Source organism: Pseudomonas sp. A39, from assembly GCF_058145955.1.
Map to the genome: position 1 here is coordinate 1 of NZ_JBYVMD010000024.1, position 57,671 is coordinate 57,671.

At 61.2% G+C, this 57,671-nt stretch carries 49 protein-coding genes; 25 read left to right on the top strand and 24 right to left on the bottom strand.

All coding sequences use genetic code 11. The annotated features are described in order from the left end of the window. A partial coding sequence (bglX, locus tag AC3ZU9_RS18520; RefSeq protein WP_490091157.1) for a beta-glucosidase BglX occupies positions 1 to 1,251 on the top strand: 1,251 nt, incomplete at its 5' end. 144 nt (positions 1,252 to 1,395) lie between these two features. Here the strand turns inward: bglX and AC3ZU9_RS18525 are convergent. From AC3ZU9_RS18525 to AC3ZU9_RS18540, 4 genes are all read right to left on the bottom strand, one after another. Then, positions 1,396 to 2,553 carry a phospholipase D-like domain-containing protein gene (locus AC3ZU9_RS18525; RefSeq protein ID WP_012722701.1) on the bottom strand — a complete coding sequence of 386 codons (1,158 nt, stop codon included), beginning with the start codon at positions 2,551 to 2,553 and terminating at the stop codon, positions 1,396 to 1,398. A 1-nt stretch (position 2,554) separates the two neighbouring features. Further along, positions 2,555 to 3,136: a YceI family protein gene (locus AC3ZU9_RS18530; RefSeq protein WP_490091158.1), complete on the bottom strand. Its 582-nt coding sequence runs from the start codon at positions 3,134 to 3,136 to the stop codon at positions 2,555 to 2,557. Positions 3,137 to 3,234: 98 nt separating this feature from the next. After that, positions 3,235 to 3,549 (bottom strand): amidase, encoded by a 315-nt coding sequence (locus AC3ZU9_RS18535; RefSeq protein WP_122809860.1) that lies wholly within the window; start codon positions 3,547 to 3,549, stop codon positions 3,235 to 3,237. Continuing rightward, positions 3,546 to 4,619 (bottom strand): serine hydrolase domain-containing protein, encoded by a 1,074-nt coding sequence (locus AC3ZU9_RS18540; protein ID WP_320400340.1) that lies wholly within the window; start codon positions 4,617 to 4,619, stop codon positions 3,546 to 3,548. Before AC3ZU9_RS18540 ends, AC3ZU9_RS18535 begins: the two co-directional genes overlap by 4 nt. Before the next feature lie 186 nt (positions 4,620 to 4,805). On the opposite strand from AC3ZU9_RS18540, the gene olsB reads away from it, so the two are divergent. Together olsB and AC3ZU9_RS18550 are read left to right on the top strand one after the other, a co-directional pair. Next, complete coding sequence (gene olsB / locus AC3ZU9_RS18545) at positions 4,806 to 5,561, top strand: L-ornithine N(alpha)-acyltransferase (RefSeq protein ID WP_003172415.1); 756 nt, start codon at positions 4,806 to 4,808, stop codon at positions 5,559 to 5,561. Then, complete coding sequence (locus tag AC3ZU9_RS18550; protein WP_043204937.1) at positions 5,561 to 6,352, top strand: lysophospholipid acyltransferase family protein; 792 nt, start codon at positions 5,561 to 5,563, stop codon at positions 6,350 to 6,352. The genes olsB and AC3ZU9_RS18550 overlap by 1 nt, the downstream gene beginning before the upstream one ends. A gap of 112 nt (positions 6,353 to 6,464) precedes the next feature. Here AC3ZU9_RS18550 and AC3ZU9_RS18555 read toward each other — a convergent pair whose 3' ends face one another. Then, the gene (locus AC3ZU9_RS18555; RefSeq protein WP_012722695.1) at positions 6,465 to 7,049 is read right to left on the bottom strand and encodes an acyl carrier protein phosphodiesterase; all 585 of its coding nucleotides are present in this window, start codon (positions 7,047 to 7,049) and stop codon (positions 6,465 to 6,467) included. A gap of 154 nt (positions 7,050 to 7,203) precedes the next feature. Here AC3ZU9_RS18555 and AC3ZU9_RS18560 point away from each other — a divergent pair, with 154 nt between their 5' ends. Genes AC3ZU9_RS18560 through AC3ZU9_RS18570 form a run of 3 tightly spaced genes read left to right on the top strand, consistent with a single transcriptional unit; the run spans position 7,204 to position 9,796 of the window. After that, entirely contained in the window at positions 7,204 to 7,530 is a 327-nt protein-coding gene (locus tag AC3ZU9_RS18560; RefSeq protein ID WP_012722694.1) for an ArsR/SmtB family transcription factor, read from the top strand. A gap of 13 nt (positions 7,531 to 7,543) precedes the next feature. Further along, on the top strand, positions 7,544 to 8,710 hold the full coding sequence (locus tag AC3ZU9_RS18565) for an MFS transporter (RefSeq protein ID WP_012722693.1): 1,167 nt from the start codon (positions 7,544 to 7,546) through the stop codon (positions 8,708 to 8,710). 30 nt (positions 8,711 to 8,740) lie between these two features. Further along, positions 8,741 to 9,796: an alkene reductase gene (locus AC3ZU9_RS18570; RefSeq protein WP_122809861.1), complete on the top strand. Its 1,056-nt coding sequence runs from the start codon at positions 8,741 to 8,743 to the stop codon at positions 9,794 to 9,796. A gap of 302 nt (positions 9,797 to 10,098) precedes the next feature. Here the strand turns inward: AC3ZU9_RS18570 and AC3ZU9_RS18575 are convergent, their stop codons facing one another. Next, on the bottom strand, positions 10,099 to 10,731 hold the full coding sequence (locus AC3ZU9_RS18575) for a TetR family transcriptional regulator (RefSeq protein WP_012722686.1): 633 nt from the start codon (positions 10,729 to 10,731) through the stop codon (positions 10,099 to 10,101). Between the two features lie 286 nt (positions 10,732 to 11,017). Between AC3ZU9_RS18575 and AC3ZU9_RS18580 the strand changes: the two genes are divergently transcribed. From AC3ZU9_RS18580 to AC3ZU9_RS18620, 9 genes are all read left to right on the top strand, one after another. Then, entirely contained in the window at positions 11,018 to 12,163 is a 1,146-nt protein-coding gene (locus AC3ZU9_RS18580) for an efflux RND transporter periplasmic adaptor subunit (protein ID WP_012722685.1), read from the top strand. Between the two features lie 3 nt (positions 12,164 to 12,166). After that, complete coding sequence (locus AC3ZU9_RS18585) at positions 12,167 to 15,328, top strand: efflux RND transporter permease subunit (protein WP_012722684.1); 3,162 nt, start codon at positions 12,167 to 12,169, stop codon at positions 15,326 to 15,328. After that, a complete protein-coding gene (gene adeC, locus AC3ZU9_RS18590) occupies positions 15,325 to 16,782 on the top strand; it encodes an AdeC/AdeK/OprM family multidrug efflux complex outer membrane factor (protein WP_012722683.1) in 1,458 nt (485 codons plus the stop codon). The genes AC3ZU9_RS18585 and adeC overlap by 4 nt, the downstream gene beginning before the upstream one ends. A 300-nt stretch (positions 16,783 to 17,082) precedes the next feature. Beyond that, complete coding sequence (locus AC3ZU9_RS18595; protein WP_064055010.1) at positions 17,083 to 18,780, top strand: molecular chaperone HscC; 1,698 nt, start codon at positions 17,083 to 17,085, stop codon at positions 18,778 to 18,780. 11 nt (positions 18,781 to 18,791) lie between these two features. Continuing rightward, positions 18,792 to 20,402, top strand: coding sequence for a J domain-containing protein (locus AC3ZU9_RS18600; protein WP_490091159.1), 1,611 nt, complete (start codon positions 18,792 to 18,794; stop codon positions 20,400 to 20,402). Positions 20,403 to 20,556: 154 nt separating this feature from the next. After that, positions 20,557 to 21,807: an OprD family porin gene (locus AC3ZU9_RS18605; RefSeq protein WP_490091160.1), complete on the top strand. Its 1,251-nt coding sequence runs from the start codon at positions 20,557 to 20,559 to the stop codon at positions 21,805 to 21,807. A 91-nt stretch (positions 21,808 to 21,898) separates the two neighbouring features. Further along, entirely contained in the window at positions 21,899 to 23,437 is a 1,539-nt protein-coding gene (locus tag AC3ZU9_RS18610) for a M91 family zinc metallopeptidase (protein WP_490091161.1), read from the top strand. A gap of 383 nt (positions 23,438 to 23,820) precedes the next feature. Then, positions 23,821 to 25,197: a M91 family zinc metallopeptidase gene (locus AC3ZU9_RS18615; RefSeq protein WP_256581563.1), complete on the top strand. Its 1,377-nt coding sequence runs from the start codon at positions 23,821 to 23,823 to the stop codon at positions 25,195 to 25,197. Positions 25,198 to 25,356: 159 nt separating this feature from the next. After that, a complete protein-coding gene (locus AC3ZU9_RS18620) occupies positions 25,357 to 26,241 on the top strand; it encodes a polysaccharide deacetylase family protein (RefSeq protein ID WP_046034484.1) in 885 nt (294 codons plus the stop codon). 39 nt (positions 26,242 to 26,280) lie between these two features. Here the strand turns inward: AC3ZU9_RS18620 and pcaC are convergent, their stop codons facing one another. The 11 genes from pcaC to pcaR all read right to left on the bottom strand — a co-directional run bounded on the left by pcaC (position 26,281) and on the right by pcaR (position 37,106). Further along, entirely contained in the window at positions 26,281 to 26,679 is a 399-nt protein-coding gene (pcaC, locus tag AC3ZU9_RS18625; protein WP_012722676.1) for a 4-carboxymuconolactone decarboxylase, read from the bottom strand. A 55-nt stretch (positions 26,680 to 26,734) separates the two neighbouring features. Further along, the gene (gene pcaD / locus AC3ZU9_RS18630; protein WP_102061767.1) at positions 26,735 to 27,526 is read right to left on the bottom strand and encodes a 3-oxoadipate enol-lactonase; all 792 of its coding nucleotides are present in this window, start codon (positions 27,524 to 27,526) and stop codon (positions 26,735 to 26,737) included. A 10-nt stretch (positions 27,527 to 27,536) separates the two neighbouring features. Next, positions 27,537 to 28,901 carry a 3-carboxy-cis,cis-muconate cycloisomerase gene (locus AC3ZU9_RS18635; RefSeq protein WP_012722674.1) on the bottom strand — a complete coding sequence of 455 codons (1,365 nt, stop codon included), beginning with the start codon at positions 28,899 to 28,901 and terminating at the stop codon, positions 27,537 to 27,539. A gap of 10 nt (positions 28,902 to 28,911) precedes the next feature. Beyond that, entirely contained in the window at positions 28,912 to 30,207 is a 1,296-nt protein-coding gene (locus tag AC3ZU9_RS18640) for an MFS family transporter (RefSeq protein WP_012722673.1), read from the bottom strand. Positions 30,208 to 30,383: 176 nt separating this feature from the next. Beyond that, positions 30,384 to 30,950 (bottom strand): protocatechuate 3,4-dioxygenase subunit alpha, encoded by a 567-nt coding sequence (gene pcaG / locus AC3ZU9_RS18645; protein WP_012722672.1) that lies wholly within the window; start codon positions 30,948 to 30,950, stop codon positions 30,384 to 30,386. A gap of 1 nt (position 30,951) precedes the next feature. Beyond that, entirely contained in the window at positions 30,952 to 31,656 is a 705-nt protein-coding gene (pcaH, locus tag AC3ZU9_RS18650) for a protocatechuate 3,4-dioxygenase subunit beta (RefSeq protein WP_012722671.1), read from the bottom strand. Between the two features lie 17 nt (positions 31,657 to 31,673). Then, positions 31,674 to 32,876: a 3-oxoadipyl-CoA thiolase gene (gene pcaF, locus AC3ZU9_RS18655; protein WP_173390398.1), complete on the bottom strand. Its 1,203-nt coding sequence runs from the start codon at positions 32,874 to 32,876 to the stop codon at positions 31,674 to 31,676. Continuing rightward, the gene (locus AC3ZU9_RS18660) at positions 32,873 to 33,655 is read right to left on the bottom strand and encodes a CoA-transferase subunit beta (RefSeq protein ID WP_012722669.1); all 783 of its coding nucleotides are present in this window, start codon (positions 33,653 to 33,655) and stop codon (positions 32,873 to 32,875) included. Before AC3ZU9_RS18660 ends, pcaF begins: the two co-directional genes overlap by 4 nt. Continuing rightward, entirely contained in the window at positions 33,652 to 34,509 is an 858-nt protein-coding gene (locus AC3ZU9_RS18665) for a CoA transferase subunit A (protein WP_490091162.1), read from the bottom strand. The genes AC3ZU9_RS18660 and AC3ZU9_RS18665 overlap by 4 nt, the downstream gene beginning before the upstream one ends. A gap of 268 nt (positions 34,510 to 34,777) precedes the next feature. Continuing rightward, positions 34,778 to 36,118 carry a 4-hydroxybenzoate transporter PcaK gene (gene pcaK, locus AC3ZU9_RS18670; protein WP_012722668.1) on the bottom strand — a complete coding sequence of 447 codons (1,341 nt, stop codon included), beginning with the start codon at positions 36,116 to 36,118 and terminating at the stop codon, positions 34,778 to 34,780. Between the two features lie 145 nt (positions 36,119 to 36,263). Beyond that, positions 36,264 to 37,106: a pca regulon transcriptional regulator PcaR gene (gene pcaR, locus AC3ZU9_RS18675; RefSeq protein ID WP_012722667.1), complete on the bottom strand. Its 843-nt coding sequence runs from the start codon at positions 37,104 to 37,106 to the stop codon at positions 36,264 to 36,266. A gap of 554 nt (positions 37,107 to 37,660) precedes the next feature. On the opposite strand from pcaR, the gene AC3ZU9_RS18680 reads away from it, so the two are divergent. Together AC3ZU9_RS18680 and AC3ZU9_RS18685 are read left to right on the top strand one after the other, a co-directional pair. After that, the gene (locus AC3ZU9_RS18680; protein WP_043204933.1) at positions 37,661 to 37,861 is read left to right on the top strand and encodes a hypothetical protein; all 201 of its coding nucleotides are present in this window, start codon (positions 37,661 to 37,663) and stop codon (positions 37,859 to 37,861) included. Positions 37,862 to 38,174: 313 nt separating this feature from the next. After that, positions 38,175 to 39,650: an inorganic phosphate transporter gene (locus AC3ZU9_RS18685; protein ID WP_012722665.1), complete on the top strand. Its 1,476-nt coding sequence runs from the start codon at positions 38,175 to 38,177 to the stop codon at positions 39,648 to 39,650. 165 nt (positions 39,651 to 39,815) lie between these two features. On the opposite strand, the gene ccoM (AC3ZU9_RS18690) is transcribed toward AC3ZU9_RS18685, so the two are convergent. Together ccoM (AC3ZU9_RS18690) and AC3ZU9_RS18695 are read right to left on the bottom strand one after the other, a co-directional pair. Further along, entirely contained in the window at positions 39,816 to 39,932 is a 117-nt protein-coding gene (gene ccoM, locus AC3ZU9_RS18690; RefSeq protein WP_010212341.1) for a cytochrome c oxidase subunit CcoM, read from the bottom strand. A 143-nt stretch (positions 39,933 to 40,075) separates the two neighbouring features. Continuing rightward, the gene (locus AC3ZU9_RS18695; protein WP_017137225.1) at positions 40,076 to 40,237 is read right to left on the bottom strand and encodes a hypothetical protein; all 162 of its coding nucleotides are present in this window, start codon (positions 40,235 to 40,237) and stop codon (positions 40,076 to 40,078) included. A 130-nt stretch (positions 40,238 to 40,367) separates the two neighbouring features. On the opposite strand from AC3ZU9_RS18695, the gene AC3ZU9_RS18700 reads away from it, so the two are divergent. The 3 genes from AC3ZU9_RS18700 (at position 40,368) to AC3ZU9_RS18710 (ending at position 42,973) form a co-directional block, all read left to right on the top strand. Further along, entirely contained in the window at positions 40,368 to 41,234 is an 867-nt protein-coding gene (locus AC3ZU9_RS18700; RefSeq protein ID WP_012722663.1) for a LysR substrate-binding domain-containing protein, read from the top strand. 90 nt (positions 41,235 to 41,324) lie between these two features. Continuing rightward, positions 41,325 to 41,795 carry a RidA family protein gene (locus AC3ZU9_RS18705; protein ID WP_490091163.1) on the top strand — a complete coding sequence of 157 codons (471 nt, stop codon included), beginning with the start codon at positions 41,325 to 41,327 and terminating at the stop codon, positions 41,793 to 41,795. Continuing rightward, positions 41,792 to 42,973 (top strand): aminotransferase class V-fold PLP-dependent enzyme, encoded by a 1,182-nt coding sequence (locus tag AC3ZU9_RS18710; RefSeq protein ID WP_012722661.1) that lies wholly within the window; start codon positions 41,792 to 41,794, stop codon positions 42,971 to 42,973. Before AC3ZU9_RS18705 ends, AC3ZU9_RS18710 begins: the two co-directional genes overlap by 4 nt. Here AC3ZU9_RS18710 and AC3ZU9_RS18715 read toward each other — a convergent pair. Continuing rightward, positions 42,970 to 43,311 (bottom strand): hypothetical protein, encoded by a 342-nt coding sequence (locus tag AC3ZU9_RS18715; protein WP_043204931.1) that lies wholly within the window; start codon positions 43,309 to 43,311, stop codon positions 42,970 to 42,972. The two genes, AC3ZU9_RS18710 and AC3ZU9_RS18715, sit on opposite strands and share 4 nt — an antisense overlap. A gap of 219 nt (positions 43,312 to 43,530) precedes the next feature. On the opposite strand from AC3ZU9_RS18715, the gene rapA (AC3ZU9_RS18720) reads away from it, so the two are divergent. Then, positions 43,531 to 46,377, top strand: coding sequence for an RNA polymerase-associated protein RapA (rapA, locus tag AC3ZU9_RS18720; protein WP_490091164.1), 2,847 nt, complete (start codon positions 43,531 to 43,533; stop codon positions 46,375 to 46,377). Positions 46,378 to 46,620: 243 nt separating this feature from the next. Here rapA (AC3ZU9_RS18720) and ccoM (AC3ZU9_RS18725) read toward each other — a convergent pair whose 3' ends face one another. From ccoM (AC3ZU9_RS18725) to AC3ZU9_RS18735, 3 genes are all read right to left on the bottom strand, one after another. After that, on the bottom strand, positions 46,621 to 46,734 hold the full coding sequence (gene ccoM, locus AC3ZU9_RS18725; protein WP_010462558.1) for a cytochrome c oxidase subunit CcoM: 114 nt from the start codon (positions 46,732 to 46,734) through the stop codon (positions 46,621 to 46,623). 144 nt (positions 46,735 to 46,878) lie between these two features. Continuing rightward, positions 46,879 to 47,040: a hypothetical protein gene (locus AC3ZU9_RS18730; protein WP_007935839.1), complete on the bottom strand. Its 162-nt coding sequence runs from the start codon at positions 47,038 to 47,040 to the stop codon at positions 46,879 to 46,881. Between the two features lie 104 nt (positions 47,041 to 47,144). After that, complete coding sequence (locus AC3ZU9_RS18735) at positions 47,145 to 47,486, bottom strand: aspartate-semialdehyde dehydrogenase (RefSeq protein ID WP_305504967.1); 342 nt, start codon at positions 47,484 to 47,486, stop codon at positions 47,145 to 47,147. A 229-nt stretch (positions 47,487 to 47,715) separates the two neighbouring features. Between AC3ZU9_RS18735 and rapA (AC3ZU9_RS18740) the strand changes: the two genes are divergently transcribed. Further along, positions 47,716 to 50,562, top strand: coding sequence for an RNA polymerase-associated protein RapA (gene rapA, locus AC3ZU9_RS18740; protein WP_490091165.1), 2,847 nt, complete (start codon positions 47,716 to 47,718; stop codon positions 50,560 to 50,562). A gap of 119 nt (positions 50,563 to 50,681) precedes the next feature. On the opposite strand, the gene AC3ZU9_RS18745 is transcribed toward rapA (AC3ZU9_RS18740), so the two are convergent. Beyond that, entirely contained in the window at positions 50,682 to 52,028 is a 1,347-nt protein-coding gene (locus AC3ZU9_RS18745; RefSeq protein WP_012722658.1) for a spinster family MFS transporter, read from the bottom strand. A gap of 252 nt (positions 52,029 to 52,280) precedes the next feature. Here AC3ZU9_RS18745 and AC3ZU9_RS18750 point away from each other — a divergent pair, with 252 nt between their 5' ends. From AC3ZU9_RS18750 to AC3ZU9_RS18760, 3 genes are all read left to right on the top strand, one after another. Then, on the top strand, positions 52,281 to 52,646 hold the full coding sequence (locus AC3ZU9_RS18750; RefSeq protein WP_012722657.1) for a YkgJ family cysteine cluster protein: 366 nt from the start codon (positions 52,281 to 52,283) through the stop codon (positions 52,644 to 52,646). A 126-nt stretch (positions 52,647 to 52,772) separates the two neighbouring features. Next, positions 52,773 to 55,037: a putative bifunctional diguanylate cyclase/phosphodiesterase gene (locus AC3ZU9_RS18755; RefSeq protein ID WP_102061760.1), complete on the top strand. Its 2,265-nt coding sequence runs from the start codon at positions 52,773 to 52,775 to the stop codon at positions 55,035 to 55,037. 204 nt (positions 55,038 to 55,241) lie between these two features. Next, a complete protein-coding gene (locus AC3ZU9_RS18760; RefSeq protein WP_012722655.1) occupies positions 55,242 to 57,419 on the top strand; it encodes a hypothetical protein in 2,178 nt (725 codons plus the stop codon). Positions 57,420 to 57,671 lie beyond the last annotated feature (252 nt).

Sequence of the window (57,671 nt, forward strand, 5' to 3'; positions counted from 1 at the left end):
AAGTACGACATGGGCCTGTTCAAGGACCCGTACCTGCGCATCGGCAAGGCCGAGGATGACCCGGCCGACACCTACGCGGAAAGCCGCCTGCACCGCGCCGACGCGCGCGACATCGCGCGCCGCAGCCTGGTACTGCTGAAAAACCAGAACAACACCCTGCCGCTGAAAAAATCCGCGACCATTGCCCTGGTCGGCCCGCTGGCCAAGGCGCCGATCGACATGATGGGCAGTTGGGCAGCCGCCGGTAAGCCGGAACAATCGGTCACCCTGCTCGACGGCCTCAACGCGGTGATCGGCGAAAAAGGTAAGATCCTCTATGCCCGTGGCGCCAACATTACCAACGACAAGGCCGTGGTCGACTACCTCAACTTCCTCAACTTCGATGCACCGGAAGTGGTGGATGACACCCGTCCTGCCCAAGTGATGATCGACGAAGCGGTCAAAGCCGCCAAGGAGGCTGACGTGGTGGTGGCCGCCGTGGGTGAATCCCGTGGCATGTCCCACGAATCCTCCAGCCGCACCGACCTGAACCTCCCACAAAGCCAGCGTGACCTGATCAAGGCCCTCAAAGCCACGGGCAAACCGCTGGTGCTGGTGCTGATGAACGGCCGTCCGCTGTCGATTCTGGAAGAAAACCAGCAGGCCGACGCGATCCTGGAAACCTGGTTCGCCGGTACCGAAGGCGGCAACGCCATTGCCGACGTGCTGTTTGGTGACTACAACCCGTCGGGCAAACTGCCGATCACTTTCCCACGCTCGGTGGGGCAGATTCCGACCTACTACAACCACCTGACCATTGGCCGGCCGTTCACGCCAGGCAAGCCGGGCAACTACACCTCGCAGTACTTCGATGACACCACCGGGCCGCTGTTCCCGTTCGGCTATGGCTTGAGCTACACCACGTTCGGCCTGTCCGACATGGCGCTGTCCTCCACCACCCTGAACAAGACCGGCAAGCTCGACGCCAGCGTCACCGTGACCAACACCGGCAAGGTGGACGGCGAAACCGTGGTGCAGCTGTATATCCAGGACGTAGCCGGTTCGATGATCCGCCCGATCAAAGAGCTGAAGAACTTCCAGAAGGTCATGCTCAAGGCTGGCGAAGAGCGCACCCTGCACTTCACCATCACCGAAGAAGACTTGAAGTTCTACAACACCCAGCTCAAATTCGCCGCAGAACCGGGCGAGTTCAATGTGCAGATCGGGCTGGACTCCCAGGATGTGCAGCAACAAACCTTCGAACTGCTCTAAAAATGTGAGAGGGGGCTTGCTGTGGTGAGCGGGCTTGCCCCGCGCTGGGCTGCGAAGCAGCCCTATTAGATCTGCAGTGAACCCGCAAAGGGACAACCCCCACTCACCACAGCCCCCTCACACATTTGATCAGTGGTGTCGGTACTAGCCTCGTCGATCGAGCAAATTCACCACCAACCGATCAATCCACCCCCACACCCGCTGCTTCACCCGCCGCCACAACGGCCGCGCCTTCCACGCCTCCAGGCTCACCGCCTGGCTCTGGGCAAAATCCCGCTCGAAACTGCCCTCCACCGCCCGCGTCAACTCCGGGTCCAACGCCTCCAGATTGGCCTCCAAGTTGAAGCGCAGGTTCCAGTGATCAAAGTTGCACGAACCAATGCTCACCCAATCGTCCACCAGCACCATCTTCAAGTGCAGGAAGCACGGCTGGTATTCAAAGATCTGCACACCCGCACGCAGCAAACGCGGGTAATAACGATGCCCGGCGTAACGCACCGATGGATGATCGGTGCGCGGGCCGGTGAGCAGCAATCGCACGTCGACGCCGCGCCCGGCGGCACGGCGCAAGGCACGGCGCACGCCCCAGGTCGGCAGAAAATACGGGGTAGCCAGCCAGATACGCTGCTGGCTGTTGTTCAAGGCGCGGATCAGCGATTGCAGGATATCGCGGTGCTGACGGGCGTCGGCGTAGGCCACCCGACCAAGCCCCGGCCCGGTCGCCGGTACCTTTGGCAAACGCGGCAAACCAAAATGGGTCGCCGGCTTCCACTCCCGGCGGGCGGCGTTGGCATGCCATTGGCGGTCGAACAGCGCCTGCCAGTCCAGCACCAGCGGGCCGCTGATCTGCACCATCACTTCATGCCAATCGGCGGTGTCTTGCCCTGGCGTCCAGAACTCATCGGTGACACCCGTGCCGCCGACCACGGCGATTTCCTGGTCGATCAACAACAGCTTGCGGTGGTCGCGGTACAGGTTGCGCATCCAGCGGCGCCAGCTCAGGCGATTGTAGAACCGCAACTCCACACCCACGTCGGTCAGGCGTTTGCGCAACCCAAGGGTAAACGCCAGGCTGCCGTAATCATCAAACAGGCAACGCACCCGCACGCCGCGTTCGGCGGCCTGCACCAGGGCTTTCACCATTTCTTCGGCGCAGGCTCCGGCTTCGACCAGATACAACTCCAGATCAACCTGGCGCTCCGCCCGCGCAATGGCCACCAGCATCTGCGGAAAAAAACGCGGCCCGTCGATCAACAACTCGAACCGGTTGGCGCTGCGCCATGGGAACACCGCACCGCTCACGTCAGCGCGCCGTAAAAATCAGCACCGCACCCACCGGCACCGACAAACTGATCGACTTAAGCCCCGCCGCCTTACGCAACATGGCCACGCCCGGTGCCAGGTCGAAGTCCTCCGCGTGCAACACCACCGGCTCCAGGGTCACCACCTGGAAACGCCGGTCATCGAGGCGCGTGGCCAACAGCTCGGCGCTGTAGGTCTGGGTCTTACCGTGCAGGGTGACACTCAGCGGCAAACGCAATTCTAATTGCGCGCCGGGCGCCAGGTCGTTGATGGGTTGCAGGTTGATCTGCGCGTTGATCAGCGCATCGGGGGACGTCTTGATCTCGAACAACTGATTGCGCATGCGCTCATCGCGCAGCGGAATGCCGCTGTTGACCGACTCCAGCTCCACCTCCAATTGCGCGGCGCCCTTGCTGTCGACTTTGCCGTGCAGCACCAGGAAGCGCTGCACCTCAGCGATCTCGGTGTTTTTGGTGGTGACGAAGGAAAGGCGCGAGGACTCGTTGTCCAGGTACCAGTCGGCATGGGCGGGCACGGCGGCGCAGGTCAACAGTGTGAAGGCCAGTGGTTTGACATTGAACATAAAGACTCATGAGGCAAAAAACCTGCACGAACCTTAACTGTGCCGTGTGCCGGGCGCAATGGAACTAATAACGTCGATCAACTGCGGAAGCGGGTGGGTCAGGGATTAAGCCGACACCCCTGCCGCTCCCCCAACCACCGTGCACTGTGCGTACGCCCCAACCCACTCGCCGTCACTTCACTGCGCTCCGGGTTATCGTGGAACGCACTGGTCGGCACGTATTGCTTCACATACCCACGGCAATACGCCGCCGGATTATTCATCACATACCGACACGAGCAATACTCCTTGGCCGTATACGCCGCGATGATGTCGGGGAAGGCTTGCAGGTTGACGCGCTCGTGCCAGATCCACCCCAGCAGGGCGAGCAACAGCAGCAGAAACAGGCTGGTAAACGGACGACGACGGATCATGGCTGCACCGCCGCAAGCACGCGTTTGAGCAGTTCGTTGTGGCGATAGCTGCCGTCGCGGTCATCGCCGTAACGTACGATCACCAGATGTTTTTCAGGCATCACAAACAGCGCCTGGCCCCAATGGCCGAGGGCCGCAAAAGTGTCGGCGGGCGCGTCTGGCCAGGGCCGCGGCGCACCTTGGTTAAGCCACCAGTGGCCGCCGGGAACGGCTTCGTCCTGGCCGGCTGTGTATTTATCGAACGGCTGACGGTTGAAGGCGACCCAGTCTTTGGGCAGCAACTGTTGATCCCCCCAGCGCCCCTCCCGTGCCATCAGCAGGCCGACACGCGCCAGGTCGCGAGCGGTGAGGTAGGCGTAGGACGAGGCGACGAAGGTTTCGTCGGCGTCGGTTTCCCAGGTGGCGTTGCGAATGCCCAGCGGCTTGAACAGCGCATCCCACGGGTAACTCACGTAGGCCTTGTGACCGAGCATGCCTTTAAGGGCGGCGGACAAAATAGTGCTGTCGCCGCTGGAATATCGAAAAGCCTGGCCCGGTGGGCTGGCCGCTGCGGTGTCTGCGGCAAAGTCGGCCATGTCACCGCGACCGCGGGTGTAGAGCATCGCCACCACCGAAGATTTCAGCGGCGCATATTCGTAGTCTTCCTGCCAGTCCAGGCCCGAGGCCCAGTGCAGCAGGTCGGCCATGGTCACGCTCGGGTGCTGTTTCATGGGCGGGTAAAAACGCGCCACCGGGTCGGACAATTTGAAACGGTTATCGCCGTAGGCCACACCCAATACGGTGGCCATCAGGCTTTTGCTGATGGACCAGGTCAGGTGTGGCGTGCTGGCTGTGGTGGGCGCGGCGTAACGTTCATAGATGACCTCGCCGTCGCGGATCACCAGCAACGCGTCGGTGCGAATGCCTTGGCGGGTAGCGTCGTCCCGCGCCGGGAACGCGTAGGCGTCCAAGGCATCGACAGCAGGACCTGAGAGTGGCGTGCCCTTGGCCCATTCTTTATCGGGCCAGGTTTCGGCGTGGGCGACAACGGTGACGAACAGCAAGGCAACGCACAGCAGGCCTCTGACCATGGACGCAAACTCAAGGGGGCATTCAAGTGCGCGAGCCTAGCCGAGGCTGATGACAGATTTGCGACAGGATGGGCTGTCATCCAAGCGTCACCATAACTTCATGGAGATGACACCGAGCCTACATAGCCTGACTTTGGACAACAAAGTCGACCGGCCGAAATCGTGGCCGGCACTCGGAGACTCGCCATGACTCAGATCGCCCGCATCAGCGACACCGGCAATGAACGCCGTCTGCAAGCCGAACGCCTGGTTGGCGCGCAGGCGTTGCAGGAAGCCCAGGCCCTGCGGTTCAACGTGTTCAGCGGCGAGTTCAACGCCAAGCTGAAAGGCGCTGAGCTGGGCCTGGACATGGATGACTATGATGTTCACTGCAGCCACATCGGCGTGCGGGACTTGAACAGCGGTCGACTCGTCGCCACCACCCGTTTGCTCGACCACCAGGCCGCCAGCACCTTGGGCCGGTTCTACAGTGAAGAAGAATTCAGCCTGCATGGCCTGCTGCATTTGCAGGGCCCAATCCTGGAAATCGGCCGTACCTGCGTCGACCCGGCCTACCGCAATGGCGGCACCATCGCCGTGTTATGGGGCGAGTTGGCCGAAGTGCTCAACCAGGGCGGCTACAGCTACCTGATGGGCTGCGCGAGCATCCCGATGCACGACGGCGGCATCCAGGCCCACGCGATCATGCAGCGCCTGCGCGAACGCTACTTGTGCAATGAACACTTGCGCGCCGAACCAAAAAAACCGCTGCCGGCCCTGGACCTGCCGTCCAACGTGATCGCCGAGATGCCGCCACTGCTCAAGGCCTACATGCGCCTGGGCGCGAAGATCTGCGGCGAACCGTGCTGGGATGAAGATTTCCAGGTGGCCGACGTGTTCATCCTGCTCAAGCGCGATGAGTTGTGCCCGCGTTACGCCCGTCACTTCAAGGCGGCGATGTGATGAGTCGCCTGCGGATTTACGGGCGCATCGCCCGCGTGTTGTTGGTGGTGGCGCTGGGCTTGAGCATGGCCAGCGTGTTCGGGCTGTTTGAGCGTCTGGGCGTGGCCAACTCGATGGTGCGGCGCCAGCGTTGGTCGCGGTTTTTCATGGCGCGGCTAACCAATGCCCTGCCCTTTCGTGTGACGGTGCACGGTGAGCTGCCGACGCAGCCGATGCTGTGGGTGAGCAATCACGTGTCATGGACCGACATTCCGTTGCTGGGCGCCGTGGCGCCGATGTCATTTCTGTCCAAGGCCGAAGTGCGTACCTGGCCGGTGGCGGGCTGGTTGGCAGCCAAGGCCGGTAGCTTGTTTATCCGCCGAGGGTCGGGCGACAGCCAGTTGATCCGCAAGCAGATGACCCGCCATCTGGAACAACAGCACCCGCTGTTGATGTTTCCCGAAGGCACCACCACCGACGGGCGCAGCCTGCGTACGTTTCACGGGCGCTTGCTGGCCAGTGCGATTGATGCCGATGTGTCGCTGCAACCGGTGGCGATCCGTTATTTGCGTGATGGCCAGGTAGACCCGCTGGCACCGTTTATTGGCGATGATGATTTGCTGTCGCACCTGATGCGTCTGTTTGCCAATGACCAGGGCGATGTGGAGATTCACGTGCTCAAGCCGATTGCCTGTGCCGGGCAGGAACGTGCGGCGCTGGCGTATCAGGCGCAGCAGGCGGTGCAAAAGGCGTTGTTTGGGCCGTTGCCGGAAGCAGAGCAGGTAGATGCACGGCCAGCATTCGCCGCTTGAATAAAGTGAACACCGATCAAAATGTGGGAGCTGGCTTGCCTGCGATAGCGGTGGGTCAGCAACACATGTATCAACTGGCAGACTGCAATCGCAGGCAAGCCAGCTCCCACCTTTAGACCTCAGTGGTCAGATGGTTGCGTGCAAAGGCCTGCAACTCTGGATAGAACAGCCGGAAGTCTTCGCTAAGCGGCTCATAAAGTTGACGCAACTCCTGCATTGCAAACCCCAACGCCTCCGGCTGTGTCAGCCGCCGCGAAATCCCCCGCAACACCTGCTCCATCACCGCGAACTCACGGTAAGAACCCAACCAATCATCCGCCGCCATGTACGGCGCAATCTGCGCCAGCCGCCCCGGCAATTGCGGCTCGGCCGCCAGCACGCGGTACACCTGCGAGGTGAAGCGCTCCAACGGCTGGTCGGCATACAGCGCCCAGTCCCGCGCCAGGCAGTGGTCGAAAAACACATCGAGGACGATTCCGGCATAGCGCCGGCGAGTCAGGCTGAATCGCGACAATGCCTCCCCCACCAGCGGGTGGCTGTCGGTAAAACGATCAATCGAGCGATGCAGTTGGATCGCCGCTTCGATTTGCGGGCTGAACTGGCCCTGCAGGCGCCCTTTGACGAAGTCGCCATAGAGACTGCCCAGCAGTTGCGCAGGAAGTTGGCCGCCCAGGTGCAGATGTGCGAGATAATTCATGGCGCGCAGTCTATCACTGCCGACAATGTATCGTTATAACCCGATATACCGATTTGGCCTGTTCTCAGAGCAAAATCATATTGGTATATCGGGATACAACGATTTAAGGTTCGCCTCATCGCGATATAACGCTGTACCACACCGAGCACCTGCCATGTCCATCGACCTCGACGAAATAATAAAAGCACTGGCGCACCCAGTACGACGAGACATCCTCACCTGGCTCAAAGACCCGAAAGTGCAGTTCCCCGAGCAACTGCACAACCACGAGTACGGCATCTGCGCCGGGCAGATCGACCAGCGCTGCGGCTTGTCCCAGTCAACGGTGTCGGCTCACTTGGCGACGTTGCAACGGGCGGGATTGATCAGCAGCCAGAAGGCCGGGCAGTGGCACTTTTTCAAACGCAACGAGGAAACCATCCAGGCGTTCCTCGCCGCGCTCACCACTGAACTCAGCGCTGACGACAACGCAGCGCTGTAACAAGGAAACGATAATGCCCCTCTCGCTACTCATACTGGCCCTCAGCGCCTTCGCCATCGGCACCACCGAGTTCGTCATCATGGGCCTGCTGCCCGATGTGGCGGCGGACCTCGGCGTGTCGATTCCCGGCGCTGGCTGGCTGGTCACCGGCTACGCCCTGGGCGTGGCCATCGGTGCACCTTTCATGGCACTGGCCACCGCCAAGCTGCCACGCAAGGCTGCCCTGGTAGCGTTGATGGGCATCTTCATTATCGGCAACCTGCTCTGCGCCCTGGCCAGTGACTACAACGTGCTGATGTTTGCCCGTGTGGTCACCGCGCTATGCCACGGTGCGTTCTTTGGTATTGGATCGGTGGTCGCCGCCAACCTGGTACCGGCCAACAAGCGTGCCTCGGCCGTGGCCTTGATGTTCACCGGTTTGACCCTGGCCAACGTGCTCGGTGTACCGCTGGGCACCGCGCTCGGCCAGGAAGCCGGCTGGCGCTCGACCTTCTGGGCGGTGACGGTGATTGGTGTGGTGGCGTTGATCGGCCTGATCCGCTTCCTGCCCGCCAAACGTGATGAAGAGAAACTCGACATGCGCGCCGAACTGGCAGCCCTCAAGGGCGCCGGTATCTGGCTGTCGCTGAGCATGACCGCGCTGTTTGCCGCGTCGATGTTCACCCTCTTCACTTACGTCGCGCCGCTGCTGGGCGACGTCACCGGCGTGTCGCCCAAAGGCGTGACCTGGACGCTGTTGTTGATCGGCCTGGGCCTCACCGTCGGCAACATCATCGGCGGCAAGCTGGCGGACAAACGCCTGGCGGCCACCCTGATCGGCGTGTTCGTCAGCATGGCGGTGGTCTCGACGGCCCTGACCTGGACCAGCGTCGCGGTGATTCCGACCGAAATCACTCTGTTCCTCTGGGCCACCGCCTCGTTCGCCGCCGTACCCGCGCTGCAGATCAACGTGGTGACCTTCGGCAAAGCCGCACCGAACCTGGTATCCACCCTGAACATCGGCGCCTTCAACATCGGCAATGCCCTCGGCGCCTGGGTCGGCGGCAGTGTGATCGCCCACGGTTTCGGCCTGACCAGCGTGCCGTTGGCCGCAGCGGCCCTGGCGATTCTCGCGCTGCTGGTGACCTTGATTACTTTCCGTCAGAGCGGCGATGCCGACCTGGCCCCTGCGACCCACTGATCAACCACTTAAAGAGAAGGGTGTTATCCCATGACGACTATTTTCGATCCGATCAAACTGGGCGACCTGGAACTGTCGAACCGCATCATCATGGCGCCGCTGACCCGCTGCCGTGCCGACGCCGGTCGCGTGCCCAACGCGCTGATGGCCGAGTACTACGTGCAGCGCGCTTCCGCCGGGCTGATCCTCAGCGAAGCCACCTCGGTGACGCCGCTGGGCGTGGGCTACCCGGACACCCCGGGCATCTGGTCCAACGACCAGGTGCGCGGCTGGGCCAACGTGACCAAGGCCGTGCACGGCGCGGGCGGCAAGATCTTCCTGCAACTGTGGCACGTGGGCCGTATTTCCCATGAGTCCTACCTGAACGGCGAAACGCCGGTTGCCCCCAGCGCGATCCAGCCTAAAGGCCACGTCAGCCTGGTGCGCCCTCTGGCCGACTACCCGACCCCACGCGCCCTGGAGACCGCTGAAATCGCCGACATCGTCGACGCCTACCGCACCGGTGCCGAGAATGCCAAGGCCGCTGGCTTCGACGGCGTGGAAATCCACGGCGCCAACGGTTACCTGCTCGACCAGTTCCTGCAGAGCAGCACCAATAAGCGCACTGACCAGTACGGCGGCTCCCTGGAAAACCGTGCACGCCTGCTGCTGGAAGTGACCGATGCGGCCATCGAAGTCTGGGGCGCCGGCCGCGTCGGTGTGCACCTGGCACCCCGTGCCGACTCCCACGACATGGGCGACGACAACCTGGCGGAAACCTTCACCTACGTCGCCAGTGAACTGGGCAAACGTGGCATCGCCTTCATCTGCTCGCGTGAAAAAGAAGGCGCCGACAGCCTCGGCCCACAACTGAAAAAAGCCTTCGGCGGCGCGTACATCGCCAACGAACGTTTCACCAAGGACAGCGCCAACGCCTGGTTGGCCGAAGGTAAAGCCGATGCCGTGGCCTGGGGCGTGCCGTTCATTGCCAACCCGGATTTGCCAGCTCGCCTGAAGGCCGATGCGCCGCTCAACGAAGCACGTCCGGACAGCTTCTACAGCAAAGGCCCGGTCGGCTACATCGACTACCCGACCCTGGCGCTGTAATCGCCTTAGACGCAAAAAAATGTGGGAGGGGGCTTGCTCCCGATGGCAGTGTGTCAGTCAGAGATGTTCTCACTGAACCCTAGCCATCGGGAGCAAGCCCCCTCCCACATGTTTGACACTCTGTTGCCCTTGGAAACACTCCTTCACAGCCCTGCAACAAAATCGCTACAAAATACTTAGGCGGCTACCTATCAACCGCCCGCCAGCCCGTATATAAAGTCACCCCACCATCAGGCAGAAGGACGATTGACGGTCCTTGGGCTTTACTGTTGACACAACCTGATGCAATTACGCATTTTGTCTCAATTGCGCAGGCTGGGGCTCCAGCGCAGCATGTCCAGCCCTGCATCCACCCAGCGTTCCGCCTCCTGATGTAACTGGAAGCTGTCGGGGACCAGCAGCCACTGGCCGATCAGCCCATTGATGTAGGCGTGAATGCACACCGCGCCACGGGTGGTATCGAGGTTTTCCGGAAGTTGCCCGCGATGGACCGCGTTACGCAATGTCAGGCCGATGCGCAGGTTGCATTCCAGGCTGTGGGTCTGGCGTTGGCGGCGCATGTCGCACATTTCATCGGTGAATTCGCACTTATGAAACAAGATCTCATTGATGCGCCGGGTTTTCGGGTCCAGGGCCACTTGATGGAACAGATGAATCAACAGCTTGCGCATGCAGCCCAGCGGGTCGAGTTCATCCTCGCTTTCACTGGCGCGGGCCAGTTCGTCCAGCGGCTCGTGCAAGGTATCGAGCAACGCCTGCAACAGATCGGATTTATTGCTGAAATGCCAATAGATGGCGCCCCGCGTCACACCGGCCAGCGCGGCAATGTCCGCCAGCGTGGTGCGCGCAACGCCGCGTTCATAGAAGGCTTGCTCGGCGGCGTCGAGAATTTGGCTGCGCGTTTCCTGAGCTTCCTCTTTGGTGCGACGAACCATGGCAGTAAAACCTCAATCAGGACACTGGGGGCTATCGTTAACGCAACGTTAATAGACGTAAACGATCATCCGAATATTTGTGGGACGACACCGTCATGGGTGCCGAACGTAATGGAATCGAGGCTTCGGGCGTTGCTTTGCCAACACTCCGCGAAGCCTGTCAAGAGTTTACAAACAACCATGAACGTAAGTATATTGCGTAGCAAGCTACTTATCCACTCACAGCTTGTTTTTTACCCTTCCACACTTCTTGTGCGCACCCTGCGCGCCTGACCCGAGGATCTTCATGCAACTTAAGCCAGCTGTTACCGCTCTGGTCACTGCCGTCGCCCTGGCATCGCTGCTCAGCGGATGTAAAAAGGAAGAAGCGGCTCCGCCCGCTCAAACCCCTCAGGTCGGCGTGGTCACTATTCAACCGCAAGCCTTTACCCTGACCTCCGAATTGCCAGGCCGCACCACGGCCTATCGCATCGCGGAAGTTCGCCCGCAGGTCAACGGCATCATTCTCAAGCGTCTGTTCAAGGAAGGCGCGGACGTGAAGGAAGGGCAACAGCTCTACCAGATCGACCCGTCGGTGTATGAAGCCACCCTGAAAAGCGCACAGGCCAGCCTGACGCAGACCAAGTCCATCTCCGACCGCTACAAGCAGTTGGTCGATGAGCAAGCCGTCAGCCGCCAGGAATACGACACCGCCGTCGCCAACCGCATGACCGCGGAAGCAAACGTTCAAACCGCCCAGATCAACGTGCGCTACACCAAAGTGTTTGCGCCGATCTCCGGGCGTATCGGCCGTTCTTCGGTGACCGAGGGCGCGCTGGTCAGCAACGGCCAGGCCGACTCCATGGCCGTCATCCAACAACTGGACCCGATCTACGTCGACGTCACGCAGTCTTCCGCTGAAATGCTGAAGCTGCGCCGCGACTTGGAAAGCGGCCAACTGGAAAAAGCCGGCGCCAATGCCGCCAAGGTCAAGCTGACCCTGGAAGACGGCAGCGACTACGGCCAGGACGGCAAGCTGGAGTTCTCCGAAGTGTCGGTCGACCAGACCACCGGTTCCGTGACCCTGCGCGCAGTGTTCCCCAACCCTGACCACACCCTGCTGCCGGGCATGTTCGTGCACGCCCAGCTGCAAGCCGGCGTGAACAGCAAGGCCATCCTGGCGCCACAGCAGGGCGTGACCCGCGACCTCAAGGGCACCCCGACGGCGCTGATCGTCAATGCCGACAACAAGGTCGAGCAGCGTGAACTGGTGGCCAACCGTACCGCCGGCGCCTACTGGCTGGTGGAAAAAGGCTTGAACGCCGGTGACCGTGTGATCACCGAAGGCTTGCAGTACGTCAAGCCGGGCGCCGAGGTCAAGGTCAAGGAGGCTGACAACGCCAAGCCTGCCGGTACTGCCGCTCCTGCTGCCGCTGCTGGCAAAGGGGAGTAATCCATGTCGAAATTTTTTATCGACCGTCCCATTTTCGCCTGGGTAATTGCCCTGGTGATCATGCTGGTCGGGGCACTGTCGATCTTGAAGTTGCCCATCAACCAGTACCCGGCCATCGCGCCAACCGCCATCGATATCCAGGTGACCTACCCAGGCGCGTCCGCACAAACCGTGCAGGACACCGTGGTGCAGGTGATCGAGCAACAACTCAACGGTATCGACAACCTGCGTTATGTCGCCTCGGACAGTAACTCCGACGGCAGCATGACCATCACCGCGACGTTCAACCAGGGTACCAACCCGGACATCGCCCAGGTTCAGGTGCAGAACAAGCTGAACCTGGCGACGCCGCTGTTGCCGCAAGAAGTGCAGCAGCAGGGTATCCGCGTCACCAAGTCGGTGAAGAACTTCCTGATGGTGATTGGTCTGGTGTCGGAAGACGGCAGCATGACCAAGGACGACCTGTCCAACTACATCGTGTCCAACATCCAGGACCCGATCTCGCGGACCGCGGGTGTGGGTGACTTCCAGGTCTTCGGCTCGCAGTACGCCATGCGTATCTGGCTGGATCCGGCCAAGCTGAACAACTTTCAGCTGACCCCGGTCGACGTCAGCACCGCCATCTCCGCGCAGAACGTCCAGGTCGCCACCGGTCAATTGGGCGGCCTGCCTGCCCTGCCCGGCAACCAGCTGAACGCAACCATCATCGGCAAGACCCGTCTGCAGACGGCCGAGCAATTCGGCAACATCCTGATGAAGGTCAATGCCGACGGTTCCCAGGTTCGCCTGCATGACATCGCCCGTATCGAACTGGGCGGCCAGAACTACAGCATCAGCGCGCAGTTCAACGGAAACCCGGCTTCCGGTATGGCGATCAAACTGGCTTCCGGCGCCAACGCCCTGGACACCGCCAAGGCCATCCGTGCCACCGTGGCGTCCCTGGAGCCGTTCTTCCCGCCAGGCATGAAGGCGGTGGTGCCGTATGACACCACGCCTGTTGTGACCGAATCGATCTCAGGTGTAGTGCACACCCTGGTCGAAGCGATCGTGCTGGTGTTCCTGGTGATGTTCCTGTTCCTGCAGAACTTCCGCGCCACCATCATCACCACCATGACCGTACCGGTGGTATTGCTGGGTACCTTCGGGATCCTGGCGGCGTTCGGCTTCACCATCAACACCTTGACCATGTTCGGCATGATCCTGGCCATCGGCTTGCTGGTGGACGATGCCATCGTCGTGGTGGAAAACGTCGAGCGGGTCATGGCCGAGGAACACCTGTCGCCCAAGGAGGCGACGGTCAAGTCCATGGGCCAGATCCAGGGCGCCCTGGTGGGTATTGCCCTGGTGCTGTCGGCGGTACTGCTGCCCATGGCATTCTTCGGCGGCTCTACCGGTGTGATCTACAAACAGTTCTCCATCACCATCGTTTCGGCCATGGCGTTGTCGGTACTGGTTGCGCTGATCTTCACCCCGGCCTTGTGCGCCACCATGCTCAAGCCGATCGACCCGGAAAAACACGGCCAACCCAAGCGTGGGTTCTTCGGCTGGTTCAACCGCACCTTCGACCGTGGCGTACTGAGCTACGAGCGCGGCGTGGGCAACATGATCAAGCACAAGATCCCGGCGTTCCTGGTGTACGCGCTGATCTTCGCCGGCATGATCTGGCTGTTCATGCGCATTCCTGCCGCGTTCCTGCCCGATGAAGACCAGGGCGTGATCTTTGCCCAGGTGCAGACGCCTGTAGGCTCTTCGGCTGAACGTACGCAGAAAGTCATCGATGACATGCGTAGCTACCTGCTCAATGACAAGGAAGGCGAGCCGGGCGAAGGCAAAGGCGTGAAATCGGTGTTTACCGTCAACGGCTTCAACTTCGCCGGTCGTGGCCAAAGTTCGGGCCTGGCCTTCGTGATGCTCAAGCCGTGGGATGAACGCGATGCGTCCACCTCGGTATTTGAAATCGCCAAGCGCGCCCAGGGCTACTTCATGCAGACATTCCAGGACGCCATGGTATTTGCCATCGTTCCACCGTCTGTACTGGAACTGGGCAACGCCACCGGTTTCGACGTGTTCCTGCAAGACCAGGGCGGTGTCGGCCATGAGAAGTTGATGGCGGCCCGTAACCAGTTCCTGGGCATGGCGGCCCAGAGCAAGATCCTGGCCGGTGTGCGCCCCAACGGCGTAAACGATGAGCCGCAATACGAGCTTACCGTCGACGACGAGAAGGCCAGCGCCCAAGGCATCACGCTGTCGAACATCAACCAGACCCTGGCAATTGCCCTGGGTGGCAGCTACGTCAACGACTTCATCGACCGTGGTCGAGTGAAGAAGGTGTACGTGCAAGGTGAAGCCGCCAGCCGCATGTCGCCTGAAGACCTGAACAAATGGTACGTGCGCAGCGACTCCGGGAAGATGGTGCCGTTGTCGGCCATCGCGTCGGGCAAGTGGATCTTCGGTTCGCCGAAACTCTCGCGCTACAACGGGGTAGCGGCGATGGAAATCCTCGGCACTCCGGCACCGGGCTACAGTACCGGTGACGCCATGGCCGAAGTCGAACGTATCGCCAAGCAACTGCCTGCGGGCATTGGTTATGCGTGGACCGGCCTGTCGTACGAAGAACGTTTGTCCGGCTCCCAGGCACCTGCGTTGTACGCCTTGTCGCTGCTGGTGGTGTTCCTGTGCCTCGCAGCACTGTACGAAAGCTGGTCGATCCCGATTGCGGTCGTACTGGTCGTGCCACTGGGTGTCGTGGGCGCGTTGATCGCGACCAGCATGCGTGGGTTGTCCAACGACGTGTTCTTCCAGGTGGGCCTATTGGTGACGGTGGGCCTGGCGGCGAAGAACGCCATCCTGATCGTGGAATTCGCCAAAGAACTCCACGAACAAGGCAAAGGCATCGTCGAGGCGGCCATCGAGGCGTCCCGCATGCGTCTGCGGCCGATCATCATGACGTCGATGGCGTTCATCCTCGGCGTACTGCCGCTGGCGATCTCCTCGGGCGCCGGTTCAGGCAGCCAGCACGCAATCGGTACTGGCGTAATTGGCGGTATGATCACGGCCACTGTGTTGGCGATCTTCTGGGTACCGTTGTTCTTCGCAACCGTGTCCGCCATCGGCGACCGTAAACCGAAAGAAACCAAGCAAACTCCTAAAGAGGCTGGCCAATGAGCAAGTCGCTACTTTCCCTAGCCGTCACGGCATTCGTGCTCAGTGGCTGCTCGCTGATACCTGACTACCAGCGCCCTGAGGCGCCGGTAGCGGCACAGTTCCCGCAGGGGCCGGCGTATTCGTCGGCCCAGGCGCCGAGCCAGGCCGCTGCCGAGCAGGGCTGGAAGCAGTTTTTCCATGACCCTGCCCTGCAACAGCTGATCCAGACCGCACTGGTGAACAACCGTGACCTGCGCGTCGCGGCCCTGAACATCGACGCGTATGCCGCGCAGTACCGCATCCAGCGTGCCGACCTGTTCCCGGCCGTGTCGGCCAATGGCAGCGGCAGCCGCCAGCGTGTGCCGGCACGTGCCTCGCAGACCGGCGAAGCGAACATCACCAGCCAGTATTCGGCCACCCTCGGGATCAGCTCCTATGAGCTGGACCTGTTCGGCCGTGTGCGCAGCCTGAGTGAAGAAGCGCTGCAGAAGTACTTCGCCACTGAAGAAGCACGCCGCAGCACCCAGATCAGCCTGGTGGCCAGCGTGGCCAACGCCTACCTGACTTGGCAAGCCGACAAGGAACTGCTCAAGCTGACCCAGGACACCCTGGGCGCGTTCGAGCAGAGCTTCAAGCTCACCTCGCGCAGCAACGAAGTCGGCGTGGCCTCGGCCCTCGATCTGAGCCAGGCGCGTACCTCGGTAGAAAACGCCCGCGTGCAGCTTGCCCGGTATACCCGCCAGGTCGCCCAGGACGAAAACAGCCTGACCCTGCTGCTGGGCACCGGCCTGCCGGCGAATATCGCCAGCAAGCCGCTGTCGGATGACCTGCTCAGCGAAGTACCGGCCGGGTTGCCGTCGGACTTGCTGCAACGTCGTCCCGACATCCTGCAGGCCGAGTACAACCTCAAGGCCGCCAACGCCAATATCGGCGCGGCCCGTGCCGCGTTCTTCCCGAGCATCAGTTTGACGGCCAACGCCGGCACCCTGAGCCCGGACCTCGGCGGCTTGTTCAAAGGCGGCTCGGGCACCTGGTCGTTCGCCCCGCAGATCAACATCCCGATCTTCAACGCCGGCAGCCTGCGCGCCAGCCTGGACTACTCGAAGATCCAGAAAGAGATCAACGTGGCGAACTACGAGAAGGCGATCCAGACCGGCTTCCAGGAAGTCTCCGACGGCCTCGCCTCGCGTGAAACCTACAAGCAGCAGCTGGAGGCCCAGCGTGGCTTCGTCGCGGCCAACCAGGATTACTACCGCCTGGCCGAGCGTCGCTACCGCATTGGTGTCGACAGCAACCTGACGTTCCTCGATGCCCAGCGCCAACTGTTCAGTGCCCAGCAATCGCTGATCACCGACCGCCTGGCGCAGCTGACCAGCGAGGTCAACCTGTACAAGGCCCTCGGCGGTGGCTGGAACGAGCAGACCGCGAAGAACGAGCCGTTGAAAGAAGAAGCACCGGCACTGAAGTTGTTCTAATGCTGGCGTAAACAAAAAACCGCTTCCCTCACCGGAAGCGGTTTTTTTATGCCTGATTGGTAACAAGCAGCTTTTGTAGTGAGCGGGCTTGCCCCGCGCTGGGTTGCGCAGCAACCCCAATAAGGCCAAAGAGGTAAATCAGATTGATTTGAGGCGCCTGGTTTAGGGCTGCTGCGCAGCCCAGCGCGGGGCAAGCCCGCTCACTACATGGCGCGAACGTAGGTTGCCTTGCTTTTCGCCCAACCTTTCAGGATAAAATTGGTTACAGATTCTTACAGACCACAGAGGGAGCTTGTCGTAATGATCGTAGGAATCGACCTGGGGACCACCAACAGTCTCGCGGCCGTCTGGCGCGGTGATGCCGCCGAATTAGTGCCCAATGCCCTTGGCCAGTTGCTGACCCCCAGCGTGGTCGGGCTGGATGATCAAGGCCGTGTCCTGGTAGGCCAGGCAGCCAAAGAGCGCTTGCACACCCACCCGCACCTGACCACTTCGCTGTTCAAGCGCTACATGGGCAGTGCCACCGAAGTGCGCCTGGGCGATCGCTCGTTTCGCCCGGAAGAACTCTCCGCGCTGGTGCTCAAAAGCCTCAAGGAAGACATCGAGCGCACCTACGGCCACACCGTCACCGACGCCGTGATCAGCGTGCCCGCCTATTTCAGCGACGGCCAACGCAAAGCCACACGCATTGCCGGTGAACTGGCGGGGCTCAACGTTGAAAAACTGATCAACGAACCCACCGCTGCCGCCCTCGCCTACGGCCTGCATCAGCGCGATAAAGAAACCTCGTTCCTGGTCTTCGACCTCGGCGGCGGCACCTTCGACGTGTCGATCATCGAGCTGTTCGACGGCGTGATGGAAGTGCGCGCCAGCGCCGGTGACAACTTCCTCGGCGGCGAAGACTTCGACACCCTGTTGCTGGAACACTTCGTCGACAGCCAACGCAATGCCCAAGGCTTCCCGCCCACCAGCAGCGTGCTGCAAGCCCTGCGCCGCGAAGCCGAACGCGTGCGCAAAGCCCTTGGCCAGGATGACAGCGCCGAGTTCGCCCTGCGTGTCGACGGCCAGCAGTGGGTAAAAACCATCACCCAGCAGGAGCTGGCCAAGCTCTACACGCCGCTGCTGGAGCGCCTGCGTGCGCCGATCGAGCGGGCCCTGCGGGATGCGCGGATTCGTGTCAGCGACCTGGATGAAATCCTGCTGGTGGGCGGCACCACGCGCATGCCGTTGGTGCGCAAGCTCGCCGCCGGCCTGTTCGGCCGCTTCCCGTCCATCAGCCTCGACCCGGACCAGGTGGTCGCCCACGGCGCCGCGATCCAAGCGGCACTCAAGGCGCGCTCCGCGGCACTGGAAGAAGTGGTGCTGACCGACGTCTGCCCCTATACCCTCGGCATCGAAACCTCAAACCAGTACGGTGGCCATATCGAAAGCGGCCACTACCTGCCGCTGATCGAACGCAACAGCAGCGTGCCGGTGAGCCGGGTCAAAAGCGTGGTCACCCTATACGACGACCAGACCCGCGTCCTGCTGAAGATCTACCAGGGCGAAAGTCGCCTGGTCAAAGACAACATCGAGCTGGGCCAACTGGACATCCCAGTGCCCAAGCGCAAGGCCGGTGAAGTGTCGTTGGACGTGCGCTTCACCTACGACAACAACGGTCTGCTGGAAGCGCAGGTGAATATCCCGCTGACCGGCGAGCAACACTCGCTGGTGATCGAGAACAACCCCGGCGTGCTCAGCCCCGACGAGATCCAGCAACGCCTGCAAGCGCTGGCGCAGTTGAAGGTTCACCCGCGCGACCAGCAGGTCAACACCGTGCTGACGGCGCGCCTCGAACGCCTCTACCAGGAAAATCTCGGCGAACTGCGCGAGCAGCTCGGGCACTGGGCCGCGCAGTTCCAGCAAGTGCTCGACACCCAGGACGAACGCCGCATCCGCGAAGCTCGCAGCGAACTGACCCGACAACTTGAGCAGCTCGACAACGGGTTCTGGCGCTGAGGGAATACGACATGGAGTGTTGGACCGTACTGCAACTGCCGGAAGACGCTGACGAGCGCACCATCAAGCGCACCTATGCGCGGCTGTTGAAAAACTGCCGCCCGGATGACGATGCGGCCGGCTTCCAGCGACTGCGCGAAGCCTATGAACAAGCGCTGGCCTACGCACGCTGGCGGGCTGACTGTGAAGAAGAGCAAGACAGCGTCCAGGCGCCCGTGGTCGAAGCAACCTACGGCAACCTGAATGACCTGGCCGAGCTGATGAACATCAGCCCCGTCAGCCCTGCGCCTTTCCAGACGCCTGCACCGGACCCGGCCCTGGCGTTGCTCGAAGGCCTTAACGCGCACAACCTCGATGAACGCTGGGCCCAGGCCCGGCAACAAAATTGTGCCGATGCGTTCCAGGCCGGCCTGTTGCGCCATTGTTTCGAAGCGCCAGGCGAACGCAGCGCCATCGCCCGTTGGGCAGCAAACCACCTGGAATGGCTGACGCCCTGGCAACAGGTCGCCATGACGCCGTGGCAGCACGACGCGCTGAGCGGCGAACTGCTGCAGGACTACCGCCGCACCTTGCAGGAACTGCTGGAGCAAAAGGCCGAGCGCGAGTTCATCACCCAACTGACGCAGTACAACAACCAGCCCTGGCTGCGGGTGTTCGACCTGCAGCAGCAGTGGCAACGCATCCTCCTGCAGCTGCTGCATGACACACAGTGGAGCGTGCCGCTGTTCGAACGCGTGTGCCAGGCGTTCAGCTGGGACGACCAGAAAGGTGTGTACCCGGAGCCGGCTTGGATGTGGCGCGAATTGGTGTCGCGCTGTGAGCAGGAAAGTTTCTTCGTCAACCTGCAAGACACGGCAAACGACACCCGCCGCACCTCTGCCGATGCGTTGGCGGCGCGCCTGTTGCTTACGCCGATGAGCGTGAAGGAACAATACCGCTTGGTCGCAGGCTTTGATGAGAATGCGTGGAATGCCACTCGACACCTGTCTGAAGTGCTGACCTGGCGCTACCCGGACTTGCTGGAACGACTGCCGGATTCGCACGTTTTCTTCTGGCGAAAATTCCTGCCGCGTGGGGTGACCCTTGATAGCTGGATCAGAGTCTGGGCCGGATTAGCCCTGGCCAACGGCCTGGCCTTTCATCAAGTCCTCGACACCTCACTGCCGGCCAAATTCTTTTTGTTTATCCTGCTGTCGGTCATTCCCGCGCTCTGCGCCTTGCGCGGCGCCCAATTATGGGCCGACTTCACCTCACGCCTGATCGTCCAGGACCTGTGGCTCAGCGAACGCCTGTTGCCCAAGCGGCTCAGCGTCCGCCAGTTCAGACTCGTGCTACGCCATGGTATTCCCCAATTGGTGATGCTACTGGTGTTTGGCTACATTCTCGGGGTCATGGGCATGCTGACCTACCTGGGCATGATCCTGATCAGCCTGTTCCACTCGCGGCGAATCGGCAAGGTCAACGAAAACTTCAATGCCAGGATTCCGTGGATCAAAGGGTTGCACTGGGCTTATTGGAGCCCGCTGCAAGTGGTGTTCTTGATGGCAATGGTGGCCGCAACCCTCGCCTGCCAGAAATTTCTGCCCGCCATCCCGTGGACCAGTTTGAACACCCTGCACTGAGCCCCGAAAACCGGGCCGAACCTCATGAGTCCGGCCCGGCAACTTTCGTTCGATCATCGCCCACAACCCGCCCCGCCCCACTTTCATCGCCCCCGCACCGCCCCGCACCATGGCCGCCACCTGCATAAACCCAATAACAACAGGTTCTTACGCCATGAGTACTTTCCACCCGCGCCGGCTGCTGCTGGCCACCGCTGTCGCCAGTCTTGCCCTGCCCGTCGTCGCCGAAGAACACGGCTTTCTCGAAGACGCCAGCGCCAACCTCAACCTGCGTAACTTCTTCTTCAACCGCAACTTCACCAACCCCACCAAAACCCAGGGCGGCGCGCAGGAGTGGACGCAGAGTTTTATCCTCGATGCCAAGTCCGGCTTTACCCAAGGCACCGTGGGTTTCGGTGTGGATGTGCTCGGTCTGTACGCGTTGAAGCTGGATGGCGGGCGCGGCACCGGGGGTACCCAACTGTTGCCGCTGGACCGTGACGGCCGCCCCGCCGATGAGTTCGGGCGTCTGGGCGTAGCGTTCAAGGCGCGTATTTCCAAGACCGAAGTGAAGGTTGGCGAATGGATGCCGGTGCTGCCGATCCTGCGTTCGGACGACGGCCGCTCCCTGCCGCAAACCCTGCGCGGCGGCCAGATAACGTCCAAGGAAATAGACGGCCTGACCCTCTACGGCGGCCAGTTCCGCGCCAACAGCCCGCGTGACGACAGCAGCATGACGGACATGTCGATGGTCGGTAAAACCGCCTTCACCTCCGACCGTTTCAACTTCCAGGGCGGCGAATACGCGTTCAACGACAAGCGCACCCAGATCGGCCTATGGAACGCGCAACTCAAGGACATCTACAGCCAACAGTTCGTCAACTTGATCCACAGCCAGCCCATCGGCGACTGGACCCTGGGCGCCAACCTCGGCTTTTTCTACGGCAAGGAAGACGGCAGCGCCCGCGCCGGTGACCTGGACAACAAGACCTGGTCCGGCCTGTTCTCGGCCAAATACGGCGGCAACACCTTCTACGTCGGCCTGCAAAAACTCACCGGCAGCAGTGCCTGGATGCGCGTCAACGGCACCAGCGGCGGCACCCTGGCCAACGACAGCTACAACGCCAGCTACGACAACGCCCAGGAGAAATCCTGGCAAGTGCGCCACGACTACAACTTCGTCGCCCTCGGCGTGCCTGGCCTGACCCTGATGAACCGCTATATCAGCGGCAGCAACGTGCACACAGGTTCAATCACTGACGGTAAGGAATGGGGCCGCGAAAGCGAACTGGGCTATACCGTGCAAAGCGGCAGCCTGAAAAACCTGACCGTGCGCTGGCGCAATTCCAGCATGCGTCGCGACTACAGCAACAACGAGTTCGATGAGAACCGGTTGATCGTCAGTTACCCGATCAGTCTGTTGTAAAGCCGACTGACAGCTTGGAGGGAACGTTTTGGCGCGGGCGGCCACTGTCCATGGGCATGAATAACACCGGTCTCTCAACGTAGGATCACCCATGGACGTTTCGAACGGCCTTACCCGCTCTCCCTCGCCCCTTGCGCACGGCAACGTGCGCGTATCGCAAGCCCCCGTAGCGACCTTTGACGACCGTCACTACGGGCTCGCCAAACCACCCCATCTAAAATTCCACACGGTCCCGCCGATCCAGGCCCATCAACATGTGTTTCTGAATGACGGCAATGTGAAAGCCAGTGGGCAATCGTTATGGGAACACGGTTATCCCTCCCCCCTCAACCAACGCCTGGTGCTTGAAACCGGCGATCAGGCGGACCAGGTCCACATCAGCCACACTCACTACGGTCAGTTGAATATTCGGGTCAACGACCAGTTGTACCACTTCGCCAGCCACGATAAAGAAGGCCAAGCGTTGAAGTTCCACCTGAAAACCCACGGCGGCAATGACAACGTGAGCATTGACGCCAACGTCATGCAGCCCATCACGATTGAAACCGGTGACGGCGATGACTGGGTCAGGGCCGGTGGCGGCTATACCCGCGTGTTCGGCGGCAACGGTAACGATGTCGTGCGCCTGGGCAGCGGCATGGGATACGCCGAAGGCAACGACGGTGACGACATCATCATGGGCGGCCCCGGCGATAATGTGGTCTATGGCAATAATGGCAATGACCGCCTCTATGCCGGTGCGGGCCCCCGCCACAAAAAGAGCTATATGGACGGTGGCAATGGCAACGACCAGCTCTACGCCGGCAACGGCCATACCGTCTTGCAGGGTGGCACCGGAAATGATCGGTTGATCGGCCACGACCAGACGACCTTCTACACCGGCATCGGCGCCGATACCGTCATCGCCAATCGCCCAGGCGATTCGATCTACGCCACACCCAGCGACACGATCAAGCACCTCAATGGATCGGTGTTGACCGCTGTATCTGCCCATGACGGCCCGATACTGGGTGTTGTGATCAACGGGTCTGCCGACTTCATCCAACGCGTCGAAGACGACTTGGCGTTACTTCGCACCTCCCCCCAAGGCCAGCAGATGCTCGCCGAGATGGAGGCCGTTGCGCTGCGCAATGGCGCCCCAGTGACAATCGTGGAAGACCCGAGCGACACGGAGTCCAGCTACGTCTATGGCAGCCAGGAACTCAAGGCGTTGCTGCAGGACGAACGCGCGCCCGTGTCCGACGAGGATCCAAAATGGGGATTCATGATCAACGGTGTGCCGGGGTCTCGTGCGGACCGCGCTCAGATTCACTACAACCGGTCACACCTGAACGTATTGGCGGGCGTGACTCAGTTGCCCATCGTCGGGCTCTACCACGAAATGGTCCACGCCTATAACGCCGGCAATGGCACAACCTTCACAGGCACCACGCCGGAAGACGTTGAAGGGCGGCCCCACGACATCCACAACAGTGAACGCCAAGCGGTGGGGCTGCCCACTACCGCGCAACCGTTTGATTTCGACAATGACCCGGCCACCCCACCGACCGCGAGCAACCCCAAGGCCTTCACCGAAAACGCGTTGAATAAAGAAATGGGTAGGCCGCTGCGCAAACAATACGCAGGATGAACCCGATGGCGTTTGTCAGCCCATCGGCGACTGGACCCTGGACGCCAACCTCGGTTTTTTCTGCGGCAAGGAAGACCGCAGCGCCCGCGCCGGCGGACTGGGCTGCCCACGTACAATCACGCCCTGATTGATCGCGGCTGCTTTTGTAGCAACTGGCCTCAATTGGAATAGGAACATTTACCTGTGCTCGCTCGACAGAAGGATAGGTGCGCCTGCGCGGTAAATGCTGGCGACAAAGATCACATAATCTGACAGAAAGGTGACCGTCCGTGAGCGCAATAAACCCACCTCAAAACCACTCTATGCCACCATCCCCCCACCCTTCTGCCAGCAATCACCCCTATGACCCCCCCGACGCACCCCGTACTCAAACCCAAAGAAAAATGCTGGTGGATGACGGCAACCTCCGCGCCGGCCAGCTGTTGACCCAGGGTCTCAAGAACCCTGAACGGCCAGAAACGCTGGCTAACATTTTGTACCTCGAAACCGGCGAAAAATCGGACCAGATCCATATCAGCCAACGCCCTGACGGCCAGCTGTACGCGCAAGTGAACGGTCGCGACTACACCTTCAATACCGGTGACGGCCATTCAAACGTTCCGACCTTTCTCCACATCAAAACCGGGGCGGGTGACGACCGTATTACCATTGACCCCACTGTCACCGTGCCCGTGGAGATCGAAGCCGAAGACGGCGATGACGTTATCCAGGCAGGTGGCGGCAACACCAGCATCTATGGCGGGCGCGGCAATGACCATATCCGCCTTGGCAGCGGCATAGGCTATGCAGAAGGCAATGAGGGCGACGACACGATAATTGGAGGCACCGGCCACGCGGTCATGTACGGCAACAATGGCAACGATCGCCTGTACGCAAGCCACGGACCGAACAGTAAACACAGCCACCTCGATGGCGGTACGGGCGACGACAAGCTCTACGCGGGCGACGGGTATTCGGTACTCAATGGCGGCCAGGGTGACGACACGTTGGTTGGCTACACCCACACCACCTTCTACACCGGTGAGGGAAGCGACACAGTCGTGACCAACACCACTCAGGCACGTATCTATGCACAAGAGACGGATCGTCTGATCGGCACCCAAGGTTCAACTGTCACCTACGTGAAGCCTTCCGACGCGGGACAACTCGCCTTCGTCATCGACGGGGCACCCGATTTCATTCAGCGAGTCGAAGACGACCTGGCGCTGCTTCGCGCATCGCCCCAAGGGCAAAAAATGCTCGAGGCTTTGGACAAGGCCGCGGTGCAAAATGGTGCCCCCGTATACATTGTGCCATTCGCAGAGAGCAACGATTATTACGATTACTGGAACACTGATCTGCAAACATTGAAAGACGCTCATCAGCTTACCTGTGAGCCAAATGCCCCAATGTACGGTTTCATCAAGGACGGGGTAGCCGGCGCGCGCGCGAATAGAGCCACGATTTCCTACAACCCAGCTCATATCTACGAGGGCGGCGACCTGCTCTTGCCGCTGTTGCTCCTTTACCATGAGATGGCGCACGCCTGGAACGGCGCCAATGGCACATTCCTGCCAGGCCTGAGCGATCCGACCGCAGCGCATCCTGAGCTTCCCGGCCCACCCAACTCGGAACAGCAAGCCGTGGGCCTGGCAACCAATGCGCCGCCGTTCGACTTCGATAACGACCCCTCCACGCCTCCCACCTCGACCAACCCCGCGCCGTTTACTGAGAACTCGCTTAACCACGAAATGGGCACGCCATTGCGACAACGCTACTGACACCTGAAAGCGGGCTCACGCAGCGGCCCGCCCCGCCTTAAGACCAACGGCGGGATTTACCGATGATGACAGGCGCAATCATGCTGTATCGTGCACGCGCCCTTTACCCGGCACAGGGAACTTAGCGACACGGATGACCACCTTTTTACCCAGGCCGCCATGAAATACCTGATTGTCATTCTGTCGATTCTGCTCAGCGGTTGCATAAGCGCGCCCATCGCGCTTACCCCGCAGACCGCACAACGCCTGCAAAACCAGGCGCCGATCCGTTTCCTGCTGACCTTCGACGACGGTCCCAGCGCCTCGGGCTATAACAACCCGAGCCGCTCAGTTGTGGCTGACCTGGCGCAAAACCCCGTGCTGCCGGGGATCAAGGCGGTGTTCTTTTTGCAGACCGAAGCCTCACGCTCCGGCGGCAGTTCACGGGGCCACAAGACCATGCAGCGCGAGTATGCGGCCGGCCACATCCTGGCTTTCCACACCGCCACCGCGTTTCATACCAACCACCGCTGGCTGAGCAACGCTGAGCTGGAACGCACCCTCACCCAGGGCGCCGCCGACATTGCCGCGATCACGGGCTCACCGCCCGTACTGGTCCGACCGCCGTTCTGGAATTACGACCGCCGTACCTTCGCCGCTTACCAGCGTCATGGCATGCAGGTGTTGCTGACGGACTTGAGCGCCAATGACGGCAAGATCTGGGGCTTCAACGGCAGCCCCCGCCGCCGGGCCAACTTGTACCGGCAACTCTCGGTGGTGCGCGAGCGCATCGCCCTGGGGGAGTTGCCCACGGTGGACGGGGTGATACCCGTGGTGGTGACCTTCCACGACATCAACCGCTACACCGCCAGGCATATGCAGGAATATTTGCAGATCCTGCTGGACAGCGCGCGGATCAACGGCATGAAGACCGCCGTTGAACCGTTCTATACCAACACTGCGCAGCTTCAGCGCGCGGCGCTGGCGAGGACGGTAAAGGATGTCAGCGAGCCCGTGCATCTGCCGGGTGTGTGGAATTGGGTGTGGGACGCCGATTCTCACTGACGTCTGGAGCCCTCTCCCACAGGTTGACTGCACTTCAATTCAGTCTGGTTGGCGCGACTCGACGCCCAGCTCATCCCACACCGACTCCGCCAGGTGGAACGTGGCATTCGCCGCCGGAATCCCGCAGTAGATCGCGCTTTGCATCAACACTTCCTTGATCTCGGCGCGGGTCACGCCGTTGCTCGCGGCGGCGCGCAGGTGCAGCTTGAGTTCTTCGCTGCGGTTCATGCCGATCAGCATGGCGATGGTGATCAGGCTGCGGGTGTGCCGCGGCAGGCCGGGGCGGGTCCAGATATCACCCCAGGCGTGGCGGGTAATCATTTCCTGGAACTCGCTGTTGAACTCGGTCAGGGCGTTGAGGCTGCGGTCGACATGGGCGTCGCCCAGCACTTCGCGGCGCACCTGCAGGCCTTCGGCATAACGTTGTTTTTCGTCCAAAAAAAACTCTCCGTATTCAAATCGATTACTGGTGGTGAGCGCCCTCGCCACAGGTTTAGTGCGCCAGCAAAAATGCCAGCACACGGTCACTGAACGCCGCGCCGACCTGCACATTCGACAGGTGTGCCGCATAAAACTCGGCGTATTCGGCGCCCTGTACATGGTTCTGGATAAAGTGGCTGCCTGCAGGCGGGGTGACCGCATCTTCGGTGCCGGCGACCACCAGGGTCGGTACTTTGATCCGGGCCAATTGATCACGGTAATCCGCATCGCGCACCGCTGCGCAATTGGCGGCATAACCTTCGGGCGACGTCGCCGCGAGCATGTCGGTAATCTGCTTGGCCTGGTGCGGGTTGGCCGCCGCGAAATCGGCGGTGAACCAGCGTGCAATCGATGCATCGCGCAGCGCGACCATCGCCGCCGCGCCATCACGCAACACCGTTTCGATGCGCGGGTTCCACACCTCCGGCGTACCGATCTTGGCGGCGGTGTTGCACACCACCAGGCGCTGCAGACGCTCGCCGGCGTTGATGCCCAGCCATTGGCCGATCAGGCCGCCCATGGAAAGGCCGCAGAAATGCGCGCGTTGAATAGCCAGCGCATCCAGCAGCGCGAGCACATCGTGCCCCAGTTGCTCGATGCTGTAGGGCCCCGCCGTGACCAGGGATTTGCCATGGCCACGGGTGTCAAAACGCAACACGCGAAAATGCTTGATGAAGGCCGGGATCTGGATGTCCCACATATGCAGGTCGGTGCCCAACGAGTTGGACAGCACCAGCACTGGCGCATCCACGGGCCCATCCAATTGGTAATGCAGTTCGCCCTCGGCGAGTTGTACAAATGCCACAGCGGCCTCCTTAGGCGGTCAATGCAAAGTGTTCGGTCACAGCGCGGGTCACCCAGGTGTGCGCCTGGCCCAAGTAATGGGCCGGGTCGAGCAGGCGGTCCAGTTCGGCCGCCGACAGCTCGGCGGTGACCTGCGGTTCATCTGCCAGCACCGCGCGCAAATGGCGCCCATCGGCGACGGCGCGTTTGCAACATTGCTCCAGCAGATGGTGCGCCGTTTCGCGCCCCAGCCGTTGAGCGAGCACGATGCTGACGGCTTCGGCCAGCACCAGCCCTTGGGTCAGGTCGAGGTTTTGCGCCATGCGTTGCGGGTCGACTTCCAAGCCTTCGCTCACCAGCAAGGCCTGTTGCAACGCACCGGACACCAAGCGGCAAATCTCCGGCAGGGTTTCCCATTCGGCATGCCACAGGCCCAGGCTGCGCTCGTGCTCCTGGGGCATGGCACTGAACATCGTCGATACCAGGCCCGGCACACGGGTGGCGGTGCTGATCAGCACCGCCGCGCCCACCGGGTTACGTTTGTGCGGCATGGTGGACGAGCCGCCCTTGCCCGGCGCCGAAGGTTCGAAGACCTCTGCCGCTTCGGTCTGCATCAACAGGCTGATATCGCGCCCCAACTTGCCCAGGCTGCCCGCGATCAAACCGAGCACGCTGGCGAACTCCACCAGGCGATCGCGCTGGGTGTGCCAGGGTTGCTCGGGCAGGTTCAGTTGCAACTCCGCTGCCAGCGCCTCAGCCACCGGCATGGCCTGCTCGCCCAGCGCTGCCAGGGTGCCGGAGGCACCGCCGAATTGCAGCACCAGCAGGCGCGGTTTCAGCTCTGCCAGACGCTGGCGACTGCGGGTTACCGCCCCCAGCCACCCGGCGATTTTCATCCCCAGGGTGACCGGCGTCGCATGTTGCAGCCAGGTACGCCCAGCCAACGGCACACCCGCATAACGCTGGGCCTGGGCGGCAAGAATGTCGCCCAGGTGCGCCAGGTCCGCTTCGATCAGCGCCACCGCTCGCCGCAGTTGCAGTACCAGGCCGGTGTCCATCACATCCTGGCTGGTGGCGCCCAGGTGCACATAGCGTTCGGCCCCGGCATCTTCACTGGCAATCAACTTGCCCAGCGCCTTCACCAGTGGAATCGCCGAATTGCCCGCCGTTGCAATCGCCACGCCGAGGGCATCCACGTCATACAACGAGGCCAGGCACGCCTGGGCAATCGGTGCGACGGCGGCCTGGGGAATCAACCCGACCTGGGCCTGGGCCCGGGCCAACCCGGCTTCAAAATCCAGCATGCCCTGCAAGCGGCCCTGGTCGCAGAACACCTCGGCCATGCTGCCTGCCGTGAAGTAAGCGTCGAACAATTGATTGCTCGTGCGCAGTGTCATAGCTCATCCCTTACAGATCGTGGTGCAAGTACTCCGCCTGTTTCGGCAGACGCAAGCTGAACAGGAAGGCCACCGCCATCATGCCGGTGACGTACCAATAAAAGGTGTTTTCCATGCCCATGGACTTGAGGCCCAAGGCCACGTATTCCGCCGAACCGCCGAAGATCGCGTTGGCCACCGCGTACGCCAGGCCCACGCCCAGGGCGCGTACATGAGGCGGGAACATTTCCGCTTTCACCAGGCCGCTGATCGAGGTGTAGAAACTCACGATGGCCAGGGCCAGGGAGATCAACACAAAGGCCAGGAACGGGCTGGTCACGGTTTTCAGGGTGAGCAGGATCGGTACGGTGCACAGGGTGCCGAGAGCGCCGAACCAGAGCATCGAGTTACGGCGGCCGATCTTGTCCGAGAGCATGCCGAACAACGGCTGCATGCACATGTACACAAACAGCGCGCCGGTCATGATGTAGCTGGCGGTCTTGGCGTGCATCCCGGCGGTGTTCACCAGGTACTTCTGCATGTAAGTGGTGAAGGTGTAGAAAATCAGCGAGCCGCCGGCGGTGTAGCCGAGCACGGTGATGAACGCGGCCTTATGGTTGCGGAACAGCGCGGCAATGCTGCCGGCATCCTTGTCCTGGCGCATTTCCTTGCTGGTGGTTTCCTTCAAGGTGCGACGCAGCAGCAGGGAGATCACCGCCGCAATCGCGCCGATCACGAACGGGATCCGCCAGCCCCAGGCGCGCAATTCTTCTTCGGTGAGGATCTGTTGCAGGATCACCACCACCAGCACCGCCAGCAGTTGCCCGCCGATCAGCGTCACGTACTGGAACGACGCGAAGAAACCACGCTGGCCCTTGAGCGCGACTTCGCTCATGTAGGTCGCGGTGGTGCCGTATTCGCCCCCCACCGACAAACCCTGGAACAACCGCGCCACCAGCAGCAATGCCGGGGCCCAGGCGCCAATGTCTTTGTAGGTGGGCAGGAAGGCGATGACCAGGGAACCGGCGCACATCATCAGCACCGAGATCATCATGGAGTTCTTTCGCCCGTGCTTGTCGGCCACACGGCCAAACAGCCAGCCGCCGATGGGGCGCATCAGGAATCCGGCGGCGAACACGCCGGCGGTATTGAGCAGTTGCACCGTAGGGTCATCCGACGGGAAGAACGCCGGGGCAAAGTAAATGGCGCAGAAGGCGTAGACGTAGAAGTCGAACCATTCGACGAGGTTGCCGGAAGAAGCCCCGACAATCGCAAAAATCCGTTTGCTGCGTTCTTCTCCGGTGTAGTGACTGGTCGTTGTTGTCATGTGTTTTCACTCAGTGGGAACGGTTATAGCCTAGACATACTTTGCAATAACCTCGTTCCGCAAGCAGACTTTTGGGTAGGTAGTGCCTGAACCGGCCCCATCGGGGGCAAGCCCCTCCCACACCGCCTATCAAATGTGGGAGGGGGCTTGCCCCCGATGGGGCCCTGACAAACGACTCAGTAATCGAAGAACACCGTCTCCTTGTCTGTCCCTTGCAAAATCACATTCCACTGGTGCACACCGTCCGCATCCGTCTTGGCAATCAAAGTACCCCGCCGCTCTGCAGGCACACACGCCAGCAACGGGTCATCGCCATTCAAGGCCTCACCCTCGAAATAAATCCGCGTCAGCAGGTGCTTCACCAACCCACGGGCGAACACCAGCACCACCAAGTGCGGCGCCTGGGTGGTGCCCTTCAGGCCCGGCACGGCACCCGGCTTGATGGTGGTAAAGCGAAACCGCCCTTCAGCGTCCACCGGCACCCGTCCGAAACCTTCGAAATTGGGGTCCAGCGCTTTGTCCTGGTCGTCTTCCGGATGGTCGTACTTGCCGGCGGCGTTGGCCTGCCAGACTTCGAGCATGGCGTCGTTGACGACATCGCCGTTGCCATCCACCACTTGCCCGCTGATCGCCACGCGCTCGCCGAGGGTGGCGGCGACGGTCAGGTCTTCACGGTTCAGCCAAGTCAGGCCGATGTGGTAATACGGCCCGACGGTGTGGGACGTGGTCGCGTTGAGTGTCATCTCATTTCTCCATCGGCGTGGCGTCGCGGCCGCGCAGGACGATGTCCCAGCGGTAGCCGAGCGCATAGGAAGGAATGGTTTTTTCCAGGTCGAAACGGGCGATCAAGCGTTCCTTGGCGCGGGTATCGGGTACGCAGTTGTAGATCGGGTCGTATTCCAGCAGCGGGTCGCCGGGGAAGTACATCTGCGTCACCAACCGCGTCAGCACGCTCGGGCCGAACAGCGAAAAGTGGATATGCGCCGGGCGCCACGCATTGTGGTGGTTGCCCCACGGGTAGGCGCCGGGCTTGATGGTCTGGAACTGGTACCAGCCCTCGGCGTCGGTGACGGTGCGGCCGGTGCCGGTGAAGTTCGGGTCCAGTGGCGCGTCGTGCAGGTCGCGCTTGTGGTTGTAGCGGCCGGCGGCGTTGGCCTGCCAGATTTCCACGAGGATGCCAGGCACCGGCAGGCCGTTTTCATCGAGCACACGGCCATGAATGATGATGCGCTCGCCCTGAGGCTCGCCTTCATGCTGGGCGGTGAGGTCGTTGTCCTTCGGGTCGACACGTTCGGCGCCGATGGTCGGGCCGGTGATTTCCGATAAGGAATGGGGCAGGAACACCAACGGTTTGGACGGCGAACGCAGGTTCGTCGACTGGTAGGCCGGGTGCAGGTAATCCGGTTGAGTGCCCGCTTGCGGGCGCCGGTATCCGGGCTTGTCACTCATGGAGCAATCCTCTCTTATTAGATGCGTTCAATCGCCAGGGCCAGGCCTTGGCCTACCCCCACGCACATGGTCGCCAGGCCTTTACGGCCGCCGGTTTTCTCAAGTTGATGCAGGGCCGTCAGCACCAGCCGCGCGCCGCTCATGCCCAGCGGGTGGCCGAGGGCGATGGCGCCGCCGTTCGGGTTGACCTGGGGAGCGTCGTCGGCGATACCCAGTTCGCGCAGCACCGCCAAGCCTTGGCTGGCGAAGGCTTCGTTCAGTTCGATGACGTCAAAATCAGTGACCGCCAGGCCCAGACGCTCCACCAGTTTGCGCACCGCGGGCACCGGACCGATGCCCATCACACGCGGTGCAACACCGGCGCTGGCCATGCCCAATACGCGGGCGCGTGCGGTCAGCCCGTGTTTCTTGACGGCCTCGGCGGAGGCCAGGATCAGCGCTGCCGCACCGTCATTCACACCCGAAGCGTTGCCGGCGGTGACGGTCTTGTCCGGGCCATTGACCGGTTTGAGTTTGGCCAAGGCTTCCAGGGTGGTGTCCCGTGGGTGCTCATCGTGTTCCACCACGGTTTCGCCTTTTTTATGGGCGACCCGCACCGGTACGATTTCTTCGGCGAAAAAGCCGGCGGCCTGGGCCGCAGCGGTGCGTTGCTGGCTGCGCAGGGCAAAGGCGTCCTGGTCGGCGCGGGACACCTTGTAATCGTCGGCGACGTTGTCAGCGGTCTGCGGCATCGCATCCACGCCGTACTGCTCTTTCATCAAGGGGTTGATAAAACGCCAGCCGATGGTGGTGTCTTCCAGCTTCATGTTGCGCGAGAACGCCGCATCGGCCTTGCCCATGACGAAGGGCGCACGGGACATCGACTCGACGCCACCGGCAATCGCCAGTTCCATTTCGCCGCTGGCAATCGCCCGGAAAGCCGTGCCGATCGCGTCCATGCCCGAGGCGCACAAGCGGTTGAGGGTCACGCCCGGAACGCTGTCCGGCAAGCCCGCCAGCAACAGCGCCATGCGCGCCACGTTGCGGTTGTCTTCACCGGCCTGGTTGGCGCAGCCGAGGAACACTTCATCGACCGCATTCCAGTCCACCGACGGGTTGCGTTCGATCAGCGCCTTGATCGGCAGCGCGGCCAAGTCATCGGCACGCACGCTGGACAGGCCACCCCCGAAACGGCCGATGGGGGTACGAATGGCATCACAGATAAAGACATCGCGCATCAGGCTTCTCCCGGTGCTTGGCCATGGGCGGCCGCGGTGCGTGCTTCAAGGTCACGCAGCGCAGTCAGTTCAACATCCGTCGGTTCGGCGGTGGTGTCGACCTGATCGGCAAAACGAATGGCCCAACCGGTGGCAGCCACCACTTGCTCACGGGTGACGCCAGGGTGCAGCGCGGTGACCACGAACTCATGGGTGCCCGCTTCCGGCTCCATGATGCACAGGTCGGTAATAATCCCTACAGGCCCGGCGCCCGGCAGGCCCAGGCGTTTACGCGAGTCGCCGCCTTCGCCGTGGCCGACCGAGGTGATGAAGTCCAGCTTGTCCACAAACGAACGCGACGACTGCTTGAGGATGATCAGCACGCTCTTGGCCGAACCGGCGATCTCCGGCGCACCGCCAGCACCCGGCAGGCGCACTTTGGGTTGGTGATAGTCACCGACCACTGTGGTGTTGATGTTGCCGAAACGATCGACCTGGGCCGCGCCAAGAAAGCCGACGTCAATGCGTCCACCCTGCAGCCAGTAGCGAAAGATCTCACCAGTGGGCACTACGGTGTCCGCGGTTTCCGCCAGCTCGCCATCGCCGATGGACAGCGGCAGCACCGAGGGCTTGGCGCCAATCGGGCCGGACTCATAGATCAGTACCACATCCGGCGACGAGGTCAGGCGCGCCAGGTTGGCCGCCTTGGACGGCAGGCCGATGCCGACGAAGCAGACGGAGCCGTTCTTGAGGCGGCGCGCGGCGGCGACGGTCATCATTTCATTGGTCGAGTAAGCCATCACTTGGCCTCCTGCGCGGTGGCCAGTTTGGCCTGGAATTCGGTGAAGTCGGCAGTGCCGTGGATGTATTCATTGATCCACGCGGTAAAGGTCCCACGGTCGCGGGCGATCGGGTCCCACGCCTGGTAGAAGCGATTGTCGCGTTCGTTATAGCCGTGGGCGTAGGACGGATGCGCGCCTCCCGGTACGTGGCACACCGCAGTCAGGGCCCAGGTCGGCAGCACGCAGCTGTTCATCGGTGCATTGAGGTCATCGACGATTTCTTCGACGGTGACGATGCAGCGCTTGGCCGCCAGGGCCGCCTCCTTCTGTACGCCAAGGATGCCCCAGAGCAACACGTTGCCTTTGCGGTCGGCCTTTTGTGCGTGGATCACGGTGACGTCCGGACGCACCGACGGCACCGCCGCCAGCACTTCACCGGTGAACGGGCAGGTCACGGTCTTGATCAGCGGGTTGACCTTGGGCAGGTCGGAACCGGCGTAGGCGCGCAGTACCGCGAACGGCAGGCCCGAGGCACCCGCGACGTAGGCATTGGCCAGGTCGGCATGGCTGTGCTCTTCAATTTCCAACGGTTGCGGCCATTGCTTCTCGACCGCGTCGCGCAGGCGATGCAGGGAGCCCACACCCGGGTTGCCGCCCCAGGAGAAAACCAGCTTGCGGGCGCAGCCGGCACCGATCAACTGGTCGTAGATCAGGTCAGGCGTCATACGCACCAGCGTCAGGTCTTTCTTGCCCTGACGAATGATTTCATGACCCGCTGCCGTAGGGATCAGATGGGTAAAGCCTTCCAGAGCGACGGTATCGCCGTCGTTCACAAATTGCTTCACCGCGTCACGCAGCGCGAGGATTTCAGCCATGGGGTTCGGGCTCCCGGTGTGGATCGAAAAAGGCGCTGAGGTGGCGCCGAAGTGCTTGAAGATTAAGCCGGGGAAACGGGCCAAACAATCCGATAATCGACTCAGCGTTCGATTATCGAACGAATTGTTGTCTAGCTAATCAGTCAGGCAAACTCAATCAATGTGGGAGGGGGCTTGCCCCCGAAAGCGATATATCAGCCACAGATGCATTGGCTGCCCCCCCTGCTATCGGGGGCAGGTCCTCTTCCACCGTTAAGCGTGCCAGGCGTCAGGTAGCGTCAGCGTGGCTGACCATGCCTTTGATCACGACAGCGGCCGTGGCCAACGCGGCGGGAATCACCAACGCCGTGAGCACCTGCTCGAAGTTCCAGCCCAGTCCCAGCAAGGTCGCGCCCATCCATGCCCCCAGGATCGCGCCGAAGCGACCGATGCCGAGCATCCACGACACGCCGGTGGCGCGGCCTTGGGTCGGGTAGAAGCGTGCGGCCAGGGAAGGCATCGCCGATTGCGCACCGTTGACACACATGCCGGCGATCAGCACCAGGGTGGCAAGCAAGGTGATATTGCCCAGGCTCTGCCCCACCGCATAGGCAAACACCCCGGCCAACAGGTAGAACGTGCCGATGACCTTGTGCGGGTTGAATCGGTCCATCGCCCACCCCACACCCACTGCACTCAACACACCACCGAACTGGAACAATGCGCCGATAAATGCCGCCTGCTCCATGCTGGCGCCGCTGTCGCGCATCAGGGTCGGCAGCCAACTGGTGAGCAGGTAAACGATCACCAGGCCCATGAAGTAGGTCAGCCACAACAGCAAGGTGCCGGCACTGTAGGTACCGGAAAAGATCACCGCGAATACGTTACGGGCCTTGACGGTTTTCTGCTCGGGCACGCTGAAATGGGTGGCCTGGGCGACGATGGAGGGCTCGATGGGTGACAGGGTTTTGCGCACCTTGTCGGTCCCCCGATTGCGCACCACCAGGTAACGCGCCGATTCGGGCAGCCACACCAGCAACACCAACGCCAGGATCAATGGCAGAACGCCGCCGATCAGCAGCAGGCTGTGCCAGCCGAACGCCGGGATCAGCTTGGCCGAGATGAACCCGCCGCCGGCCATGCCCAGGTTGAAGCCGCAGAACATGCTGGTCACCAGCAACGACTTGTGACGTTCCGGGGTGTATTCGGACAGCAGGGTCGTAGCATTCGGCATGCCGGCGCCCAGGCCCAGCCCGGTGAGAAAGCGCAGCACCAGCAACTGATCGACGTTACTGCTGTAGGCCGACGCCAGGCTGAACGCGCCAAACACCAGCACCGCCCCCACCAGCACCACTTTGCGCCCGAAACGATCCGCCAGCGGGCCGGAGCCCAGTGCGCCGAACACCATGCCGATCAATGCGGCGCTCATCACCGGGCCGAGGCTGGCGCGGTCGATGCCCCAGTCCTGGGACAATGCAGGCGCGATAAAGCCCATGGCGGCGGTGTCGAGGCCATCAAGGAAAACAATCAGGAAACACAGGATCACCACGCGCCACTGATAACGTGACAGAGGCTGGGTATTGATGAAGGACTGGACGTCCAACGGAGTACCGACAGAGGGCTGATTCATTATTTTTATTTCCACACCGATGGCGGGCTGACGACCTGGGGCCGTCGTTATTATTCGGCGCCCCTTCGAGCGCTGCCGCACATTAATAAGCCAGGGGAAACACCGTCAATTCATCAACCCGGGTTCTGTGCGGTCACCGAACAGCTTAGGCAAACAGCTGCGCACTCAACTCGCGGCTGGCACTGAGCATGCTCGGCAGGAAGCGCTGTTCCAGCTCACTGCGGCTGACACGCCCGGCATGGGTGCTGACGTTCAGCGCGGCCAACACCTGGCCCGACGCGTCGTAGACCGGCACCGCAATGGAACGCAGGCCCTGCTCCAGTTCCTGGTCGACGATGCACCAGCCCTGTTGACGCACTTGTTGCAGGCATTCGAACAGCGCCTCGGGCGTCGTGAGGGTGCGGCTGGTCTTGGTTTGCAGGTCGGCGTGGTCGAGGTAGTCCTGCAACGAGGCATCGTCCAACGCCGCGAGCAAAATGCGGCCCATGGAGGTGCAATAGGCCGGCAGCCGCCCTCCCACCGACAGGTCCACGGAAATCAGGCGCTGGGTAGTGGCCGAACGGGCGATATAGAGGATGTCGTCACCTTCGAGTGTCGCCATGTTGCAGGCTTCGTGGAGCTGCTCGCTCATGCGATCCAGGTAGGGCTGGGCCGACACCGCCAGCGGTGTGGACGACAGGTAGGCATGGCCCAGGGTCAGGACTTTGGGCAAAAGCGAATAGGTCCGCCCGTCGGTGGTGGCGTAACCGAGCTTGATCAAGGTGTGCAGGCAACGGCGCACGGCGGCGCGGGGGATTTCCGTTCGGTGGCTGATCTGGGCGATGGTGAGGTGACGCTTGCGTTCCTGGAACGCCTGCACCACGGCCAGGCCACGGGCCAGCGACGTCATGAAGTCCGGATCACCGGTAAACGCTTGGATACGCTTGGCCGGAGAGGCAACGATCGGCGGCGCCGCTGACGCGAAAGAGTTGCGCAATTGATCGTTCATGTCGGGATCCTTTCTCTTATTGTCGACCGCTGGGGTGGTTAGATGGCTATTACAAGCCGCGTCAGCCGGCCTGCACAAGACAGTGCCGATAACATTGTGCGATTATCGGACGATCATTCGATTATCGCAATTTTATGGCACCCAGCCATACCAGGCTGCAGGGCTGCAGTGACATTAAAAGAGCGGCGAACATAATGCCTGAACTTAGGTGGAATTTATGACGCCAGAATTTGCGCAATTACCGGCGCGTCCGTGTAACAAAACGCTCACACAAAGTTGACGGTTTTTAACTTTATGCCGATAGTGTTATTCAAATGCATCGCTATAATGCACTCTATGCGCAGGTTCGCCCGGTTTGCAGTATCGGAACCGGCGCCCTGCACAGGCCGTGCATTATCGGTCGCAACTATCTGTCTCGAATGTCTGCACTAAACAAGTGCCGCCCCTGCAGGGTCCAAAGTTGAACGTTTCCACGGGTCAACTTGAAACACCCCGAGGGCGCATTCCGGCATAACGCTGCAACGTATTTACACTCAACTCAATTAGGTAACGATGTGACGAAAGATGAACTGCGCGCGGAACTTGAGCGCCAGGAGCAACGTTACAAGGACGTTTACGGCGGGGAAGTCACCACCTACGCCGCCCAGCCTGAACCTGAACGCAAACCATGGCGCAAACGAGCCAGCCTGCTCGACCAGGCATTTGCCCAGGAAATCCAAAAGATTGAACAGGAACTCAAATCCGAAGAGCCATAAGCGATTCGGTTTGACCCCAAGGTTATGGTCTTGACTGCTGGCACATAGCTAGCAGTCAGCCACCCTGCATCCCACCACTAACAGTAAAATTTCATACAAATGTTTCTGGCGTGACGATTTTGTGACAATCACCCGCCCTGCGGGCCCTCTGCTTTATAAATCAAAGACTTGCCAAAGCCCCGAAAACCCTGGGATGCACCCCTTTCCCGAGGTTTTTTTCAGGGAAGATGCTTACCGATGAGCAGCTAGTGCATCGATTACTGAGGTTTTCTGGCATAATCGCGCCCCCTTACGACCGGGTCAGAAAACCTTCATGATCGATTTATTCAGCGGACTGGATGCTTGGGTTCTCGTGAGCCTGCTGCTCGCCCTGGCCTTTGTCCTCGCCTTCGAGTTCATCAATGGCTTTCATGACACCGCTAACGCGGTGGCCACAGTCATCTATACCAAAGCCATGCCGCCGCACCTGGCCGTGTTCTTCTCCGGGGTGTTCAACTTCCTCGGCGTATTGCTCGGTGGTGTCGGTGTCGCCTACGCCATCGTGCATTTGCTGCCGGTGGAGTTGCTGATCAATGTGAACACCGGCCATGGCTTGGCGATGGTCTTCTCTTTATTGGCTGCGGCGATCACCTGGAACCTGGGCACCTGGTACTTCGGTATCCCAGCCTCCAGCTCCCACACCCTGATCGGCTCGATCCTCGGTGTCGGCCTGGCCAACGCCCTGATCAACGACATCCCCCTGGCTGACGGTGTGAACTGGCAGAAAGCGGTGGATATCGGCGCATCGCTGGTGTTCTCGCCGATGGCCGGCTTCCTGGTCGCAGCCCTGGTGCTGCTCGGCCTGAAGTGGTGGCGTCCGCTGTCCAAGATGCACAAGACCCCGGACCAGCGCCGCAAGCTTGATGACAAGAAGCACCCGCCGTTCTGGAACCGCCTGGTCCTGGTGATTTCCGCCATGGCCGTGAGTTTCGTGCACGGCTCCAACGACGGTCAGAAAGGCATCGGCCTGATCATGCTGGTGCTGATCGGTATCGTGCCGGCGCAGTTCGTACTCGACCTGGGCAGCACCACCTACCAGATCGAGCGTACCCGCGACGCCACCTTGCACCTGAACCAGTTCTACCAGCGCAACCATGAGACCCTGGGTGAATTCCTGGCCTTGGGCAAAAGCGTGAAGGACGACCTGCCGGGCAAATTCCGTTGCAACCCGCAACAGACCGAGCCGACCATCAATGCGTTGCTGGGTACGTTGAAAGGTGTCTCCGACTACCATTCGCTGACGGCCGATCACCGTATCGAAGTACGCCGCTACCTGCTCTGCCTGGACGACACCGCGAAGAAAGTCGGCAAATTGCCAGGCCTGCCGGCACGTGAGAAGTCCGACCTCGACAAGTTGCGCAAAGACCTGACCGCCACCACCGAATACGCACCGTTCTGGGTAATCCTCGCCGTCGCACTGGCCTTGGGCCTGGGCACCATGGTGGGCTGGAAGCGTGTGGTACTGACCATCGGCGAGAAGATCGGCAAGCAGGGCATGACCTATGCCCAAGGCATGTCGGCGCAGATCACCACTGCGACCATGATTGGCTTTGCCAATATCTTCGCACTGCCGGTGTCCACCACCCACGTGCTGTCGTCGGGTGTGGCCGGTACCATGGTCGCCAATAAAAGCGGCCTGCAAGGCGGCACCGTTAAAACGATCCTGATGGCCTGGGTGCTGACCCTGCCAGCCACCGTGGCCCTATCGGCCGGGTTGTTCTGGTTGGCGTCCAAGGCACTCGGCAGCTGATAGCCGCCTGCACAAAAAAAGGTGCGATCCGCGAGGTTCGCACCTTTTTTATTGCCCAATTCCAAACCCACCTATTGTCCCTGTGTTGATTATCAAATCGCAGGCAAAAAAAGGGCGACCGAAGTCGCCCAAAATGCCTTGCGTGCTCATGTAACCCGGAAAAACCTATGGTTTTTTACGCTTGTTCGCGTCTTTCCAGATAAAAATTCCAAACCCTACAAAAAACATCACCATGAGGCTCACAGTCAGCACTCCGGCAAACACCACATTATCGATAAACATGACCGGCCTCCTGCACTTGCCCTGTTGCGATAGGGCTAAGTTAATGCAGAAGGCGGATTGGAAAATTGACGGGGATCAATGTCGCCCACGACGGAGCGTAAAGAAGGGCAATAACTGACCTGCATCAATGGATGCAGGCTGTTTCAACGCTTTTTCGGCTTGTTCTTCGGTTTCTTCTTCACTTTACCCAGCGGCATTGCCTGTTCGAAGGCCTGGCGCACTTCATTCAGGCGCTTGTCATTGAGGTCATGCACGCGCTTGGCGCGTTCGGCATTCAGGTCGATCAGCTTGTCGTCTTCACTCATGGCTTGGCTTACGTCGTGGAGGGAATGGCCCAATAATGCGGCCTCCCCCGCCCAACGGCAAATCAGCCAGCGACAAAAGGCAGGCCATCGCCCAAAATCGCTACTTTTCCAGACCCGGAGACGCACCCAGGTGGCACTGCACAAGGACCTTCCGCCGTTGCTGGCCCTGCGCGCCTTCGAAGCCGTGGCGCGGCATTTGAGTTTTATCAAGGCCGCGAACGAGTTGTCGGTGACCCAGAGTGCCCTGAGTCACCAGGTGCAGAAACTTGAGCAGTACTTGGATAAACCGCTGTTTATCCGACGCACGCGCGCGATCGACCTGACCGCCGACGGCCAACAGTACTACGACGAAATCCGCCCGGCGCTCGACGCCATCGCCGCGGCCACCCGCGCCCAACGGGCCACCCCCAGCGCCAGCGTGTTACGCATCGGCTTGCTGGCGTCCTTCGCCACCTTGTGGCTGGCGCCGCGTCTGGCTGGGTTCCTCAATCGCTACCCCCCTATCCAGGTGGAGCTATTGCCGGCCATTCAACTCGCGAACGTCGCTGGCGCTGAGGTCGACCTGGCCATCCGCTATGGCAAGGGTGATTGGCCCGACGTGCAGGCCACGCGACTGATGCCGGAAGTCATCTCCCCGGTGTGCAGCCCTGCGTTCAAGGTACGGCAGGACAGCCCGCTGCTGATGGCGACGTCGCACCGCCCTTTTGAATGGACCGATTGGTCCGAGCACTACCAGGTCGACCTCGCCCACCATCCCCGCGTGATGCTGCACGACTACAACATCGTGGTCGAAGCCGCCGTGGCCGGCCAAGGCATCGCCATGGGCCGTCATCGCCTGATCGAACGCAGGCTGCAGGACGGCAGCCTGGTAGAAGCGTTCGATTGGCCGCCCTACCACAGTGACATCGGTTACTGGCTCATTGCCCCTCAAGGTCCCGCCAGTGAAGCTGCCGCGTGTTTCAGCCAGTGGTTGAAGGAAGCCTGCGCCGACGCGTGAGTTATTTCGATAGGTCGCGTGAGATCTATCCGTTTGTCGCCCTTCGAGACAGCCAACATGCTGAAACCTCTTGAACCCAGAGGATTGATCATGAGCGACTCCCTCCGCCAACGCGTGCACGCCCTCGGCCTCGCACTGCCTACGCCCAGCCAGCCGATTGCCAATTACATCAACCACGTCGTCAGCCAGAACCACCTGTTTGTCTCCGGTCAGATTCCGCTGGTGGACGGCAAACCGGCCTACGTCGGCCGGTTGGGCGAGTCCATCAGCGATGAGGAAGGCGTACACGCGGCAGAACTCGCGGCCCTGGGCCTGCTGGGGCAGTTGAGCGATGCCCTCGGTGATGACCTCTCACGACTGGTACGCACCGTGCGCCTGGGGGTGTTTATCGCCAGCGGCGGTGACTTCAAGCAACAGAGCGTGGTCGCCAACGGCGCCTCTAACTTGCTGGTCAACGCCCTTGGCGAAAAGGGCCGGCATGTGCGCACCGCCGTGGGCGTTTCCAGCCTGCCGGCCGGCGTGGCGGTGGAGGTCGATGCCATTTTCGAGCTGCACCCATGAGCCCGCTCGACGTTCAGCACTTGCGGGACAACACGCCTGGTTGCCAGTCCGGCATCGTGCACTTCAACCACGCCGGTGCCTCGCTGCCGAGCCAGGCGACTCTTGATGCGATCATCGAACACCTGCAACGGGAAGCCCGCGAGGGCCCAATGGAAGCCGGCGAGCATGGCGCCGTCTTGGTGGAAAAAGCCCGCCGTGCCGCCGCGCAACTGCTTAACGCCCCGGTCTCATCCATCGCGTTTGCCGGCAGTGGCTCGACCGCCTGGAGCATGGCGTTCCAAGCCTTGGGGCCCTGGCAGCCGGGCGATCGCATTCTGGTCGGCCGCCACGAATGGGGCGGTAACCTGGCCAGCATGGAAGGGGCGGTGCAAGCAGGCGCTCGGGTGGAGGTCATCCCCTGCGACGACAGCGGCGCAGTCTGCCCAGTGGCGCTGGAGTCGATGATCGACGCTCGCGTGAAGTTGATCGACCTCACCTGGCTCCCGGCCAACGGCGGCCTGATCAACCCCGCCCAGGCCATCGGCGAAGTGGCCAGGCGTCACGCCATCCCCTACTTCATCGACGCCGGCCAAGCCGTCGGCCAACTGCCGGTGGATGTGCAAGCGCTGCACTGTGACGTGCTCAAGTCAGCCGGGCGCAAACACCTGCGTGGGCCACGAGGCACCGCGCTGTTGTATGTGCGACCGGCTTTTCTTGAGCGCTTGAACCCTGTTCAGCGTGACGTGTTTTCAGCGCCCTGGACCGCCCGGGGGTTCGACCTGCGCCAGGACGCACGGCGCTTTGAAACCAGCGAAACATCCTTCGCCTTGCTGGCGGGGCTGGGCAATGCGTTGCAAGAGATGAACGGGCTGGGAATCGAGCGCCTATGGGAAAGGGTTTCGCAGACCAGCGAGCGAATCCGCGAAGCGTTGCGTGGGGTTCCGGGCATTACCCTGCACGACCTGGGCACTCGCCAGTCAGGCTTGATCGCCTTCAACCTGGCGGGTTGGGACGCCTTTGAACTCAAGCGGCGCCTGGGGTTGAAGCGCATCAACATCGGGGCCAACGGTGTCGCCTACACGCCGCTGGATATGCAGGCGCGGGGCCTTGAAAGCGTGGCGCGCATTTCTGTCAGCCCGCTCAATACCGAACACGAGATCGAGGTGCTGATAACGGCCCTGCGGGCACTGCACGACTAAACCTCGACGTCCACCCACAGGCCTTGGCGTGGCGCATCTTCGATCAGCGGTATCACCGGCACCGTATTGTCGGCGTTGAGCACATCCCCCGGAATGGCCAGGTGCTGCTCCGGGTCGTCCTCGGCTTCACGCCGGCGTTTCTGTTGTTCCTGCTGGCGACGTTGTTCTTCACGCAGCAAAAACGTCGACGTCTCGGCATCGCCCTTTTTCAGGTCGATGGTGCTTTCGTTGGAGCCCGGTTGCACTGGCACCACGGGCGGGATATCCGGCTTCTGACGTACCGGATCGAGTTGTGACGTGACCGGCACAACGCTGACGGGCAGCATGGGTGGCAGCATAGTGATTATTCTCCTGATCAACAGGCTGTCGGCGGGTTGCAGGGTGACTTGAGCGCAAGCTCGCCAACCTGTGACCCAGTCGACACTCGCAAGTGCCCGCCACCCGTCGATTCAGCTTCCGATGTGCCACCCCCAGGGAGTAGTTTTTGTCAGAGTCCTTGGGCGTGGGGGCTTGTTCCGTTAAGATAGTCGGCTTTTTCACGGCGGGAGTCAGGCAGCATGGCGCAGCAGTATCAACCGGGGCAACGCTGGATTAGTGACAGCGAAGCAGAGCTGGGGTTAGGCACCGTTCTGGCACAGGACGGCCGCTTGTTGACCGTGCTCTATCCGGCCACTGGCGACACCCGCCAGTATGCGCTACGGAATGCGCCCCTCACCCGCGTGAGGTTCTCGCCGGGTGACTCCATCACCCATTTCGAAGGCTGGAAAATGACCGTGCAGGAAGTCGACGATGTCGACGGCCTGCTGGTGTACCACGGCCTCAATGGGCAGCACGAGCAGGTCACCCTGCCGGAAACCCAACTGTCCAACTTCATTCAGTTCCGCCTGGCCAGCGACCGCCTGTTCGCCGGGCAGATCGACCCGCTGGCCTGGTTCTCGCTGCGTTACCACACGCTGGAACACACCAGCCGCCAATTGCAGTCTTCGTTGTGGGGCCTGGGTGGCGTGCGTGCGCAACCTATCGCTCACCAATTGCACATCGCCCGTGAAGTCGCTGACCGTATCGCGCCACGGGTATTGCTGGCTGACGAAGTCGGCTTGGGCAAGACCATCGAAGCCGGCCTGGTGATCCATCGCCAATTGCTGTCGGGCCGCGCCAGCCGCGTGTTGATCCTGGTACCGGAAAACCTGCAGCACCAGTGGCTGGTGGAAATGCGCCGCCGCTTCAACCTGCAGGTCGCGCTGTTCGATGAAGAGCGCTTTATCGAAAGCGATGCGACCAACCCGTTCGAAGACACCCAGTTGGCCCTGGTGGCCCTGGAATGGCTGGTCGACGACGAAAAGGCCCAGGACGCGCTGTTCGCGGCCGGTTGGGACCTGTTGGTGGTCGACGAAGCCCACCACTTGGTGTGGCATGAAGACAAAGCCAGCGCCGAATATTCGCTGGTCGAACAACTCGCCGAAGTGATTCCCGGCGTGCTGCTGCTCACCGCCACCCCCGAGCAACTCGGCCAGGACAGCCACTTCGCGCGCCTGCGCCTGCTCGACCCGAACCGTTTCCACGACCTGCACGCCTTCCGCGCCGAGAGCGAGAACTATCGCCCGGTGGCCGAAGCCGTGCAGGAGTTGCTCGACAAGGGCCGCTTGTCCCCCAAGGCCCACGAGACTATCCAGGGTTTCCTCGGCAATGAAGGCGAAGCACTGCTGACCGCCGTCAACGATGGTGACACCGAAGCCAGCGCGCGCCTGGTGCGTGAGCTGCTCGACCGCCACGGCACCGGCCGCGTGCTGTTCCGTAACACCCGCGCCGCCGTGCAAGGCTTCCCGGAGCGCAAGCTGCACGCCTACCCGTTGCCGAACCCGGACGAGTACATGGAGTTGCCGCTGGGCGAACACGCCGAGCTGTACCCGGAAGTCAGCTTCCAGTCGCAGCCGGATGTTGAAGAAGAACACCGCTGGTGGCGCTTCGACCCACGGGTCGAGTGGCTGATCGACCAGCTGAAAATGCTCAAGCGCACCAAGGTCCTGGTGATCTGCGCCCACGCTGAAACCGCCATGGACCTGGAAGACGCCCTGCGCGTACGTTCCGGCATCCCGGCCACGGTGTTCCACGAGGGCATGAACATCCTCGAGCGTGACCGCGCCGCCGCCTACTTCGCCGATGAAGAGTTCGGCGCCCAGGTGCTGATCTGCTCGGAAATCGGCAGTGAAGGCCGTAACTTCCAGTTCTCCCACCACTTGGTGCTGTTCGACCTGCCGTCCCACCCCGACCTGCTGGAACAGCGGATCGGCCGTCTGGACCGGATCGGCCAGAAACACGTGATCGAACTGCACGTGCCGTACCTGGAAACCAGCCCGCAAGAGCGCCTGTTCCAGTGGTACCACGAAGCGCTGAACGCGTTCCTCAACACCTGCCCGACCGGCAACGCCTTGCAGCATCAGTTCGGTCCACGCCTGCTGCCGCTGCTGGAAAACGCCGACGACGGCGAGTGGCAAGCCCTGATCGACGAGGCCCGTGCCGAGCGCGAGCGTCTGGAACAGGAGCTGCACACCGGCCGCGACCGTCTGCTGGAGCTCAACTCCGGCGGCGCAGGCGAAGGTGATGCGCTGGTGGAAGACATCCTCGAGCAAGACGATCAGTTCGCCCTGCCGATCTACATGGAAACCCTGTTCGACGCATTCGGCATCGACAGTGAAGACCATTCGGAAAACGCGCTGATCCTCAAGCCCAGCGAAAAAATGCTCGACGCCAGCTTCCCCCTGGGCGACGACGAAGGCGTGACCATCACCTACGACCGTAACCAGGCACTGTCGCGCGAAGACATGCAGTTCATCACCTGGGAACACCCGATGGTGCAGGGCGGCATGGACCTGGTGCTGTCCGGTTCAATGGGCAACACCGCCGTGGCGTTGATCAAGAACAAGGCGCTCAAGCCGGGCACCGTGTTGCTGGAACTGCTCTACGTCAGCGAAGTGGTTGCCCCGCGCTCGCTGCAACTGGGCCGCTACCTGCCACCGGCCGCCCTGCGCTGCCTGCTCGACGCCAACGGCAACGACCTGTCGACCCGGGTGTCGTTCGAAACCCTGAACGATCAACTGGAAAGCGTACCCCGCGCCAGCGCCAACAAGTTCATCCAGGCCCAGCGCGACCAGCTGACGCCACGGATCAACGCCGGCGAAGAGAAAATCACCCCGCGTCACGCCGAGCGCGTCGCCGAGGCACAACGTCGCCTGGCGGCGGATACCGACGAAGAACTGGCACGCCTGACCGCCTTGCAAGCGGTCAACCCGACCGTGCGCGACAGCGAACTGGTTGCCCTGCGCAAGCAACGTGAGCAAGGCCTGGCCATGCTCGACAAAGCCGCGCTGCGACTGGAAGCGATCCGGGTGTTGGTGGCGGGTTAAGTCCCTTCTGCTCCACCGCTATAAAAAAGAAGGCCCGCAGTGATGCGGGCCTTTTTTTGTCTACTGATCGTTCCCACGCTCCGCGTGGGAATGCAGCCCGGGACGCTCTGCGTCCCTTTCAAGAGCTGGAACGCGGAGCGTCCCTTGAGGCATTCCTTTGCTGCGCGTGGGAACGATCGCACAAAAAAAAAGGGCGACCGAAGTCGCCCAAAATGCCTTGCGTGCTCATTGCTCCAGAAAGACCTACGGTTTGCGCTTATGCGAATCCTTCCAGATAAAAAATCCAAACCCTGCAAAAAACAGAACCATGAGGCCGACTGTCAGCACTCCGGCGATCACCACGTTGTCGAAAAACATGACTAGCCTCCTGCACTTGCCCTGTTGCGATGGGGCTAAGTTAACCAATCAGGCAGGAGAGAAAATTGACCGGGATCAATGCCGCCCGAGACAGGCGTAAAAGGAAGGGAAATAACTGACCTGCATCAACCGATGCAGGGTGTTTCAACGCTTTTTCGGTTTGTTCTTCGGCTTTTTCTTCGCTTTGCCCAACGGCATCGCCTGCTCGAACGCCTGGCGTACTTCGTTCAGACGCTTTTCATTAAGGTCATGAACCCGCTTGGCGCGTTCAGAGTTGAGGTCGATCAGCTTGTCATCTTGGCTCATGGCGTTCAGTGCATCGCTTGGAAATGAATTCAACTGCCGGTAAAGGCGACAGGATTACGCCAATAATGCGGTCTGGCGCGGGCGCTGACCAGTGATCCGACACTTCATATCTCGATATCGACCCACAACCCCTGACGCGGCTGATCTTCCATCAACGGCACCACCGGCACGGTATTGTCGGCGTTGAGCTCATTACCGGGAATCGCCAGGTGCTCTTCAGGATCTTCATCGGCCTCACGACGGCGCCGCTCCCGTTCCTGCTGCCGACGCTGTTCCTCGCGCAGCTGCAGGCCCGCCTCTTCCGGGTCGCGTTTTTGCAGGTCGATGGTGCTTTCGTTGGAGCTTTCCTGCACCGCCACCACGGGCGGAATGTCCGGGCGCGGGCGAATCGGATCCTGCTGTGAAGTGATTGGTACGGCGCTCAAGGGGAGCATCGGTGGCAGCATATTATTAGTCTCCTGTCAGCAGGCTGTCGGCTGCGGGGATGGCGACTTGAGCCATCGGTCGCAAACTTGTGACCCGCCTGGCACCGTAGTAGCTGGTGCAGCCTGCGATCTTTTGATCTTCATCTCCCGAAAAGTTCGCATCCTCCCTCCGCGCACGCATGTAATCCTTTGGTCCTTAAGGCTCATTCCGTTAAGATAGCCCGCTTTTTCAAGGTGGGAGTCAGGCAGCATGGCGCAGCAGTATCAACCGGGGCAACGCTGGATCAGTGACAGCGAAGCCGAGCTGGGTTTGGGCACCGTTCTGGCACAGGACGGCCGCTTGTTGACCGTGCTCTACCCGGCCACTGGCGAGACTCGCCAGTACGCGCTACGGAATGCGCCCCTTACCCGCGTGCGGTTTTCGCCGGGTGACAGCATCACTCACTTCGAAGGCTGGAAACTGACCGTACAGGAGGTCGACGACGTCGATGGCCTGCTGGTCTACCACGGCCTCAACGCGCAGAACGAAGTGGTCACGCTGCCGGAAACCCAGCTGTCGAACTTCATTCAATTCCGTCTGGCCAGCGACCGTCTGTTCGCCGGGCAGATTGATCCGCTGGCCTGGTTCTCCCTGCGATACAACACCCTGGAACACACCAGCCGCCAATTGCAGTCCTCGCTCTGGGGCCTGGGCGGCGTGCGTGCGCAACCGATCGCGCACCAGCTGCACATTGCCCGTGAAGTCGCCGACCGCATCGCGCCGCGCGTTCTGCTGGCAGATGAAGTGGGCTTGGGCAAGACCATCGAAGCCGGCCTGGTGATCCATCGTCAACTGCTCTCGGGCCGCGCCAACCGCGTGTTGATCCTGGTGCCGGAAAACCTCCAGCACCAATGGCTGGTGGAGATGCGCCGCCGCTTCAACCTGCAAGTCGCGCTGTTCGACGAAGAACGCTTCATCGAAAGCGATGCCGCCAACCCGTTCGAAGACACCCAGCTTGCATTGGTTGCGCTCGAATGGCTGGTAGACGACGAAAAAGCCCAGGATGCGCTGTTCGCGGCCGGCTGGGATTTGCTGGTGGTCGACGAAGCGCACCACTTGGTATGGCATGAAGATCAGGTCAGCCCTCAGTACTCTCTGGTGGAGCAACTGGCCGAAGTCATTCCCGGCGTCTTGCTGCTGACCGCGACCCCTGAACAACTCGGTCAGGACAGCCACTTCGCTCGTCTACGCCTGCTCGACCCGAACCGTTTCCACGACCTGCACGCCTTCCGCGCCGAGAGCGAGAACTATCGCCCGGTGGCCGAAGCCGTGCAGGAGTTGCTCGACAAGGGCCGCTTGTCCCCCAAGGCCCACGAGACTATCCAGGGTTTCCTCGGCAATGAAGGCGAAGCACTGCTGACCGCCGTCAACGATGGTGACACCGAAGCCAGCGCGCGCCTGGTGCGTGAGCTGCTCGACCGCCACGGCACCGGCCGCGTGCTGTTCCGTAACACCCGCGCCGCCGTGCAAGGCTTCCCGGAGCGCAAGCTGCACGCCTACCCGTTGCCGAACCCGGACGAGTACATGGAGTTGCCGCTGGGCGAACACGCCGAGCTGTACCCGGAAGTCAGCTTCCAGTCGCAGCCGGATGTTGAAGAAGAACACCGCTGGTGGCGCTTCGACCCACGGGTCGAGTGGCTGATCGACCAGCTGAAAATGCTCAAGCGCACCAAGGTCCTGGTGATCTGCGCCCACGCTGAAACCGCCATGGACCTGGAAGACGCCCTGCGCGTACGTTCCGGCATCCCGGCCACGGTGTTCCACGAGGGCATGAACATCCTCGAGCGTGACCGCGCCGCCGCCTACTTCGCCGATGAAGAGTTCGGCGCCCAGGTGCTGATCTGCTCGGAAATCGGCAGTGAAGGCCGTAACTTCCAGTTCTCCCACCACTTGGTGCTGTTCGACCTGCCGTCCCACCCCGACCTGCTGGAACAGCGGATCGGCCGTCTGGACCGGATCGGCCAGAAACACGTGATCGAACTGCACGTGCCGTACCTGGAAACCAGCCCGCAAGAGCGCCTGTTCCAGTGGTACCACGAAGCGCTGAACGCGTTCCTCAACACCTGCCCGACCGGCAACGCCTTGCAGCATCAGTTCGGTCCACGCCTGCTGCCGCTGCTGGAAAACGCCGACGACGGCGAGTGGCAAGCCCTGATCGACGAGGCCCGTGCCGAGCGCGAGCGTCTGGAACAGGAGCTGCACACCGGCCGCGACCGTCTGCTGGAGCTCAACTCCGGCGGCGCAGGCGAAGGTGATGCGCTGGTGGAAGACATCCTCGAGCAAGACGATCAGTTCGCCCTGCCGATCTACATGGAAACCCTGTTCGACGCATTCGGCATCGACAGTGAAGACCATTCGGAAAACGCGCTGATCCTCAAGCCCAGCGAAAAAATGCTCGACGCCAGCTTCCCCCTGGGCGACGACGAAGGCGTGACCATCACCTACGACCGTAACCAGGCACTGTCGCGCGAAGACATGCAGTTCATCACCTGGGAACACCCGATGGTGCAGGGCGGCATGGACCTGGTGCTGTCCGGTTCAATGGGCAACACCGCCGTGGCGTTGATCAAGAACAAGGCGCTCAAGCCGGGCACCGTGTTGCTGGAACTGCTCTACGTCAGCGAAGTGGTTGCCCCGCGCTCGCTGCAACTGGGCCGCTACCTGCCACCGGCCGCCCTGCGCTGCCTGCTGGATGCCAATGGCAACGACCTGTCCGGCCGCGTGACCTTCGAAACCCTCAACGACCAGTTGGAAAGCGTGCCACGTGCCAGCGCCAACAAGTTCATCCAGGCCCAGCGCGACCAGCTGACGCCGCGGATCAACGCCGGTGAAGAGAAGATCACCCCACGCCACGCCGAGCGCGTAGCCGAGGCCAAACGCCGCCTGGCGGCAGACACCGACGAAGAACTGGCGCGCCTGACCGCGTTGCAAGCGGTGAACCCGACCGTACGCGACAGCGAGCTGGTTGCCCTGCGCACCCAACGCGAGCAAGGCCTGGCCATGCTGGATAAGGCGGCGCTGCGCTTGGAAGCGATTCGGGTTCTGGTCGCCGGTTAATAGCTACCTTCTTTCTTTGTCTTGAGGGCCTCATCGGGGGCAAGCCCCCTCCCACACGTTGATTTGTGAACGCAGTCAAATGTGGGAGGGGGCTTGCCCCCGATGGCGTCACTGCGGTCTCAAACAGCAACCGCCGCAGCAGGTACCTCCACCCCGCTCAACCCCTCTTTCATCTTCTTGGCATCCCGCACAAAGCTGCGCGACGCCTGGAACAGAAACAGCATGGTCAGGAACAACGCCACCGGAATCAGGTACATGGCGTCATGCAACCCCACCGCCTTGTAAGCCTCGGTCATCTGCTCCGCCCCCGCCGCATACATCGCCGAATGAGCAAAATGGTCGGACAAGCCCCCTACAACGATCGGCCCCATGCCGCCACCCAACAAATACAGCCCGGCAAAAAACAGCGCCATCGCCGTGGCCCGCAGGCGCGGTTCGACCACATCCTGGATCGCCGTGTACACGCAGGTGTAGAAGTTATAGGCGAACAGCCAGCCCACACTGAACAACGCCACAAACACACCAATCTCAATGCGCCCGGCGTGCAACGCCCAGGCCGTGGTCACGGTGGAGATGATCAGGCTGAACGCAGCGAACAGCAGCCGGCCGTTGGCGACACGCTGATGGATCTTGTCGGCGATCCAGCCACCCAGGGTCAGGCCCACCAGGCCGGTCAGGCCGACGATCACCCCGGTTGCCACGGCGGCATCCTGCAACGGCATCAGGAAATAACGCTGCAACATCGGCACCAGGAATGAGTTGCAGGCATAGGTCGCGAAGTTGAAGCACAACCCGGCCAGCACCAGCCACAGGAAGGTCGGCACCGCCAGCACGCGGCGGATCGGGCGGTCGACGCGTTCCTGTGAAACCTGCACGGTTTCCGCCGCGCCGCGCTTGGGCTCCTTGATATAGAACATGAACACAGCAAGGATCAGCCCCGGCACCGCCGCGATAAAGAAGGGTGCACGCCAGCTGTCGAACGCCTTGACCATCCAACCGATGGTGAAGAACGCCAGCAACAGACCCAACGGCAGCCCCAGCATGAAAATCCCCATGGCCCGCGCGCGGCGGTGCGCCGGGAACAGGTCGCCAATCAATGAGTTGGCGGCTGGCGCATAGCTGGCTTCGCCAATGCCAATGCCCATGCGCACCAGCAAAAACGTCCAGAAACTGCCGACCAGACCGTTCACCGCCGTCAGCCCGCTCCAGGCGAACAGGCCCCACCCCATCAGTTTGCTGCGCGAGCCGGTATCGGCCAGTCGCCCGAGCGGCAGGCCGGCAATGGCGTAGACGATGGTGAAAGCGGTGCCGATGATGCCGAGCTGGAAGTCACTCAGGTGCCATTCCATGCGGATTGGCTCGATGATGATCGCGGGAATGGTGCGATCGAAGAAGTTGAACAGATTGGCGAGGAACAGCAGGAACAGAATGCGCCAGGCATTCGCCGCTTGGGTCGAGTTCTGCATGGGTCCGTCTCTTTTATTGTTATGAGAGCTGCGATGCCCGATGCATCCTGCCCGGTACCTGCAACATAGTCAGGCGGGCGAGGCTTGTCTGTAATGATTCGTAAAGCTGATAGGGCATGATTTCACCCGGCATCCTGGGACTTTCCCTACGGAAAATATAAGTTCTGTCCCCTCTTCCCAATGGCCATGGCACGGATAGAATGGCGAGCCTTCCTGTAACACCCCATTCTACTTTTCTTATCGATGACGCCCATGTCCGAAGCCAGTCCGTGTCTGAATTGCGGTGCCTGTTGTTCACACTTTCGTGTGTCTTTCTTCTGGGGTGAATGCGCCTCGTCGGGAGGCACGGTGCCCGATGACTTGGTGGTGCAAATCAACCCGACCCGCGTGGCAATGATCGGCACCGACCAGAAACCTGCGCGCTGTTGCAGCCTTGAGGGTGAAGTGGGCCAGGCCACCCGTTGCACGATCTACGAGCAGCGTTCGAGCGTATGCCGCGAATTCGAGTCCTCGTGGTACCAAGGCGTACAAAACGTCGATTGCGATGCCGCACGCGCAGCGTTTGGCCTGGCCCCCCTGGAAGCCCCCTTCGAGTTGACACTGCCCATCAGCGCTTAGCATCAAACGCTATGGGAGGCATGCCAAAATGGTTCACAGCAATGTGGCAAATTCCGCGAGGCTTCTATACTGGACCTCATAGGTCATCGCCGTAGGCAGTGACGTGACTCTATGACGGGACATGCTATGGAATGGCTAGGTCTGCATTTTTTTACCGGACTTCCAGAGAGCGGGCACTTATTACTCAATTGCAGTCATAACCCCTTCCTGGTACTCCTGGCCTACCTGGTCGCTTGCGCGGCGGGTTTCGGCACGCTGGACATGGCCGAGCGCGTCGGCCACGTCGAGGACCCTACCGCAAGACGCCACTGGCGCTGGCTCGGCGCCGGCTGCCTGGCAGGCGGGATCTGGTCCACTCACTTCATCAGCATGCTGGCCTTCCAGGCGCCAATCGCGATTCACTACGACCTGTTGATGACGTTCGCGTCCTTGATGATCGCCCTGATCGCGTCGCTGTTTGCCATGCAAACGCTCAGTCATTCCAGCCTACGCTTCCACCAGTATGTGCTGGCGTCTATATGGATGGGGATCGGCATCGCCTTGATGCACTACGTGGGCATGTCGGCCATGCGTTCCCAGGCCCAACTGTATTTCGACTCGGGATTGTTCCTGGCCTCGGTGGGCATCGCCATGGGTGCGAGCCTGGCCGCGTTGTTGCTGTCGAGTCACTTGCGCACGGGCACCGGCGTGTTTCATCAACTGCTCAAATACGCCGCCAGCCTGGTCCTGGGCGCGGGAATCCTGAGCATGCATTTTACGGGCATGGCGGCCCTGCAGTTGATCGTCCCCGCCGGCGCTGACCTCTCACTGCCTTCGGATAACAACCCCATTCAACTGGGGTTGTCGGTGGCGGTCATTACCCTGCTGGTCATTGGCAGCAGCATCAGCGCCGCCCTGGCCGACAAGAAGCTGCAACACAAAGAACGCGACCTGCGCCGGGTCAATGCCCTGCTCAGCGAACTGGACCAGGCCCGCGCCTCCCTGCAACAGGTAGCCCATTACGACGCCTTGACCAGCCTGCTCAATCGGCGGGGTTTCAATCAGATCTTCGCGGAGAAACTCGCCGAAAAAGCCGCGTCAAACGGCATGATGGCAGTGATCTTCCTCGATATCGACCACTTCAAGCGCATCAATGACAGCCTCGGGCATGACGCCGGTGACCAATTACTCACCGTGCTGGCCGCGCATATCAAGGGCTCGGTGCGCAGCCATGCGGATGTGGTGGCGCGGTTTGGCGGTGATGAGTTCTGCATTCTGATCAGCATTCACCACCGCGACGAAGCCCGGCACCTGGCCCAGCGCATCATGCAAAAGATGAAGGAGCCCATCGAACTGGCTGGCCGCCGTATGGTGATGACCACCAGCATCGGCATCAGCCTGTATCCCGATGATGGCCTGACCTGCGAAGAGTTGCTCAAAACCGCTGACCTGGCGCTGTACCAGTCCAAGGACGCCGGGCGCAACAGCCTGAACTTCTTCAGTTCCAACCTGAAAACCCGAGCCTTCCTCGAACTGCAACTGGAAGAAGAACTGCGCGGCGCCCTGCGCACCCGTAACCAACTGGTGCTGTTCTACCAACCGATCTTTGACATGAAACTGGGCAAGGTCACACGGCTGGAAGCCCTGGTGCGCTGGCAACACCCACAGCATGGGCTGCTGGCACCGGACCGGTTTATCGGTATCGCCGAAAGCAACGGGCTGATTGCCGAATTGGACCACTGGGTGCTGCGCCAAGCCTGTCATGACCTGAGCCTGCTGTCTGACCGGGGCTATACCGAATTGACCATGGCGGTGAACTGCTCGGCCCTTAACCTGGCACGGGATGAACTGGCGGACGAAATCGAGGATGCGCTGCGTTTCAGTGCAATTGCCGCCAACCGCCTGGAACTGGAAGTCACCGAAAACGCGCTGATGGGCAACATCAGCAGCACCCTGGCGCTGCTGCGGCAAATCCGCGCGCTAGGCGTGTCGCTGGCCATCGACGACTTTGGTACCGGCTATTCGTCCCTGGCCTACCTCAAGCGCCTACCCCTCAACACCTTGAAGATCGACCGCTCGTTTATCCAGGACATTCCCAAGTCCACCGCCGATATCGAGATTGTCCAGGCGATTATTGGCATGGCCCATACCCTGCACCTGGAGGTCGTCACCGAAGGCGTGGAAACCCAGGCGCAGTTCGAGCTGTTGCTCAAGCATGGCTGTGATTTCGTCCAAGGCTACCTCTTGAGCCCGGCAGTGCCCGCCAGCGACATCATCGGTGTCATGCAGGGTATCAACTTGCGCAACCCACTCTATCCGCACAGCCTGGTGGGCGCCAAAGACAGCAGCGCACCGAAAGAGCCTGCTCCCACGCGCAAAGGCAACACGTCCATCGTCAGGCCAATTCGCTGACGCCTAAACTTTGGCATTTCGCCATCATTTGCCTAAAGAACGCCGACGAACGGCCGATTCATCAGAGTCCGGCCAGGTTTTCCCTGAGCACAACAGGGTCAAGCCCGATCGTCCCGGACAAGGACGCACTGCAAAGTCGCGAACTCCCATTCCGTGATGGCCATTTGATACTTTTCAGCCATCCGCCCAGGCACATGGCGCACAATGACTTCTAAAAATAACTCTGCCACCGTGGTATCCGACGTGTTGCTCCCAGCTCCTGCGGAAAAACCCTCAGGTTCAAAGTCATTGAGCACCGCCCGCCCGCTGGCCACTCAGCAATACCTGTATTTCACCGAAACCAATACCGACCGCATCCTCGACAACCTTGATGGCCTGCGCGACATGGTGTTCCCTCGCCCGCCCCACCTGGAAGGCGACAGCGATCCGCGCACCGAGCAGGAATTCCCGTCGGTGTGCCTGATCGGCCTGGGCCGTTGCGGTTCGAACATCGCGCTGGATGTAGCGGAGCTGGTGTACAACGCCCGCAAGTTCTACTTGAACGAGTTCAGCAACGAAGATAAATCACAGGACAAGGGTTACAGCCCGGCCCAGTGGATCCGCAACAACCTGCGCCTGGGCAGCGGCAAGGCCAGCAAACCGGTGTTCCTGGTAGAACCGCTGGTGATGCTCGGCGACCTGGACAAGGACATCGCCGGGCGCATCCGTTTTTCGCGCAAGGGCGAGAAAAGCGGTTTCCTGCGTGACTACAGCAAGATGAAAATCATGGACCTGTCGGAGGTCCACGCCGGTGGCGCCGGTAACGCGCCGATCCTCGGCCAGTACCTGGCCAAGATCATCCTCAACAAAGACACCCAGCGTTTTTCCAGCCCCGACTGGAAGATGATCCACTCGTATTTGATCGACTCCTGCGGCATCAAGGCCAACCAGTCGCGCCTGTACTTCTCAATCTTCAGCGCCGGCGGCGGTACCGGCTCGGGCATGGCCTCGGAGTTCGGCCTGGCCCAGCAGCACTCGTACATGAACAAGACGTTCGACACCAAGCCCGCCGACGAGCACGACAGCAAGAGCGGCCACGCCTTTGTATTCGAGCCGATCTTCACCAGCGGCATTTGCGTGCTACCGAATATCTCCGACCACCGCAGCGAAATGTCCGAGGCGCTGCACATCAACGCCGGACGGCTGCTGTGCAAATACCTTTCGGAAGAATGGGATTTCTCGTACAACTTCGCCAATGAAGACAGCAGCGAAGCCAGTGTGAAGGGCCGTATCCGGCCGTGGAACGCGATGATGCTGATCTCCAACGACATCATGCGTTATGCCGAAGAAAGCGATGACGGCAATATCCAGAACATTGACGTCAATGCCATGGAAAAACACGCCAACCAGTATATTTCCCAGCAGATCTTCAACATCCTCACGGCCCAGGCCGTGACCACCGACTACGACCAGAACTACTTCCGCCGCGCCGGTATCGACATCGGCGAAACCATTCGCCTGGATGCCAATGACCTGTTCATGAGCCTGGCCGGCCCGGTGGCGATTGCCTACGCCGAGTCAGTGGTCCCGGAAACGCCGGCACCGTCGAATGACAAATTCAAGGTCTTCGAGAAAGAGCCCCAGCGCCTGAACATCGACGACCTGTTCTTCCGCTCCATCGACCTGCCGCACTTCAACAAGGTCACCCAGGCCATCGAAGGCATCAGCTTGCTGCCGATCGAATCCAAGCGCTACAAGGCCTCCCTGGAGCAGTACAAGAACTCCGGCTACGACGCGGCCGCGCTGCATGACCTGCATTTCTTCAAAAACTGCTCGTCGGTGGTGTCCATCGTGTCGCTGCCCAAGGACTACAAGCTGTCCTACATGGACCTGAACCGGCTCAAGACCCACCTCAACAGCTTGTTCCCCAACACCACCCTCAAGCGCTACGCGCTGGTGATCGGAGCCTCGGCCAACCTGTCGTTGACCACCCTGATCGCGAAAAGCCCGTGCCTATCGGATGACTTCCTCACGTTGATCGTGGCCTTTATCAAGCGCTGCTTTGCACGTAACCCGTACCGCTTCGATGACACGCTGGACAACTCGATCCTGGACTTCATCATCCACGAAGACTTCGATGAAGACCGCATCGACGAGTTGCTCAACGAGTTCGAAAACCCGGCAAAGATCCTCGATACCAACTGGTACGCGATCAAGCCGATGTATGAGAAGAAGTACCGCGAGCTGATCAACGACAAAGACAAGTTCGTGTCGATCAATGACATTCGCCTGTCACGGGACTGCGTGAAGAAAGCGATCAAGTACCTGCGCGAGATTTATCGTCACCGCATTGGCAAGACCAAGGTTATTTCGTTGAATAACCATACCGGGAAAACCGCCTAGGCCGCGTTGCCCTCTTCGCGAGCAAGCCCGCAGTTGACCGCATTTCCGCAGGATGCGCACGGTCAACGGTGGGAGCGGGTTTGCTCGCGTGTGCGGCAGTCCAGACAACAGATATCTACGGTCCCGGCACACTTGGAAACAATTGCGCAGCGATTCCACCAGCGCCCTAACTGTTCCCATGCCGTGCACGTCACCCTCACCTGTGACCTTTCTCCACGGCAACATGCCATCACGGCGTCAGCAGTTACTCCG

Excerpts from the sequence above, each read along its gene's own strand:
- AC3ZU9_RS18530 (WP_490091158.1), bottom strand. The coding sequence starts at position 3,136 with ATGTTCAATGTCAAACCACTGGCCTTCACACTGTTGACCTGCGCCGCC.
- AC3ZU9_RS18535 (WP_122809860.1), bottom strand. The coding sequence starts at position 3,549 with ATGATCCGTCGTCGTCCGTTTACCAGCCTGTTTCTGCTGCTGTTGCTC.
- AC3ZU9_RS18540 (WP_320400340.1), bottom strand. The coding sequence starts at position 4,619 with ATGGTCAGAGGCCTGCTGTGCGTTGCCTTGCTGTTCGTCACCGTTGTC.
- olsB (WP_003172415.1), top strand. The coding sequence starts at position 4,806 with ATGACTCAGATCGCCCGCATCAGCGACACCGGCAATGAACGCCGTCTG.
- AC3ZU9_RS18550 (WP_043204937.1), top strand. The coding sequence starts at position 5,561 with ATGAGTCGCCTGCGGATTTACGGGCGCATCGCCCGCGTGTTGTTGGTG.
- AC3ZU9_RS18555 (WP_012722695.1), bottom strand. The coding sequence starts at position 7,049 with ATGAATTATCTCGCACATCTGCACCTGGGCGGCCAACTTCCTGCGCAA.
- AC3ZU9_RS18560 (WP_012722694.1), top strand. The coding sequence starts at position 7,204 with ATGTCCATCGACCTCGACGAAATAATAAAAGCACTGGCGCACCCAGTA.
- AC3ZU9_RS18565 (WP_012722693.1), top strand. The coding sequence starts at position 7,544 with ATGCCCCTCTCGCTACTCATACTGGCCCTCAGCGCCTTCGCCATCGGC.
- AC3ZU9_RS18570 (WP_122809861.1), top strand. The coding sequence starts at position 8,741 with ATGACGACTATTTTCGATCCGATCAAACTGGGCGACCTGGAACTGTCG.
- AC3ZU9_RS18575 (WP_012722686.1), bottom strand. The coding sequence starts at position 10,731 with ATGGTTCGTCGCACCAAAGAGGAAGCTCAGGAAACGCGCAGCCAAATT.
- AC3ZU9_RS18580 (WP_012722685.1), top strand. The coding sequence starts at position 11,018 with ATGCAACTTAAGCCAGCTGTTACCGCTCTGGTCACTGCCGTCGCCCTG.
- AC3ZU9_RS18585 (WP_012722684.1), top strand. The coding sequence starts at position 12,167 with ATGTCGAAATTTTTTATCGACCGTCCCATTTTCGCCTGGGTAATTGCC.
- adeC (WP_012722683.1), top strand. The coding sequence starts at position 15,325 with ATGAGCAAGTCGCTACTTTCCCTAGCCGTCACGGCATTCGTGCTCAGT.
- AC3ZU9_RS18595 (WP_064055010.1), top strand. The coding sequence starts at position 17,083 with ATGATCGTAGGAATCGACCTGGGGACCACCAACAGTCTCGCGGCCGTC.
- AC3ZU9_RS18600 (WP_490091159.1), top strand. The coding sequence starts at position 18,792 with ATGGAGTGTTGGACCGTACTGCAACTGCCGGAAGACGCTGACGAGCGC.
- AC3ZU9_RS18605 (WP_490091160.1), top strand. The coding sequence starts at position 20,557 with ATGAGTACTTTCCACCCGCGCCGGCTGCTGCTGGCCACCGCTGTCGCC.
- AC3ZU9_RS18610 (WP_490091161.1), top strand. The coding sequence starts at position 21,899 with ATGGACGTTTCGAACGGCCTTACCCGCTCTCCCTCGCCCCTTGCGCAC.
- AC3ZU9_RS18615 (WP_256581563.1), top strand. The coding sequence starts at position 23,821 with ATGCTGGTGGATGACGGCAACCTCCGCGCCGGCCAGCTGTTGACCCAG.
- AC3ZU9_RS18620 (WP_046034484.1), top strand. The coding sequence starts at position 25,357 with ATGAAATACCTGATTGTCATTCTGTCGATTCTGCTCAGCGGTTGCATA.
- AC3ZU9_RS18635 (WP_012722674.1), bottom strand. The coding sequence starts at position 28,901 with ATGACACTGCGCACGAGCAATCAATTGTTCGACGCTTACTTCACGGCA.
- AC3ZU9_RS18640 (WP_012722673.1), bottom strand. The coding sequence starts at position 30,207 with ATGACAACAACGACCAGTCACTACACCGGAGAAGAACGCAGCAAACGG.
- pcaG (WP_012722672.1), bottom strand. The coding sequence starts at position 30,950 with ATGACACTCAACGCGACCACGTCCCACACCGTCGGGCCGTATTACCAC.
- pcaH (WP_012722671.1), bottom strand. The coding sequence starts at position 31,656 with ATGAGTGACAAGCCCGGATACCGGCGCCCGCAAGCGGGCACTCAACCG.
- AC3ZU9_RS18665 (WP_490091162.1), bottom strand. The coding sequence starts at position 34,509 with ATGGCTGAAATCCTCGCGCTGCGTGACGCGGTGAAGCAATTTGTGAAC.
- pcaK (WP_012722668.1), bottom strand. The coding sequence starts at position 36,118 with ATGAATCAGCCCTCTGTCGGTACTCCGTTGGACGTCCAGTCCTTCATC.
- pcaR (WP_012722667.1), bottom strand. The coding sequence starts at position 37,106 with ATGAACGATCAATTGCGCAACTCTTTCGCGTCAGCGGCGCCGCCGATC.
- AC3ZU9_RS18685 (WP_012722665.1), top strand. The coding sequence starts at position 38,175 with ATGATCGATTTATTCAGCGGACTGGATGCTTGGGTTCTCGTGAGCCTG.
- ccoM (WP_010212341.1), bottom strand. The coding sequence starts at position 39,932 with ATGTTTATCGATAATGTGGTGTTTGCCGGAGTGCTGACTGTGAGCCTC.
- AC3ZU9_RS18695 (WP_017137225.1), bottom strand. The coding sequence starts at position 40,237 with ATGAGTGAAGACGACAAGCTGATCGACCTGAATGCCGAACGCGCCAAG.
- AC3ZU9_RS18705 (WP_490091163.1), top strand. The coding sequence starts at position 41,325 with ATGAGCGACTCCCTCCGCCAACGCGTGCACGCCCTCGGCCTCGCACTG.
- AC3ZU9_RS18710 (WP_012722661.1), top strand. The coding sequence starts at position 41,792 with ATGAGCCCGCTCGACGTTCAGCACTTGCGGGACAACACGCCTGGTTGC.
- AC3ZU9_RS18715 (WP_043204931.1), bottom strand. The coding sequence starts at position 43,311 with ATGCTGCCACCCATGCTGCCCGTCAGCGTTGTGCCGGTCACGTCACAA.
- rapA (WP_490091164.1), top strand. The coding sequence starts at position 43,531 with ATGGCGCAGCAGTATCAACCGGGGCAACGCTGGATTAGTGACAGCGAA.
- ccoM (WP_010462558.1), bottom strand. The coding sequence starts at position 46,734 with ATGTTTTTCGACAACGTGGTGATCGCCGGAGTGCTGACAGTCGGCCTC.
- AC3ZU9_RS18730 (WP_007935839.1), bottom strand. The coding sequence starts at position 47,040 with ATGAGCCAAGATGACAAGCTGATCGACCTCAACTCTGAACGCGCCAAG.
- AC3ZU9_RS18735 (WP_305504967.1), bottom strand. The coding sequence starts at position 47,486 with ATGCTGCCACCGATGCTCCCCTTGAGCGCCGTACCAATCACTTCACAG.
- rapA (WP_490091165.1), top strand. The coding sequence starts at position 47,716 with ATGGCGCAGCAGTATCAACCGGGGCAACGCTGGATCAGTGACAGCGAA.
- AC3ZU9_RS18745 (WP_012722658.1), bottom strand. The coding sequence starts at position 52,028 with ATGCAGAACTCGACCCAAGCGGCGAATGCCTGGCGCATTCTGTTCCTG.
- AC3ZU9_RS18750 (WP_012722657.1), top strand. The coding sequence starts at position 52,281 with ATGTCCGAAGCCAGTCCGTGTCTGAATTGCGGTGCCTGTTGTTCACAC.
- AC3ZU9_RS18755 (WP_102061760.1), top strand. The coding sequence starts at position 52,773 with ATGGAATGGCTAGGTCTGCATTTTTTTACCGGACTTCCAGAGAGCGGG.
- AC3ZU9_RS18760 (WP_012722655.1), top strand. The coding sequence starts at position 55,242 with ATGACTTCTAAAAATAACTCTGCCACCGTGGTATCCGACGTGTTGCTC.